The organism is Mucilaginibacter polytrichastri (assembly GCF_001911425.1).
GTDB classification, from domain to species: Bacteria; Bacteroidota; Bacteroidia; order Sphingobacteriales; family Sphingobacteriaceae; genus Mucilaginibacter; species Mucilaginibacter polytrichastri.
Genome location: NZ_MPPL01000001.1, coordinates 2,034,121 through 2,091,791, shown reverse-complemented (window position 1 = coordinate 2,091,791; position 57,671 = coordinate 2,034,121). Strand labels below are relative to the sequence as shown.

Below are 57,671 nucleotides of genomic sequence, written 5' to 3'. Positions count from 1 at the left end.
TGACCACCCTGATATACGACGGTACGTTTGAAGGTTTACTAACGGCCGTTTTCGAGATCTACGAACACCGCCTTACCCATGTGCGCATGCAAAAAGGGGAGTGGCACAATACCGCCCTGTTTGAAAACGTGATTAAAGTAGTAACCGAAAACAGCCGTGCCACTCGTGTATTAAAAGGACTAAAGCAAAAGCTATCTGCCCAGGGCTTACAGCGTTTATATGCCGCGCACATGGCCGAGATGGAGGGAGAGGACGATAACCTGGTTGGCTACATTCGTTATGTGTTTGATGCCCAGCAAAATATTGAAGAAGATTACGGTAATAAATATGTAATGCGGGTATCGGAAATTGTGCGGATGGTAAGGCGCGAAAAACACCGGATGGAAGCCTTTGTCCGTTTTCAGGAATTAAAGGATAAAACCTTTTACTCGGCCATTGAGCCTGACTTTAATGTGCTGCCGTTACTTATTAAACATTTCAGGAACAGGTATGCCGATCAAAAATGGATTATTTATGACATGCGCCGCAGTTATGGATTATATTATGACCTGCATGAAACCCAATATATTTCGCTCGATTTCGCTACCGTTAATCCAGGTAACGTAATATCGGCGTATGATGACCATGAAGCTGTATACCAGGACTTGTGGCGTAATTATTTTACCAGCGTAAACATACCCGCACGCAAAAATACCAAGCTGCATTTACGCCATGTACCTAAGCGATATTGGAAACATTTGACAGAAAAAATTTGAATATTTAATTTTTTAAGCGTTTAATATCCAAGGCATAAGCAGCTTAATGCGTTGAAAATGTTTATAAGTAAAATGTTAATTATACTTACAAAATCATCGAAATTTGTGCTATTGACACAATAGACTCATTTTTAGCATGTTAATAACCTATGTTTTTCTGTTAATAAACCTGTTAAGAAATAAGATAATATTTTTCTTGCAAAAAAGTCTGGAGCTCAGTACCTTAGAAATATCAGAAACGACGTACTTTGACAGCCTTGGGATACGGAAATTGAATCGGGCGAATCTTCGGAGGAGCTAAAGATCGAGGGAAGACCCTGAATGACCACGGATAATCACTATCATTTAAAAGGTGCAGCCAAACCGCAAGAGACGGCTCATTAAGTGAAATATTGCGCAAGCAAGACTTCATGAATACGAATATATTACCGGGGAAAATTTAACAAAGGTATTGTGATTTGCAAATGAACCATAGCATTCTATGGAATGTAGTGCGGAAATTGTAAGTCAAACAATGGTCTCGACAAGTAAGTATTGCTTTGGCAATGCAGAAAAGCAGACCGGTGAAATTACTAAAGCGTTATTGATGCTTTATGAAGGGCTATGGCCAATCATAGGGTTGGGAACGGAGGCAGCATCTTAACTGAAGTTGGCCTCCGTTTTCGCGTTATAAGGTTTTTTATTTTTATAATGAATTCAGGTGAACTTGATTTAATGTGCTGCTTTTTGCAATTGCGGTACGAGTAAGAATATCACGCAGGCAAAGAATTCAGTTTCCATAATTTTTGAAATAAAAACTATGTTTACTTATCCATATGTAATACCGGGTTACTGGGGGCTGCCTGCGCAATTACACTTACATTTTGCGCAGATGTTATGTACCATTTATTGCTCTTCTTTACTAGTACAATAGTTGCAATGTCGTCAGCTTCGTCATGCTTGTTACCGCCTCTGTTAACACCATCTGGGGGATAGAAGGCCGGCATATGTGATTTCCAGTATGCAATGGCCACATCTGGAGTTATAAAGCGGATACTGCTATCCAATGTTTGGGGCACAATGCCTTTAAACATACTGCTTACATAAAACTGATGCGCGTATTGCACTTCTTTTAAACCTTTCCATTGCATACCTACAATGTTTATCCAGTTACAATCCGGCGTCATGTAATCTACCATGTCGCTAAAGTTACCTTTGGCCCAGCTGTTTCCAAAACGGGCAATAGTTTCCCTAACTGCTTTTTCGTCTTTTTCTTTAGTTTGAGCTTTAATACCCGGCGTAATTAAGGCGAAGATTAATAAAATAATAGTTGCTGTTTTCATAGCTGTTTGTAATTGATTTACTCAAAACTACAACCCATATATTAACTAATTTTAGAAATTAGACTAACTACACTATTGCGCAGCTATATACTTGTTTATCAGCAATCAACCCATTTCGTCGTCGACTAAGTGATTGTAGTGTTTAAAAATAGCCGCTGGTCTATTTTATGGCATATCAAAATTTTAATACTACTATGGTTTGTATATTTATATGAAATTTAGAAATATGCAACCGCTGCCATTTGTGTTTTCGGGTCAGTTAAATTGGCGCCTGCTCCGGCATCTTAGTTTCTGGCTTTGCTGGTATTTGTTCCAGACATTCCTATACTCATTTGCACCATCACCCATGCTTACCAAAATGAACTTTTGGTCGCGAATACAGATCAATTTGGGCGAAAGCTTTTTTTACCTGCTGCCCCATGTTTTTTTTGCTTATACGTTGATGTATTGGGTTGTGCCTAAAATGGTTATTACAGCAAAATATTTTCTGGCCATAGTTGCGGTTGTGATACTCATTGTTGTCACAGCGGGGCTGTCAGCATTTATTTCTATTGTGGTGGTAGAAAGCCTGCGCGAGCGATATTTTGAACAATACGCCGGCATAGTTAAGGGCAGCGTTAAAACTCCGTATAATATCATGATATATATGGCATTGCTATCGGGTTTAAGGGGCAGTATTACCATTGGTGGTTTGGCAGCCTCTATTAAACTAATGAAGCATTTTTACGAGAAACAACAACAGGCATTGCTACTTGGGCAACAAAAAGCCGTGGCAGAGCTGCAATCATTGAAAGCGCAGCTACATCCGCACTTCTTATTTAATACACTCAATAATATCTATTCGCATGCACAGGATATAGCCCCTCTAGCCGCCGATATGCTGCTGCGCTTGTCTGCTTTATTACGTTATATGCTGTATTCGTGCAGTAACCAGCTAGTGCCGCTTGAGCAGGAGGTGAGTATGATGATGGAATACATAGAACTGGAAAAAATACGTTACGGCAATCAACTGGAAATATCAATACAAAGCCCGCCCAACTATCACGACTTGCTTATTGCGCCACTACTTATTTTACCATTTATTGAAAATAGCTTTAAGCACGGTACAAGCGGAATGCTTGATAAGCCGTGGATCAATATTCATATTAGTTTAAAACATAATCTAATGCAGTTAAAGCTTATTAATGGTAAGGCAAATGTGCAAGTAGAAAAAACAGGCGGTATTGGTATAGGCAATGTACGCAGGCGCTTATCTTTATTGTATCCGGGCAGGCACGAACTAACTATCATAGAAGAAGATGAGCTTTATATTGTTAACTTAAGTATTACGTTAACTGCTTCGCAAACCGGCGAAGCAAATGCACAACTAACCTATCAAACTCAAGCATATGCAGGTATTTAATTGCCTGGTGGTTGATGATGAACCGCCGGCAAGAGCAGTTATAAAGCGTTACATCGCAAAAATGCCCATGTTGCATTTGGCAGGCGAGTGCGGTAATGCCCTGCAGGTTATTCCTTTTTTACATGAGCATCCGGTCGATATTATTTTTCTGGATATCCAGATGCCGCAGTTGAGCGGACTGGAGCTGGTGCATACGCTTGCACAGCCACCAAAAATAATTTTCACAACCGCATTTGCAGAGTACGCCCTGCAAAGCTATGATTTGGATGCTGTAGATTACCTGCTTAAACCAATACAGTTTGAACGCTTTATGAAGGCGGTAAATAAGGCATTGCCAATTGTGGCTTCGGGGAGTACAAATGAGCAAGCTCCAGCAACAAAACCTGCGATAACAGAAAATAGCACCTTTCTTTATTTCCGCTCTGATCGTAAAATGGTTAAGGTAATTTTAAAAGAGATCCTATACATTGAAAGCCTAAAAGACTATGTAAAAATTATAACAGAAAACGGGCAAGTAATTACCAAATACTCGATGGTTGCGCTCGAAGCCATGCTGCCTGCCCCCGATTTTTTGAGGATACACCGGTCATTTATTGTCGCTAAATTCCATATACGGTCTTACACTGTTCACCATGTGCAAATGGTTAATGCAGAATTACCCATCGGGAAATTATATCAGCGGGAATTTTTTAAATATCTCAATAACAAAGAGCTATAAATACCTATCTATAGCAAAACTTTAATTTAAACGTAATAAAAAAAGCGGCTCATATTACTACAAGCCGCTTAATTCATACTTAAATATTGTTATTTCACACGTTCTACGTATTCACCGGTACGTGTATCTACTTTTACTTTATCGCCTTGATTAACAAACAAAGGCACTTTAATTTCTATACCATTTTCTGTTGTGGCATATTTCATCGCGCCAGAAGAGGTATCGCCTTTAACAGCAGGCTCGGCATAAGTAATTTCTAATTCAACACTGTTAGGTGCCTGCGCCATAATCGGCTCTTCGCTTTCGAAAGAAACGATCACGTTCATGCCTTCTTTCAAAAATTTAGCCGATGGGCCAAATAACGATTTAGGAATATTAAACTGATCGTAAGTTGTGTTATCCATAATCACCATAAACTCACCTTCTTCATACAGGTATTGATAGTCGTTGGTTTCTACACGGCAAATTTCAACTTGCTCGTCGGTTGCTAAACGGGCTTCCACAATTCTTCCGGTTTTAATGTTGCGGAACTTGTCTAAGTAAAACGCGCCGCCTTTACCAGGGGTACGGTGTAGAACCTCTGTAACGATAACCAGTTCGCCGTTGTAGCGTAATATATTGCCTACTTTAATTTCAGATGCCTTTGCCATGAAAAATATAATTGTAAAATTTTGGTACCAAAGATAGACGCTTTTTTGTTTATTATTTGCCTTAATACTTTTTTAAACGATCTGCCATCTTTAACAACTATATTATCACGAAAAATCTAAAGTATTTTCTTAATTACAGGCACCAGCAAAACAAGTGTGCCTAACAAGAAGCTGCTTAAAACAGCTAAGGGGCCTACGATCAGAAGTTTTTGTGCTGGATCAATTGCCCAATTCCTTATCGCAAGCGACAGGGCAATAATGGCAAGCGGATGTAATATATAAACAGCAAAAGTAGCGCGTGATAATTTGCTGAGCAATGAGGATGATTTATTCCATGATTTTTTTCCGGTGGCAAGCAATGCAGTTAGAATGGAAATCCCAATACATTGTTCCCATACGGCATAAAGCAGAGACTGCCAGTGAAAGCCGCCCGAATACCATGAAACCGGCATGTTAAGCTTTACCCTGACAAGGAAAAACACAGGGAAAAATAACAATAGTAATAGTGCAGTTAAGCCCAGTTGCTTCCCGGTGCGGTAAGGCAATTGATTAAACCAATTGTTTTTAAATGCTACTAAACCTACTATAAATAGCACTATGTATTGTGGAAAATGCCCTAACTGGAAACCTAGCGGCTTTAGCACCCAACCCACAGGGAATATGATCCTTACCAGGAAACTGATTATGCCCAATGATATCGCAAATAACAAAATATAACCCGCACCCGGTACAGGCAATGGTTTCTGCGGATTACTTTTAATAAGGCTTCGCACCATGGCATAAATAAGTGTAAATACCAGCAAAGCCGCCACAAACCATAATACACCAAAATCTATCCAACTATCAAAACCACTGAGGTATTGCAAGTAAGTAATATGCCGACCTTTGGCAAAATAGTAAATCAGGTAGTTTATAAAAGGAGAAAAGATAAAGGAATAAAATAGTAATGGGATACCCAGCCTTAACAACCGATCTGCCAGAAACCGGCCGGCACCTTTTCTGTCATAGGATAATTGGGTAAAATAAGCTGCCAGGAGAAAGAAAAAGCCCATAAAAAAAGACTGGTTAAGGCTAACAAACATTGTCATGGGTACAAGTGCGCCCATATGAGTTGTTTTTTGTGTGTAGTACCAACCACCAGAACCACCATAAGTAATAACGGTATGATGCAATATTACCAATACCGTTAAAAATATTTTAAGGTTATCAATGTAAAATAGCTTTTGTGGATGGCCGGGAGCCGATGATAAAGATGCTGTTTGAGAAGACATGAATTTGATGTGTTAAAGTTGATTAGATCTGCCGGGCATTATAAAATAATTACACATGCCTTTGCTATCACATTTCAAACCTACATCATCTATAAATACCCTGCTAGGTGCTTGTTACCGGCAACTAACTTTTGTGATGAACAACAAGCTTAATTATTTTATGCAGCACGAAGCTGCTCATAAAGGCTATTAAAGCCGTTTAACTGCGCCCTTGAAACAGGTATTTTGTTTTCTGCAGCATTAAAAGATAACAGGTATCCCTGCGAATTACCCGACACTTTTTCTATCTGGGTCATGTTAACCAGGTAGGCGCGATGGCACCTGAAGAAGTAGGGATAAACAGCAATTTGCGCCTCAAACTGTTTCAGCGTAATTCTTTTAAGTTCGGTTGTTATAATGCCATGCCTGTTTGTGGTAAGTTCTACATAGTTACCATCGGCTTTGGCAAACAGCAGGTGGTCTGCCATAAAGCTAAAGTCATCCTGTTTAACCTGGGTTTTAATGGAGATCTCGGACACAACTATATTTTCGGTTACACAAGATATTGGGAAAAGATAATCAGCAGGAGCCACAACTTTTTTAAATCGAAAATAGAAAGCAGCAAATGTGAGGTAAAAGTAGAACAGGCATCCTGCCAGGTAACAATTCCTGATCTCTTCCCATAAATATCGTAATGACCAGTTGTCTGGGTTGCTGTAAATCAAGTCGCGCATTAAAAAACTCGACAAACCGATTAAAAGCAACAGTAAAGCCACATGGAGATACTCCTGCAAAAGCGTCCATTTCTTAAGGTTCGAATTTATTACTCTGAAGTGGTTAAGCGTGCTGAAATAAATGCATAAAATTAACGCCGGCGACAGGGCGTGAAGGAAGCAGATTATAAAATAATTAATTTTCTGCTCAGGCGCATATACCCCAAAGGGTTTAAAAAGCATCAGAAAAATAAATAGTATGCCAAATAGTACGCCGGTACTTTTAACCAAATTTTCGGGCCGGTACCTTAAGGGGTAATCAATTTCCTTAAATAGCTGTTCGTGTTTAATATCAAAAGGCATAACCCGCAACTTGTTCTCCGTTTAAAATTACTAAAAAATACGTAGGCTTATTATGATGATTAGTTACAAACGAAACAATTTCTTCCTATCTGATAATATTTCTTTGCTGCTTACTTAAATAGACTGGCTGTTTGTTAATTTTGCTGCATGACAGATGAAGAGTTGATAGCCTATTTTGAATATGCCAAATTACCGGAAACGTTACGCCTGGATAGGGCCAGTACCCAGCTTAATGTAAGAAAGTCGGTAGACAGGAGCCTGGAGGTAATGCTTGCCGACCCGAAAGATGTACATTCAAGATATCACTTAAAAAGGATTGCCGCCGCTATAGAAAATCCTTATTCCGGGCCAGAGATTCCAAGATTTTAATTTCAATAGCCTGCCTTTATTTCTGGCATACTTTAGCAGTATATATGTTACAAACATGATTGCCAGTTAAAAGCACATGCTTATACTGGCTAATTTGCGCTTAAACAGCTGTTTATTGAAAAATAATGCAAAACAGTTTAATTAGTTAAACAACTTTGCTACGCATTTGGCTGTAACCATATAGGTTTTTTATTGCCAGTTACTTATTATATGTAACTTACCGTAAAAATACTGCCGTTTATGCCGATACCTATCTATGTTTTCGGGCGTTACCGCTACCTGTTAAGCCTACAGGATGATTTTATTATAAAAACCCGAATCAAATTACTGCTGGTGTGTATATTGGCCTTTTTGGGGCTTTTTATCACGCTGACAATTCTCTACATATTTCAGGAGCATAATTTTCTGCTTATTCGCTCCTCCATTTATGTAGTGTTATTTACTGTTGCTTTATTCCTTTTGTTTTCGGGGTTAAGATGGCAAATAGCCGGTCATTTCTTTTTAGTTTGCCTAACACTGCTCATATGGTCAAATGTGATCCTGTTTTTGCCTGCAGTAAATATGGTTACGGTGCAATTTACAGTATTAGTTTTAGCAGGCTCTTATTATATCCTTGGCGCCAAATGGGGTATAATTTATTCTTTAAGCAATATGTTGCCGCTAATGGTTAATGTAATTATAGCAAACTATGGTAACTATAGTATCCCAATGCAGCACATGGTGGCTAATAACTATGCTTATGTTTTAACTGCCTGCTTCAATTTTATTTTGCTATTACATATTCATTATTCTTTTTTTAAGGCACTAAATAAATCGAACATTAAAGAAAAAAAATTAAAGAAAAGCCTGCAGATAGCATTGCTGGAAGCCAACAAACTGGCAGAGGCAAAAACCAACTTCCTTACCACAATGTCGCACGAACTGCGTACTCCCTTGAATGCGGTAGTTGGTATGACCAATATTTTGCTGATGGAAAACCCTAAGCCAGCCCAAAAAGCAAATTTAAATATACTGCGGTTTTCTGCCGAGAACCTCATGGCTACAGTTAATGATATCCTGGATTTTAACAAGATCAATAACGAAGAGATCATACTGGAAAAACAAATATTTCAACCGGCAGAACTGGTAACAAACGTAATCAGCACTTTTAATGCTGCTGCCCGCGAAAAACAGTTACAATTGGAGTGTATAGGTATTGCGGCGTTAAAAGGCCTGAATGTTTTAGGCGACCCTATGCGCCTTACTCAAATATTGCTCAACCTAATTGGCAACGCCGTTAAGTTTACAACCAATGGCTTTGTACGTTTGGAAGTTAGCGTTATCAATCGCGATACAAAATCGGCCACCATCAATTTCATATTGTCTGATTCTGGAATTGGTATTCCCGATGAACTTAAGTCTAAAATATTTGAACCCTTTACAGCATCACTATCCCGTACCAGCAGGCAGTTTCATGGCGCCCTAGGTTTAACAATTGCCTTTCATCTGGTTAGGCTGCATGGTAATGAAATGCGTTTTCAAAGTGTGGAAGGAGAGGGAACTCAATTTGAGTTTGAATTGACTTACGAAATATCTGCTGTGCCTTTACTGGCAAAACCTGTAAAGTTAACATCGGCAATAAACGGTTTGCGTGTACTAATTGTTGAGGATGAAAAACTTAACATATTGGTTATGAAAAAAATATTGGCATTGTGGCAAATTATCCCTGATGTGGCGATGGACGGGCAGCAAGGCGTTGATGCTGTAATTGATCGGGATTATGATGTGATATTGATGGATATCAATATGCCCGTAATGGACGGATTTGAAGCAGCTAAACAGATTCGCCAGCTTCCTTTACCTCATAAAGCAAATATCCCCATCATAGCCGTTACGGCTTCTATAAGTGCAGCTATTGAGCAGATTGGCAGGTACCCCTTTATTGATGATTGTTTGCTTAAACCTTTTAAACCAGAAGACCTGAAGGAAAAGCTGATGCAGATTGCCGCGAAAGATTTGGTTGATAAAAACAACTTATCATAAGCCATGTTGCAATTATATCGTTTCGCCTCATTCGATCATTAACGGAGATACTACCAATATCAGAAATGTTAGTACTTTTAATTTATGCTTACCGAATTTGAAGCTTACCTCCAGATGCATGGCCTGCCAGGTGAAGCAATTCATCGAATTAGTGGTCTTGCCACCCGCCGTACATTGCGTCGTAATGAGTTCCTGTTTCGTACCGGAGAAATTTGCAGGCACAAGGTTTTTGTTTTAAAAGGCCTGCTTAGAACCTACAATACTACGCCAGATGGTAATGAACATATTCTGCAATTCTCGCCCGAGCATTCGTGGACCCTGGATGTTGAAAGCTATGACCGGCAAGTGCCATCGCTGGCCGGCATTGGAGCGATAGAACATAGTGAGCTTTTGCTTTGGCATAAACCCGATTTCAATACCTTACTGGCAGAAGTGCCGCAGTTGAAAATATTTGCAGACCAGCTAATTGCCAGGAACGTTCACCAGAGCAGGCACCGTATACTAACTGCCCTAAGCGCTACACCCGAAGAAAAATATGAGGATTTTGTCCGCACATTTCCCGGCTTATTGTCACGTTTACCACTGCGGATGATTGCTTCATACCTGGGCATTTCTTTAAAAACGCTTAACCGTGTTCGGCACGCTCAATTACAGCGATCCTGAAAATGATGTCAAATGACCTCTTTTTTAAAGCCGTTACAGCGCACCTTTGTTGTAAATAAAATTACTATCCTATGCGTGTATTTGTAACAGGGGCCTCGGGTTTTGTAGGCTCCGCAATTGTAAAACAACTTTTAGACAACGGGCATCAAGTACTTGGCCTGGTTCGATCAGACAAGGCTGCACGGCAACTTGAAACCACAGGTGCCGAAGTATACCGCGGCGATGTGAACGACCTGGCAGCAATTCAAAAAGGTGCCGCCGCTTGTGGTGCTGTTATCCACACGGCATTTAACCACGATTTTTCTCAGTACAAAGCCAACTGTGAGGCCGACCGCCTGGTTATTGAAGCCCTGGGCGAGGCATTGATTGGTACAAAAAAACCGTTGGTTATCACCTCTGGACTAGGGCTGCTCAACTATGGCCGCCCCGCTACAGAGGATGATGTATTACAGGCAGGTTCTGATGTGATTGCCAGGGCTGCATCAGAAGAAGCTGCGGCTGCAGTAGCCGCTAAGGGCGTTAACGTTTATACGGTTCGCCTGCCGCCGAGCGTACATGGTGAAGGCGACCATGGCTTTGTGCCAATGATTATTTGTATTGATCGTGAAAAAAATGAATCTGCCTACATTGGCGAAGGTAACAATCAATGGCCGGCAGTGCACCGTACCGATGCAGCAATACTGTACAGGCTGATTATTGAAAAGCAACCAGCCCTCAAAACATTGCATGCTGTGGCCGAAACGGGTATCCCATTCCGGGAAATTGCCGAAGCCATTGGCAAGGGCTTAGGCATACCTGTAGTAAGCAAAACAGGTGATGAGGCAACAGCACACTTTACCTGGTTTACACATTTTGCTTCTATGAACTGCGAAGCTTCCAGTACTAAAACCCGCGAAATATTAGCCTGGGAACCGAAAGGCCCCGGACTTATTGCCGATATTACCAATGCAGATTATTTAATAGATTAAGCCAATTTGTCTCCGGATCATTTTAGTGAGTAGTCCTGAAATAGGTTGACTATTTTTTGATTGCACAAACATTGATAAAAAAGCTCAAACATCCACTAAAGATGTTTGAGCTTTTTTGTTGTATGTCCTTAGTTTGATGGCTTGCTGGTTGTGCATTTGCTTTGGTGTAAGCATACTGCAGCTTAGGTGTGGTCTTTGATTATTATAAGTAACTATACTTTGGTCGGTTTGCAATGAGGCGTCTATAAGATCCTCCATTTGATCTGACAGGCCGAACTCATCTTTCAGAATACCATTTACTCGTTCGGCAATAGCATTTTCATAAGGGTCACCATTTTCTGTCATAGATATTCTTATTCCATTTCGAATAAGACAAGATGTATAAAGCTTACTGCAATACTGTAAACCGCGGTCTGAATGATGTATCAACACATTACTTTTATATTGCCGGTTCTCAATAGCCATTTGTAAGGCTTTAAGTGTTGAAGCTGCTTCCATGTTGTTGCAGAGTTCATATCCCATAATGCGTTTGGAATAGGCATCTGTAATTAAATGAAGATACAGATTGCCATCCTTTGCATCCAGGTAGGTAATATCGGCTACCCAAAGCTGTTCAGGACGAACAATGAGCATCTCTTTGATCAGATTAGGATATTTGCGCAACCAGTGTTTTGAGTTAGTCGTTAAAGTATACCTTTTCCGTTTTAAAACAAGCAACCCTTCGTCCCGAAGCAGGTCAAATAGATAATCCCTGCCTATCAAGACATTATTTTCTTTTAGCAAATAGTGAAGTTTGCGTGTGCCTAATCGCGGCATACTTCTGCGTAATTGCAAGACCGATGCTCTGGCCTGTTTGCGTAAAATAATCTTCTCTTGTCGTTGCTTAATCTGTTTATAGTAAGCCTGTTTACTCAGGCCAAACAATACGCAAAACATACTTACTTTTCTTGGATACATTTTGGCAAGCTCACTGATTGTTTGGCGCCGTCTTTTTTTAAGATGTTTATGCCATCTTCCTTTTCAGCAATCTCAATCAATTTCTCGTAAGCCACTAATTTAAGCTTGGCTTCTTCCAGTTGCTTCTCCAGGTCTTTGATACGTTGTTTTTGTGGATCTTTCATCGGCCGGCCTAATGCACCTTTTTCAGGATGGTGCAATTTACCATACTTACGGCACCATTGCAATATCACTGAATTGCCGCCTAAACCATATTTGGCTTGTAACTGATCTTTGTTCAAAAACCCTCGTTCATATTCCTGAACAACTTTCTTTTTGAACGATAAACTGTAGCGCCCGCCCGGGCTTACATGTTTTGATTTAATTCTTTGACTTTCCATTTGTTGACTATATTTTAGTCAACTTTTTTCAGGACGAGACATAGCCGCAAAAAAAGCCTCAAAGACATCAGTCTTTGAGGCTTTTTTTGCGGCTAATAAAACGTTTCATATTTTTTGTTAAAATTTAAAAATAGTATGTCCGTTAATTAAATTAATACCTTTATCCGGTTGCAATATAATTCATATGAAAGTTTCGAATTTTTCTCAGTTAGATAATGATTTCTACAAAAATATACTGGAGAGTCTGGAAGATTACGGCGTATTTACTACCGATAAGAACGCAATTGTAACCACCTGGAACAGGGGTGCAGAAGAGGTTTTAGGCTATACAGAAGACGAAATTTGCGGGAAATCTGCAAGCATGATCTTTACAGATGAAGATTGTAAAAATGGCGTACCAGAGCATGAGTTTGCAGAAGCACTAGAAAAGGGCCGGGGTGTAGACGAAAGATATCACCAAAGAAAAAACGGCACATTGTTTTGGGCAAGCGGCCTCGTATTTCCATTGTACAACAGTGAAAACGAGCACATTGGCTACACTAAAATTCTACGTAATTTAAGCAGGAGGAAGGAAGCAGAAGACGATGCCCTGGAAGCTCGTAAATATGCGCAAAGCATTGTAGAAACATCAAAAGAACCTATCCTGATTTTAAATGCTGACCTGACGATAAATTCTGCAAGTAAGGCTTTTTTTAAACTTTTTGAAGTTAACAAGGCTGAGGCCGAAGGGAAAAATCTATTTGAGATCCTCTCTGCCACGCTTGACTCCAAACCGCTGGAAGAGGAAATGCAGCATTATGACAGCTTCGAGAACTTTGAATTATTATATAAAGGTACCGATGAGGCGCAAGATGGTACATTGCTGGTATCTTGCCGTAAAGTTTTTCAAACTTTTAAATCCATTGGCCAGCATTTACTAACTTTTCAGGATGTTACCCTGCAACGTAAACTGGAGCAGGCTAAGGAAGACTTTATAAGTGTGGCCAGTCATGAACTTAAAACGCCGATATCTGTTATTAGGAGCTACACCCAGATATTGAGTATTGAACTTAAAGATAAGGTTAACGAGCGGGTAACTACAACAATAGACCGTATTATGGTACAGTCGGATAAGCTAAACCGCTTAACATCTTTCCTACTGGATGCTTCGGCTTTTAAAACAGGCACAATACAACTTAAAAAAGAACCCTTTGTATTATTGGAACTGATTATTGATCTGGTACAGGAAGTAAATCTTGCCAATACCAAACATCATGTTGCCGTTAGCGAAATGTGTGATGCACGAGTATCTGCCGACCGGTTTAGAATTGGCCAGGTACTAACCAATTTGCTCACTAATGCTATTAAATATTCTCCCGAAGCAGGGCAGATCATTGTTAATATTAGTGTAGACGAGCAAACTAAAATGGTGCGGACTAGTGTTCTAGACCATGGAATAGGTATTCCATTGGAAAATCAAAAAAGTCTGTTTCAGCGATTTTCCAGAACAGACCATGTAAAGGCCCGAAAAATGGAAGGTTTTGGTATGGGATTATATATTGCTGCAGAGATCATCAAAGCGCATAACGGTACAATTGGTGTAGAAAGCAAAGGTAAAGAAGGCTCAACATTTTATTTTGACCTGCCTTTATTAAATTAAATAGGATTACATCAGTACTCTGCAAGTATCTGTAAATCAATTTAATACAATCTTTATTTAAGCTACAGTTAAAGCTATAATTTCTGATCGCCTGCCTGTACCTTTATACCATCCTTTTTAATAATATAAGCAGGCACACCCACCACCGTACAGTTGGCAGGCACATTTTTAACCACCACTGCATTGGCTCCAACAATCGAATTATCTCCGATTAAAACATTACCGATAACTTTGGCACCTGCATTAACAGTTACATTGTTGTTTAATGTAGGCTGGTCTGTTTCATTACTGTAGCCTATAGTTACCTGCTGATTAATCCAGCAATTTTCGCCTATTGATTTGGCGGCAATAATGGTAGCGAAACCGTGCTGTATAAACAGGCCTTTACCTACATCATTGGTGTAAATGTATAATGTAGATAGCTTGGGGCAAATAATATTTATAAGGTATTTCCAGGCACCTACGCGTAAATAAAATACGTTACGATATTCAGGATAAAAACTTAACAGATATAAGAAGCTGACGGGCCTGCTGTAGTTAAGCGCATATATTTTAACCCACCTGTCTACATCGGCATAAATAATTTTTCTGTTTTTATGCAGTGCAAATAGCAGCAAGTGCGGTGCACATCTTATCAGTTCAAAGAATACTTTAAATACAAAAACTTTTTGTTTCAAGAGATTGACGTGTCGATTGATTTTTAATCCGATACAGCTAAAACCTAACTTCAGCCGAATTCAGTATTAACCCAAACCAGCTGTTAATGTTTGATTTAAATACCACAAAATAGAGCAAATTACCCTCTCAATATACCTTTTTACTATATACAATGGCGTTAATGTTTGTATATAAGCCATTTATATACAACTTTAATAACCCACCTCACGTATACAACAACAATACATGCGAAAGCTATATGAGCTTTGTAATTGTACTTAAACAAATATTGATAAAAGGCGCTGTGATATATAATTATATATGCTTTTAGTCGGTTATCCAAAAACAAATAATAAAGCATTAATGAGTTATGAAATATACCCCATGTTTGCACAGTATGCTTGTCAAATTTAATCTATCCAGGGTTTTATTGTTGGCCGTTATTTTGTTCGGCTGTAACAATTCATATGCCACTACTTATTATATATCAAGCTCAACTGGTAACGATGCTTATACCGACATCCAGGCTCATAACCCATCTACCCCCTGGAAATCAATCAATAAATTAAACGTTTATTTTAAATCTCTTGGTGCCGGAGACTCTATATTATTTAAAAGAGGGGAGACCTTTTATGGTGCTATTACGGTAGCTAAATCCGGAGCCGTTTTTGCACCTATTTACTTTGGTGCTTATGGCAACGGAAACAATCCTCAAATAAGCGGACTGACTACACTTAAAAACTGGAAGTTAGTTAAGAATGGTGTTTACGAAAGCCCTTGTGTAACTGATGGCAGTATGCTGATTTTAAATGGAGTTCAGCAGGCTATAGGACGTTATCCTAATAAAGGCTATTTAACTTACAAATCGCATCAGGGGAATACATCTATTATAGATAATCAATCTGGTGATTTGACCAATTGGACCGGAAGCGAAGTTGTGATTCGTAAAAACAGATGGATTATTGATAAAAGCACAATAACATCAAACGCAGGCGGGGTTATAACTTATGCTGCAGGTACTAAAGATATGCCTACAAATGGTTTTGGCTACTTTATACAAAAAAATATTAAAACGTTAGACCAATTTGGCGAATGGTATTATGATGCATCACGTAAAATGATGATGATCTACGTTGGTAATAAGAATCCCGAAAACTTAGTTATTAAAACTAATGCAGAAAGCAACCTTGTAAATATTACTAAGTTTAACAACATCGTTTTCGAAAACTTATCTTTTATTGGTGCGGGTAACAATGCCTTTAACATTACCAATTCGAGCAAAATAACTTTAAGGCATTGTACAACTGATTTAACTGGAGCCGATGCTATTTCGGCTAGTTATTCTCCATTTTTGGCTATTCAAAATTGTATCCTTAATCACTCATTGAGCGGAGGCGTTAATATGGACGCGGGCTGTGTTAATTCTGCCGTTATTAATAATGAAATTAAAAATACCGGCTTAATACCCGGTTTAGGAAAAAGTGGTTCTGGTACTTATGAAGCTATTACATCATTTGGAGATAACACCCAGATAGAAAGAAACAAAATAGATAGTACAGGTTATAACGGCGTCTACTTCGGCGGTACGTCATCGTACGTTAAAAATAATTACATCACTTATTTCTGCCTTACAAAAGATGATGGCGCAGGAATTTACATAGGTGATTGGTCTAAAACAATGAGTAAGCGTGTGGTTGGCAATATTATTATGCATGGCATAGGTAATGGCGCTGGCACAACATTTCCGCTATCATTACAAGCAGAAGGCATTTATATTGATGATAATACCGAAAGTGTGGCTATTACCGGCAACACAGTTTCCTTATGTGCTAATAATGGTATAAAAATCCACAACGCTAAAGACATTAATATTTATGGTAACACCGTTTTTAATAACGGCGTGCAACTTAGATTAGAACAAGATCATTATTTAGAAACCAGCACTTATATCCGAAATAATAACATTCGTAACAATACTTTCTTTTCTTTAAATGACCTGCAGCCCAATGCGAAATTCTCTTCTCAGCAGGACGATATTATATCCTTTGGGCAAATAGACAGCAATTATTATTGCCAGCTAAAAAAGGAGATAAGCGCTATTATGGCCTCAACCGTAAAAAATGGCAAAGGTGTTAATCAAACCTACAACTTAACCCGGTGGAAAACAGCTTACGGTAAAGACCAGTTTTCTATAGAACTTTTACCCTACCAGGACATCATGTTTGAATTTAATGTAACAAACGAGGTAAGAACGATAAAGCTGGATAAGCCATATGTTGATGTACATCATAATGTTTACAAAGATAAAGTAAGCATTGATCCTTTTTCATCTATTATATTGGTAGCTAATGAGCAAACCATTGCCAAGTCTGAGCAAAATAATAGTGCTGACAAGAAAGAGATAGCGGCTTATAATGTACCACAAAAAGTAGTTGTAGCTGCTGTAGCTGCCAATGATGAGCGTTAGATTAAATCATTAAGATCAGGCAGCTGACCTTAATGATTTAATGTTGTAAACAGGTTCTACAATTGGCTTTGCGAATATCTGTTTTAGTTTCTCTTTTAATATTAAACCGGCAAATATAGGCCCGAAATACAGGTATCTTTTCCATAAACGCTTAGGCTCAGATATTAACCGGCCCAGCCACTCCAAGCCAAATTTTATCCATAGTTTGTTTGGGCGTTTAACAGTGCCTGCATAGAAATCAAACACTGCACCGATAGAACAAATTAACTTAGTGTCCAATGCCCATTTATTTTTAGTTGCCCATATTTCTTGTTTAGGGGCTGTCATGCCCACAAATAATACATCTGGTCTGAAAGCATTTACGGCATCTAATATTTTGTGATTATCAATTACACTAAATTCCTTTTTAAATGGCGGCGAATATGTTTCCACTTTAATATTGGGATATTCAATTGCAATTCTGGCCTTAATTTTTTCTAATGTTTGAGGAGTAGCCCCGAGATAAAAACATTTACCGCTTTTTTCATTCAATGACTCCAGTAAATATTGATGAAGATCTGCACCTGCAATTTTTTTAATTGTTTTACCTGTTAGAAATCGAGCTGCCTTAACTACACCAACTCCGTCTGGTAATAAAACATCAGATTTTTGTAATGAATCTTTAAAATCCGAATCTTGGTCTGCAATACAATATGAATATTGATTGATAGTATTAACCAAAAGTTTGGGTTTAATTGGAAGTTGGTTTAGCGTTTCTGAGTATAAATGATAACCCGAAAAGTTATCATATTTATTATTTTGAGACATTTTGTATTAGCGTTTTTTATAAAAAATACGATTGACTTAATTATAAATCAATAAATTAATATTGGCAGTTAATCACGAATTATGCCACAAAAAATCAAAAATTAACTATAGAATAATAAAAACACTATGGAGAAATATTTATAACTCAATATTACTTTATGTAGATAAAATATTCCTAATAAGAATAAAAAAGACCTTTTTAGTCATTTTATTAAATTTCACAGCATACATAATGTTGTGTATTCTGAACACTATGGGTATAATTGAAACCTCCTAATGATTATGCCTTAAGCATACTTAGATGAAGTTCTAATTCTTGCTTTGAGGCAAAGCGGTCTTTAATTTTTTTTGCGGGTACACCGCCATATATGGAATAGGGCTCTACATCTTTGGTAACTACAGATCCGGCTGCAATGATGCTGCCTGTATGTATGGTTACACCACTTAAAATAGTGCAGCCATAACTTACCCATACATCGTCTTCAATAACGGTTACACTGTTTAGCCCTAACCAGTTGTAATCCTTATCTCGTATTTGCGAGGCCAGGCGGATAGGCACCCCGGGCTGTAAATAATGATGATCATACCGGCCAACCAACGCCACACGGTTTCCCCATAATACGTTATCGCCAATAATGGCATCACTTTCTATAAATGAATCGCGGCCAATGTAGAAGTTTTTGCCGATAGATATCGTTTTTTTACCCCATATCCTTACACGGGTGCCGCTGTAAAAACCGGGGCCTATCTTATATTTACGGTAAACTACTTTCCTGAGAAATTCGTTTCTAAGCTTTTTTAATATGTTGATTACCGACATTATAAATTTATTACTTTTTCAATTGTTGCAGCTAATTCAACGCATACCTGGCGCTTGCTAAATAAGTTTCCCTTAATCATGTTGTTGGCCTTCATTTCTGTTATCAGCGCAGTTGATTGTAGCAGGTTATTAACCTTATTTGCAAGGTTTGTACTATTCTCCGGCTCGGTCCAGAGGCAATTTTCTGGTTCTGTTAAATAATCTACAGCTGCACGGGTTGGGGTAGTAACAATACACATACCAGCTGCTACGGCATTAAATAATGCCATCGGAAAGCCCTCCGGAAAGTAAGTTGGGAATACAAGGATATCGCTATTCGCATAAAAAGGTATCACATCCTGTTCGGGAATAAAGCCGGTAAAAATAACCTGATTAGTTATTCCCAGTTCAATTGTAAGTTGTTGGATGCTTTCTAGTTCGGTGCCATCACCCACTATGATTAATTTAACATCATGCTGTTGTTTTATTTGGGGGAAAGCCTTTATTACATCGAAAATACCCTTCTGCTTGATAACCCGGCCTACAAAAAGCAAAATTTTATGATGATCTGGAATCTTATACTGTTTCCTAAAAGCATCGTCGGCCTTAAATTGAGTAATACGTACAATATTTTTGGTAACAAATACTTTTGCTGCAGGCAAATAATCAGCCTCGGTGATTTTTTTCCGTTCTTCTGTAGAAAGGAAGAGCCATGCCGAAACATGTTTTTTAAGAAATGGGAGTACAATTTTACTGATCAATGGGTTTTTACTTTCAAACACATCAATGTCCGATCCATGAGATTTGATGATGAAGCTAACCGGGTGACGGTAAAAAGTTTTGAATAACGAAATGGTAATAAAATCGCGGATACCAGCCAGTACCTCTAATCTCGAATTAAAGTAAATAACATCGGGTTTAAAAAAGCGGGCTAATTTGATGAGGTTAAAAGCATTTTGAAATATAACACGCATACGGCCTGTATTTGACCTAACGCCATCTTTGGCCGCATAAAAAAATTTATTGCAAGTGTAGCCTCGCTCTTGTAGTCCTTCCATTTCGTCCAGCGCAATTTCTACGTGGTGACGTGTGGGCATACTAAATAATATTCTTGGCTTGCTCATAATGTATCGGGATTAATATCTTTTCGCGGCCTAGCTACGCCCGGATTCCCGGTTACAGTGCTATGAGGCGGAACGTCTTTAACAACAATAGCCCCGCTGCCAATAAGTACCTGATCATTAATAGTAACAGGGCCGATAATACAAACGTTACTACCAATATCTACATAATTGCCAATAACCGGCGAACTGCTATAGCCACCGTTTGCCAATTGTTTATTGCCAATAGTGGTAGATTGCCTAAGCGTGCAGTTATGACCAATAACAACCTGATTACTGATTACCAATGCCTGCCCATGAAACAAGCTTAAATTTTTACCGATCTTCACATTCCATGGAATTTCGGTACTGAAAAACCATTCAACCAATATTTTATAAAACAGGAGATAAATAAACCCTAGGTAGTAATAAATTTTGCGGGTAGAACAGAAGTTGGCCATGCGGAAAAACAGCAATATTATTCTGCCCTTTGCATTACCTTTATTGACGTGCCAGTCCTGAAATATAAATTCAAAAAAGTTCATGTATCCTGGATTGTTTTAAACGTTTTTCTGCAATGATTTTTTAGTCCTTTTCACCACCTCGGCATCAGTAAGTATACCGTACCAGTACATTAACCGGGTGTATAGGCTGGGGGAATAATGAAATATTTTCAATGCATATCTGTGTTTGGCTGTCAAGATGTTACTGTTGATGATAGACTTGTAATTATCTAAATTTTTTACCACCGTGTGGTACTCTTTAGGATAATCATCTTTTCCGGCAAGCAGCAGTAAATTAAGCAGCGAGATATTGGATACAATATCGAATACCTGTGCATCTAAAAGGCATTTTGGATTGCTATCCGATACCAGTTTAACCATGGCAGCCGATACCTTAATGGTTTCTATATATTTTGGATTAAAGGCGCTCATGCTGGCCGAGTTATCGCTGAGAATGTAATTATACATAATTGCATTTTGCAGCACAGTTTTTTGTGCCCTCAAGAATGCCTTGCAGGTATATAAAATATCTTCGTAAATGTTCCCTTCAAACTTAATTTCACGCGCTATGGATGTTTTGTAAATCTTATTATTGGCACTACGATCCAGGTCACCTTTTAAACAGGCCGACAGAGCATCATCATGATTTAGGATAATAACTTTTTCATCTTCATCCGGGGTAACAGTTTTATTTGGGAAAATAACACGTAACCTGCATACCGATATATCCGCATTGTACGATAAGGCATTATTCATCAACAGCTGGTACATGTTGGGTTCTATGGTATCATCACTATCTACAAAGCCAATATAGTAGCCTGTCGCGTGGTTAATGCCTGTATTTCTGGCAGCAGAAACACCGCCATTTTCCTGGTTAATTACTATAACGCGGTTATCTTGCTGCTCGTAAGCAATACATATCTCTCCACTTTTATCGGTAGATCCATCATTTACCAGTATGAGTTCGAAATCTGTAAAAGTTTGATTAAGTACAGATTGAATACAAGCATTGATCTGTGCCTCCTTGTTATACACAGGGATAATGATTGATAATGCAGCCATACTAAATGGTAGGTTTTTTAAGGGTAAGCAGATTAAAGGAAGATTTCCTTTTTTTGAAAAGCACTACAGACACCGCGACTAAAAATATCCCTCCAGAAAATAAAATAAACAGCACAACCGGATTTGTACTGATAGTGAAATGATGATAGGCCAACACAATTAATAACAAGCCGCTGTAAAATAACAGGCAGTGTTTAATGGTTGTAATCTTTTTTCTAATCAATAGTATATCCTGTAAAATATGGAAAACTAAAAAGGAGAAGAAAACCGAATAGTTAATTACTGCAAGCTCGCGGATAAAATATAATCCGGCGAAACACCCAACTACGTTTACACCCAGACTAATGATGTTAAACCACATATCCAGTTTCTCTAAGCCAATGGCCACTATTAAGTTGGCTTGTAATAGAACGGTAGGCAGTATTAAAAAAGTAAGAAACATTTGTTGTGTACACAAAACGGAGCCGGGATAACCCTTACCAAAAGCTAATGGCAATATCCACCCCGAAAAAGAGTACATGAACAGGTAAGATACAATAGCGAATAACGTATAAATGAAAAATACAGTTCGATAAAGCCGGGTTAAAGCAGCATGATTCCCCTCGTTAAAATGCTTAATAAACTGTGGGTAAATGGTTGACGATGCCACAATGGGTAATATCAATAATACAGAGAAAATACGGAATGCAATCTCGTAGTCGGCAACGCTGCTTAGCGCAAGCGTTTTAGATATAATGATGTTCCCCATTTTCCAGTAGATGATGGAGATACTGCCTATAATAATGAATTGCCAATTTTTAATGATTAGCAGTTTTAAGTCTTCGATAGATATTTTAGCCCGCCAAAGAAATTTGATATTGATGCTGTTTGATGACCCTAGTTTAATAAACAAACCCAGCGTAAGCACCCTGGCTACAATCATAATAACCGATAAAATAACTACAGAAAATGGATGGACAAACAGTAAACAGCCCGAAACGAGTTTTAAAAATCCATCTATTACCAATATAGCAGCAGTTTTGCGTTGCTGGTTTTCCGCAATGTTAAGGCTCCTGATGGCGTTGATGAGGTTATCAAAAATAATATTTGTACCCAGTATAATGCATAAAAATCTGATTTGTACATCAGCGTAAACCACGAAGGCAAATATCAGATTGACAACATAAAACAACAGCCCCAGGCCAATCTGCGTTTTTAAAAACTTACCCGTAAAAGTGAGTTTATCATCCTCCAATACATACTGGCGAATAAACCACTGCCCCAAACCCATAGATGAAAAGGCCGCAACAATTTGGTATACCGAAGTAGAAACTAAAAACCTGGCAAATTCTCCGGAGCTATACTTACGTGCTACAATGGCAAAAAACGCGCATATAAACAGGATTTGCAAAATATTGGATACAATGCCCCAGGCACTGTTTTTAACCAGTGATGACTGCAATAACTTTGTCTGTTTAATCTTCGACCAATTCATTAGCATCATTATTTACGGGATAGGCTACAATGAGCACCACCATACTGGCCACCATAATGAGCAGCCTATTATCAAAAATTGAGTATACGGTATTAAAAGCCACCAGGAAACTAATGAGAGAGGCCATAAAAAGAGCTACCCGTTTGTCGTATACATTTCTTATAAATAGCAATAAGCCTTTAATCAGCGGCACTAGTAAAAATAAGAGGAATATGGCAAAGCCAATAAAGCCCAGTTCGACCATGATTTTCAAATAGCCGTTTTCCGGCTGATCAAAGTAAACCAGCTGGCCATCTTCAATCTCCAGGTATTGATCCTGGTTGTGCCTAATCACAAAACTCTGATAATTATTTGCCCCAATACCGAGGTAGGGGTGCTGCTTTGAAATATCAAAAGCCTCTTTCCAGATATTCTGACGGAATGTTAGATCATCAGAAATATTTTTTGCCCGGTCAAACACGCCGGTATGTATAGAGATAAGTGTAAAGGCAAAATAAGAAAGCACCAGGAAAATTAAACCATAAATCCTGTAATTTTTGGCAGCCATAAAAAACACCAACAGTAGGCCAATTGCAAAACCACCAAATGCGGCCCTGCTGCCGGCCATGTTCATACCAATAATGGCCAGCACAAAAAAAGTATAATTTATAATGATGTTTTTTCGGGTTGCACCTTTCTCAATATATAAAAACAAAAAGCTCCCCATAGCCAGAAACTGACCGTGCGCCTGGGCATCATAAAAGATGCCCGGATACCTGATAAGGTGAAAAATAGGGTCGAATGTATTAGGGGATAAACCAGGGTAAAACGTAAACTTTAGCCCAACCACCCGCTGAATGCATAAGAAAACGATGGCAACCATATAACTCACCTTTAAAGCCTTGATTGCTTTTAAATGGAATGTCCCGTCTTTGTAACACTCCGTCATAAAAAAACGGGCGAAAATAAAAATGGGCAAAGCTTTAATGAGGCTAAGCCATGTTTTGCCCGGAAACTCTGAGGATAACCCACCTAAAAGAATGATAATACCTAACAACACAAAAAGCATAAAATAGAAATTGTTCCTACTTTTTATATTGATGGTAATGAAATCTTTGAAAAGAAATATAAAGCTGTAAAAGCAAATGGCATCAAATGTTTTAAAGCCTCCAAATGCTTCAGGAGTTATCTTTATATCCATTAAAGGCAATAGAGATAAAATAAAAATTATACAAGACTGTACCGTGTTGCCCTTGTAAAATATATTTAATACAAACAGGAGCAATGTTATACCCGGAATAATAACGATTAATTTATCCAGCATGTTAAATGATACTCAGGATCGATGTTTCTTAATAACGTGGTACAGTTTTTAAGCAGTTTTAAAACCTGCTTAAAAACTGTTTCCAAGCCATGTTAAACTGTGGTTTAGCCGGATCGGGGTTATAATAGCTATTGTCATAATTATAGCCATAACCATATTTGTTTTTCTTGATGCCATTAAAAACGATTTGCATATTGGGCAGTTTTTCAGTTTGCTCAATTTCGCTGATAAAATCCAGTTCGTTTTTTCCGGTATAACCCTGCCTGATGATGTACAGAGATACGTCGGCAAGTTTGGCAATAATCATGGCGTCTGTTACCAGGTGCAGGGGAGGAGTGTCAATAATAATATCGTCATACCTGTCTTTCAATTCTGATATCAGTTCAACCAATCGCTCGTGTTCCAATAATTCAGATGGATCAGTTGGAATCTGTCCACACCCAATTACATCCAAGTTGGCTATTTTTCCTGATGGATTAATGATAGCATCTACAGAAATGTTTGATGAAAGGAATTCACTAATACCCGGATTACTGTTAGATAAGTTAAAAATCTTCAGGATCTTCGGTTTACGCAAATCCATTTCCATGATTACCGTTTTTCTACCGGTTGCTGCCAGCGATACCGCCAAATTTACACTTACAAAACTCTTTCCTTCTTTAGAAACACTTGAGGTGAGTAATGTAACCCGGCCTTCTACATTTAAATCATGGTTGCTTACCACATTTAATGAAGCTTTAGGCATGTTTGAAAGAGATATTGGGCTTGCATTCTGATTGGTATGCGCATAGTGTAAATTAGTACGTAATGCCCTGAACTGCTCGCCAATTAAGTGATGTTTATTGGTAACAACAATTACATCATCGTTCAAATCTTCATAAGATATTTCACCTAAAACCGGGATGTTTAATGCGTTTTCAATATCTCTTCTCTCGGTGATCTTATTGGTAAAGGAGTTTCTGAAATAGATAACCATAAAGGGTAAACCCAAGCCGCAGAGCAAAGCAATAGCAAATACAAAAGACTTTTTAGGCCAGGTAATATCGCCCACGTTGGCAGCATCAACTATGCGCGCATCAACAAATGTTGAAGCATAGCTTAGCGCAAGCTCTTCGCGCTTTTGTAGCAGGTAAACATACAGGTTCTCCTTGATTGATTGCTGACGTTTCATGTCAACAAACTGGCGCTCCTGTCCCGGGATGTCTTTAATAGATGATTCGGACTTGCTGTTAAATGACTGCAGTTCTTTTTTCGAACTTAATAAAGAGGCTTTAATACCCTGAACAGTTTGTTTAATAGATGCTTTAGTAAGCGCTATTTGTTTGTTAATAGGCTCAAACATGGGGTTACCTTCGGGGGTAGTTGCAAGCAAAGCACTTCTTTTCAATTGCAGATCTGATAGCTTTTCGATCAAACTATTTAATGCAGGGTCTGTAATACCGATGGTTGCAGGCGCCGTACCAGTTTCGGAATTTGAATTAACATACCGCTCAATACCATTAATTACATTAAGCTGTACGTTAACTTCATTTAGCTTAATACCGTTATTTTGCACGTTTTCCAGATATACCTGCGATTGTGATGATATGTCTGTTATACCCTGGCTGCTCCGGTATCCCTCCACATTTTTTTCTGCATGGCTTAATTCCCCGGTAAGGGATGCTAAACGATGATCGATAAAATCAATGGTAGATTTAGTGGTGCGTTTTTCTTCTAACAAGGCTGCCTGATTGTAAGCAGTAATCAGGTTATCTAAAAAGTCTACACCTCTCTTAGGTACTTCGTCAGTTACAAACAGGCCAATTGTAGGGGCCAGTTTATCTAATAAGTGAGCATCAACAGTTTTAACATAATTGTTGCTTACCATTTCGGGCTCGTTAAGATCAATATTTATGGTAGAACCAATATATTGATCAATGAAACCGGTCGGCTTTAATAACCAGGTACCAAAACCATTTTTTATTGGCGTATTAAAAGCGGCTGACTGTTTTTGGCCACTTACATTATCAAATACAAACGTGTTTTTGTCTTTAATAACAATGCTAATCTTTTTACCCGTTAACGAACCTGTTTTTTGAACAAGTAAAAATTTAACCGGGCTTGTTTCATATAAATCCTGCGTTTTAAAATCGACTCCTGATTTATAATTAACCCATAACTGCAGGTTATTTACAACTTGTTTAACCAGGTTTTTGGATTTCAGTATTTCAATCTCGGTCTCTGCGTTTTTAGGAGAGCTGGTTTGATCCAGTTCCGGTAAAGCAGATTTTTCTTGCTGCGGAGATTTTTTTTCATCCTTAACAAGTATGGTGGCACTAATTTCATAAACCGGATTGACGTTGTGTAAATAAATATAAGCACCTGTAAGTGCTACAATCAATCCTAAAGCAAATAGCGGCCAGTGATATACGTATTTAGTTAAAACAACCCGCAGATCAGTAAACTGATGGCCCGCGGTTGTTTTAACATTTGTAGATTGCCTGCTATTCATAATTAATTACGGAATAATGAGATAGAAATCGCAATTAATGACAAGGCAGAAATGATCAAACTTGCATTACGAAATCCGGTGTCAACCGTAGCCAGTTTAAGTTTGCTGGGTTGCACAAATATTAAATCGTTACTTTTTAAATAAAAGTAAGGCGATTCGAAAATCTTTTTAGAGGTAAGGTCAATAGGTATGTATTGTCTTTTACCTTCAATTTCTCTTACTAAAATAACGTCTTCGCGTTTACCTGTAATATTCAAATCTCCGGCTAAGCTTAAAGCCTCGGTTACGGTAAGCCTTTCACTTGCACTGGTATAAATATTGGGGCGCAATACATCGCCTAAAACAGCAACTTTAAAGTTCACCATCCTTACAGATACGGTGGGCTTACTTAAATAAGCCTGTAATTGTTGTTGTAGTTGTACCGATAGTTGTGAAGTTGTAAGGCCCGAAACTTTAACAATACCAAGTAATGGTAAATTAACTTCTCCTTTTTGGTCAACAATATAACCGTAAGTGGGGCTGCTTGAATTGGTACCGGCAGACTGTGTATTGTTGCTGAAAACAGCAGCAGCTTCGGGGTTTAAACTGCTTACGTTGATAGCCAGTTGATCTGTAGGTTGTATAGTTGGTATAGTGTAGTTATTAAGGTCTTCAGTTGTAATATCAGTCCTGCTTAGATCCTGAAAGTAAGGGATCTTTTTGTATGATGAACATGAAGTTACAAATGTTAAAACAGCTAATAAAGCAAAAGGGAGCAGTGTGCTTTTGTACGCACTTGGTTTAGTTAATAGTTTCATTGATTGTTTGGTTAAGCGTTTACAGATAAGTTAAAAATCACAAAACAATGTGATTGGGTAATAATTTGGAGCTTGGAGGCGTTGTTTTTTACACAGAAGTTATCATATTTGACTTTCTAATAAAAAAATAAGTTTTAAGTTATAGTATTATTTACGCAGGCTAGTCAACATCCATGCCAAATAAGTTTCAGAGCATGCTTAGAATTATTTATTATTATAAATATTACGTAAAGCATAACACTTATTAACCTATAAGAAATACTTATTATTTTATTTATCAGAGAGTTAGCTTTTACTTGAATATCAGAGATTTAATTATTGAAAAATGTCGTTAACCATAAAGAAATTTAATAATAAGTATATAAAAATTCTCTGCAAGAAACTAAAAAGCCTTTTTTTTGCAATTGACTCAAAAAGAAAGCATAATTCGGGTATTTATTACAGTCGTTTTGCAATTCTAATTGTGTTTACATTGATGAGTTTATGCGGATATGCAACCAATTACTACGTTAGCGAGAAAAGTAATAACAATAAACCTAACGGTTTAAGTACAGCTAAAGCATTTAAAAACATCCAGGATGCTGCCCATTTAACCAAGCCCGGGGATACTGTATTTGTAATGAACGGCAATTATACCAATGCCTGCCCTGCATGTAATGTATTTGATGTAACAAAGAGCGGCAGCAAATCAAAATATATAGTTTTTATTAATTACCCAAATCAGCACCCTAAACTTAATTTTAACGGTTGGGCCGGTATTGCTATTAATAGTGGCGTTAGTTATGTTAAGGTGGTAGGTTTTGAGGTAACCGGCAATAATGCTAAGGTTACTTTGGCAAAAGCATTGGTTCAGCCTCAAAGTTGCGCCAATAAAAAGGGCACATTTGATCCGCAATACAATGGTAATGGAATTACTATTAACGGATTAGGTAAAAAACATGCACACCATATTGTAATAGCAAACAACATTGTTCATGATTGTGGTGGGGGAGGAATAGGAGCATCGCATGCTGACTACATTACAATTTCTGGCAATACGGTATATAATACCAGCTGGTATACTGTATTTGGCACCAGTGGAATTGCACTTTACCAATTCTGGAATTATGATAACTCGAGCGGTTATCATAACGTGATTAGCGGCAACAAGTGTTATAATAATAAATCCCTGGTGCCATGGATTAAACAGTGTATTGTTACTGATGGAAACGGAATTATCATTGATGATTTCCGGAGCAAACAAAACGGATCTAAACTGGGCGATTACAATGGCCGGACTTTAATTGAAAATAATATATGCTGGTATAACGGTGGCACAGGTATCCATACCTTTCAAAGCGACCATATTGATATTATTAATAATACAGCATACTGTAATTCACAAACGAAAGAATTAAACGCAGGCCAAATACTTTCGGGCTTGGGTAACGATAACAGAATTATCAATAACATCCTCGTTTCTGATTCAGAAAATGTAATTAACTCCAACTATACCAATACCAATTTAACTTACGAGAATAACCTGCATTATAACATAACGTACCCTGATAAAGCCATAATTGCGGTTTCATCTGCTACTTGCCTTAATAACGTGAATCCGTCCTTTGTATATCCTGCAAATAATTTAAAAGCAGACTTCAGGATCCAAAAGGGCAGCCCTGCAATTCATCGCGGAAATACTGTTGTATATAGTACTAGCGATTATGAAGGAAATAAACGCGCTCAAGGCCACACAGCTGATATCGGGGCTTATGAAAATTGAATAATTACAAATTGTGCGTATTTTTATCTGTATGGATTTCATAGAATGACTTTAAATAGTTAAGGGGGATATTGAAATCTTTAGATTTTGTCTTGATTAAAGAAAAATCGTCCAGATCAAAATAGCCAACCGTTTCAATAAACTCGTTCTCAGTTATTGACTTAAAGCCCATAAGCCAGGATGAAAAATTTCTCTTTTCTAACTCACACTCATTCATGAGCAGAATATTACAATGCCGTGCGTCATTTTTAATCATATTAAAGACAATTTGCACTTCATCCCGGCTTCCTTCCAGTACCTGTATAAAACGCCCTCCGGTTTTACTAAACTGCCCTTCAATATAAAGCAACATCCCAGTTATTTCGTGACGCTCATTCCATTGGTTAGATTCGTTAATAATTAGTTTCAGGTCGTCATTGTCCATAAGCTTTGCAGCCTTGCTAATATAAATTAGGTTGTAAAGCATAGTTGAGGGTTTAACATAATATACAGTTAAGCATAACTTGTGTTTTATGTACAATAACTATTGGCCTGTAAGCCACTATTTATTTCAGATCGAACTGTAGTAAAAACTATCCGTATTAAAACAACGAGGTAATATGGTACAATGAATATTAAGAATAAATAGGTTGATGAGGTAAAATATCTTTTATACCGCTAGTGTAATTAAGTATGTATTTTAAATAATAAAGATTAAATGGTGGCGACCAATTAATACATGATATTCATTAGTTTTGTGTGAGTTGCGCCATCGGCATTGCCTAATAATAAGTTGTTTACATCTTTTATTATAAAATAAGCTAAATAGATATTTTTGCGGTTAAGGAACTAAAAATCTACTCCTTTTTAAAGTAAAATATTATTTATTTGGTAAATAAGCCTATTTTGAAAGAATTATTTAGTTTGTGGCACAATTAATGCCAACCAAAACAATAGTTTTACCTAAATAGATCTATGATCACTATTCTACTTTACTAATTACTTATAAAAATGCTATTAAATAACCAGTATAGCTTTACAGACTATCCAGTATTCACCAAAGAACTGAATGACCTGTCATCATCAATATTAAAGAAAGAATCTTCTATTTTAGTTAATACTTTAAATCAATATTCTTATTGCATTGCAAATGTTGATAGTGAATTTAAAGAATCATTACAAAAATCTGATATATTACTGGCAGACGGGATCGGTGTTGTGGCTGCATCACGTTTACTTACTGGCAAAAAAATCACAAAAATTGCAGGTGCAGATCTGCATCAATTTTTGTTAAACGATCTGAATAGAAACTCGGGAAGTTGTTTTTATTTAGGAGCATCACAAGAAACACTAACTAAAATAAAAGATAAGTTAGCCGTAGAATATCCGAATATTAAAGTTGGCTTTTTTGCACCTCCATTTAAAGAGCAATTTAGCGATGAGGATAACTCTGCAATGGTTAGTGCAGTTAATACTTTTAACCCAGATGTTTTATTTGTTGGAATGACTGCGCCCAAGCAAGAGAAGTGGGCATATAAACATAAACCGCAATTAAATGCTAACATTATCTGCACCATTGGTGCGGTATTCGACTTTTATGCAGGTACTGTAAAAAGACCAAACAAAATTTGGATTAATATGGGCTTAGAATGGTTTGTTAGATTAGTTCATGAACCTAAGCGTTTATGGAAACGATATCTCTACTTTGGCCCAATATTCGTAGCATTAATTTTAACCCAAGTAATTAAGCGGCAGTCAAATAAAAAACTGATGGCTAACGTATGCTAGCAATAAAAATTTATTGTAGGCTCCGACAGTAATTTTACTGTTAAACAGCTATGTCTAGTATATTGAAAACTGCCGAATTCAATTAATCGGGGTTATTCTACAGTAATTGTGTCCTCGGGCGTTAAAAACGTTTTACCGGTTTTCATGGCATTAAGTTGATGCTCTAAAGTTTGAATCATAAAATCATCCTGAACATTAGAAATATAATTGGCATTAGCTATGCTTTCTACTTCGAAGGCAATTAACGCAAATCCACAACCAGGAATATTAGTTTTTATATAATCAGCCAGCTGCCGCATTTTTTCACCATTAATTTTTGTAGTTTTTTTAGAACTCCCAGTCATTTTTAAAAATTTAATGCCCTCTATAGTTGTCTCCAAAGACCTTTTATTAAACATAACGCGTTGATGTTAGATGTTCTTCTACGAAAAAGACAATCTAAAGTTTCGTTAAACAAAGGAATTACAAGGTTTCTGCCGGTTTTTTTAACAATTATAATATAACTTCTTCTCTTTTAGAGTATTATAAATTTAATTAACTATATAGAAACTTTAAGTTTTTGATATTTACTTTAAATTAATTCTTTGGGTTATAAAAAAATCCATTCAAACTTTTTCATGATTCACTTACAATTATTAAACTAACTGACCTACAATAAGAAAAGAAATTTACACAGGTGATTAAATTTTAAGGGTTGCAATATAATGACGCAACATATTCTTTACTTAAAAGAAATAGTTAATTAACAGAAAAAATGCAACAAATTAACCATAATGCCGTAAGCTATATGTGTAATAGCTTTGGAGAGAATTTATGTGCAGACTTCTATTATTTGTAGTACTTGTTTCAATTATTGGCTGTAAAAAAAACACTTTGTCAACACCGGCAAATAGCGATGATGCGAATAGCACTAACACAGAAACTACATCTGTTACCACCGCGCCCACACCCGATGGTTTACCCAAAAGAGTTGCATTTGGCACCAATGGCGATGTGAGCAACAGCGACAAGTTTATTCAGGAAGCAGACTATCAATATCAGTATTTAGCAGGAGATATTTTCTCAAACGGATGGACAACCTGGACATCACCCAGCGGTGAGTTTGCACGTACATTTTTAACAAAAGTTAGCCAAATGGGTAAGGTACCTGTGTTTACCTATTACAATATAGTGCCAGCTAAAAACCGTTACGAAGACCCAGGCTTCACTAATTTAAATGATGCTGAAGTAATGAATAAATATTTTGACGATTTTAAATTTCTATTGCAAATATGCAAGAACTTTGGCAAGCCGGTTATAATTCATTACGAGCCGGATTTGTTTGGTTATATGGAAATGTATAAGAACAATGCTGCAAAAAGCACCATAAAAGTGAGCCAAAGTAACCAAGCAGATGTACAGGGGTTTACAAATGATGCTAAAGGCCTTGCGCAAGCCATTGTAAGTATGCGTAATAAATATGCCCCAAATGTAATATTGGGCTGGCATGCATCTCATTGGGCTACCGGGGCAGATCTGATAATAGGCAAGAGAAACCCTGAGCAGGTAGCCATTGAAACAGCAGCTTACTATAAATCTTTAAATGCGCCCTTTGATCTTATCTTTTCTGAATTTACCGATAGGGACGAGGGGTACACGCAATTAGTAACCAAAACAACTACGTCGATGTGGTCTACCATGGCTAATGCCAATAATGGAGATTTAAGTGATTTCGATCGCTTTCAACGTTTCCTAAAAAAGCTAAATACAGAAACAGGCCGGAAGATTATTTTATGGCAAATACCGGTTGGCAATACGCTTACGCAAACTTGTAACAACACAGATGGCCATTATAAAGACAATATAGCAGAGTACTTCTTAAAGCCTGTGCTCGATAATGGAACCCTGACCAAAATAACCCAGTATGGACAGGCAGGAGTAATTGCTTTCTTATTTGGCCAGGGAATTTCAAGTTGTACCAGTTATATGGACACCAAAAACGATGGTTTAACGGGCGGGGCTAATGAAACTTCGGATGATGATGGTGGCTATCTGCGTAAAGCAGTAAAGGCATATTATCAAACCGGGCCGGTTTTAGCAAATTAACCTTATATCGCCATATTATCCATCATTACATTAAAGCGGTTGCTAAACTCGCTGTAATTAAATTTCGAAAGGGCTTATACCTTTATTCTTCATCAATACCGCAGTTATAGTAGTGTACCGGTTTATCTATTGATATCTTATTGATTTGGTAACGTAATTAAAGGCCAGGGTTAACACTTGGCCTATATTTTCGTCCGACTTTTCAAATAAACCGAAATGAGATATTTTATAATAATGATCATGTGTTTTGCCCTCACCGGGGTAATTGTGCAAAAGGCATCCGCACAAACACAAAAAGACATCCAATCGCCGCAGGTAGAATCAAACGGTTCAGTAACTTTCAGGTTTCTGGCACCAAATGCGCTTAAGGTACTGCTGATTATGGATGACAGTAAGCCAAGACCCATGACAAAAGATACCGGAGGTGTTTGGAGCTATACAGCAACCTTTGCACCAGACATTTACCGTTATACGTTTTCTGTTGACGGCAACATTTTGCCCGATCCTAATAACCCGTACATAAAGCCGCTTTTCCGCCGGGCGTTAGGTCAAAGCCTTGCACATGTGCCGGGGCCATCAACCCTCAGCTGGGAACTAAACGATGTACCACATGGGGTAATGAGCCAGCATTTCTTTAAATCGAAACTTATTGGCGACGATCGCGACATCCGGGTTTATACCCCGCCCGGTTACGACCCAAAACGCAAAGAACCCTATCCTGTATTGTACCTTTTTCACGGCCTTACCGACGAAACTAGTGCATGGGTAACGGCCGGGCGCGAAAATATTATTATGGACAACCTTATTGCGCAAGGCAAGGCGAAGCCGATGATTATCATTAATACGCTTGGTTATGGTGCGCCCGAAATGTTTACCCCCGGCACGGGCCAGCGTACTAAAGAAGCCTATCAAAAAAATGAGGCCTTATTTATTCCGGCTTTATTAAATGAGGTAATACCGATGGTAGAAAAATTATACAATGTAGGCAAATCTAAAAAATACCGTGCCGTTGCCGGCCTTTCTATGGGCGGCGGGCAATCGCTGGATGCTGGCCTAAACCATGCCGATGTATTTGATTATGTAGGTTCATTTAGCCCGGCTGTTATCCTGTTAGATCCGGATTATAACAAGGCTTTTCCTAACCTTAATGAATCTGTTAACAAAAAACTAAAATTGGTTTGGATAGCTATTGGCAAAGATGATTACCTGGTACCATCCGACCGCAAATTTATAGACTGGCTTAAATCCAAACACATTGCATTTGAATATAAAGAAACCGAAGGTGTGCACAGCTACCAGGTATGGCGCAGGTACCTTACCGAGTTTGTACCGTTACTTTTTAAATAAAAATTATAAATTAAGATGAGAAATTTATTAACACTAGTATTTTGCAGCATGGTTATTACGGCATCAGCTCAACAAAAAATAGATGTACAAGGCCATAGGGGAGGCAGGGGGTTAATGCCCGAAAATACCATTGAAGCGATGATTCATGCTGTTGATCTTGGCGTAAAAACGCTGGAAATGGATTGTGTAATCTCAAAAGACAACCAGGTGGTGGTATCGCATGATACCTACATGTCTGCCGACTTTATGTTGAAACCGGATGGTAGCCCGATAAGCAAGGCTGAAGAAAAGGCATTGCTCATTTACAGCATGCCTTATGATAGTGTGAAACTTTATGATGGCGGAACCAAACCTTATCCACAGTTTCCGGAGCAAAAGAGAATAAAAACATATAAGCCTTTGCTGGCAGAATTAATTGATAGCGTTGAACATTATGTTAAAAACAAACATCTTAAACCTGTTTATTATAATATTGAAATAAAAAGCACACCGGCGGGCGATGGTATAGAACATCCTGTTCCGGATGTTTTTGTTAAACTGGTAATGACTGTATTGAACAAAAAGAAGATAACTCAAAGAGCGACTATACAATCATTTGATCTGCGACCTTTACAAGAGCTTCATAAAAAGTACCCTAAACAAGTGCTATCATATCTTACAGCTAACAAAGATAGTTTTGCAGACAATATTAAAAAGCTGGGTTTTACACCACAAATTATCAGCCCTTACTACTTGCTTATTGATGGTGGATTTGTAGAGCAGGCCCATCTGGCTAATGTACAGGTACTACCCTGGACCGTTAATGACCCTGAAGCCATGAAAAAAATGGCTGAACTTAAGGTTGATGGTATGATCTCTGATTTCCCCGACAGATTAATAACGCTGTTCGGTAGTTATCAGCAGTAGTTGTCTCCGGTACTTTAAATAGTAGCCACTAATCATATCAGCTAAACTTAATACTTACAAAAAAGCGTGTTACCACTAAGTGATAACACGCTTTTTTTATGGATGATGCTAATAATTAGTTGAACATTGCCTGATACAATTGTCCATCTGTTTCGGGTAATGTAACTCCGGTTAGTTTACATACCAATGGTGCTATATCCACCATATTCATAATAGGGATTACTATTCCCTTTTTAAGGCCGGCGCCAAAAGCAACAAAGCCGGTCTGTATCTCCTTATGATCCGGGAAAAATCCATGGGTGCCTTTTACGCCTTTAAACCTCTCTACTGCTACATCGGCTTTATTGCCGAAAGTAGTGCCTTTTAATCCGCTAAGTGCAAGTAACACGCCAGGATCGGCCCCAATTTTATTTAGCTGTGCTTTATCAATAACCTGATAATAAGCTTTAACAGAATCTGGTTGCTGTGCTAAAATACTTTGTACTTTTTTAAGCGTTGCCTGGTCGTTTTTATCTTTCAATTGCAGAAATGAAGAACCACCTGATGAATGAAACTGGGCTTTCCAATTTCCTGTTTTTACATCATTGATCAATCCGGCTTGTTTAAGCAAATAATTAGGATTAAAGCTCCGGTAGATATTTTCAAAGCCATGGTCGCCCAGGATAATTATTACCGTGCTATCAGCAATCTTTGCCCTGTTAATGCTCTCTAAAAGGGTTTTAATAGCTCTGTCGGCACCGGCAACAGATGCTTTAACCATGTAATGGTCCCTGCCGTTTTCATGCTCATAATGGTCTGTACATGCCAAATGCAGCGCAATAAAATTAGGTTTATACTTTTTGATAATATATCCCGCAATACGTGCGGTGGTTTCATCCTGAATAAGCTCGTTATTAGTTGCGTTAAAATCATCAGCTTCGAGCATGCCGGTTGCGTTATCTTGTACCTCTTTCCATAAAGAAGCAGGTTGGGTAGCTGCAGCGGTGTATTCGCGTGCATCGGCCATGTTCTTGTAATTCCAGTACTCCGGTATCCGGTAATCGATCGGGGCGTTAAGCGTTACAGGCCAGCGCACACACGCGGTTTTTTTGCCAGCTTTGTGCATCGCATCCCAAAGCGTAGGCACTTTTATCAGCTTATAATCCCAATTCCATTTACCGGTTACCCCCTCCGGTTCGAAGGGGGTATTATAGTAGATACCATGTTTTGCCGGCGTAACCCCGCTAACCATAGTGGTATGATCTGGATAGGTAACTGAAGGGAACACCGGGTTTAAAGCTGTAGCTGCAACACCGTTTTTCATTAATTCTCTTACCGTTGGCATGGCATAAGTACTGTCAAGGTAAAACTCAGGCCTAAAACCATCTATCGTAACCATAATCACATATTTGGCGGGCGCTGTTTGCGCCCGGCCATTTTCTGTAATACCTGTAAATATCAATGCAATTATAACGGCGTATAACTTACTCTTCATATCTGCTAATAATTAAAAGCCATATCTTAAACCTATTTGGAACTGATAAGGATTACCGCTTAAGCTCGAAACTCCTGCATTGGTGTTTACTGTGTATGCATATTGTTTATTTACAGGATCGAAGTTCTTAATGCTGTAAATTGGAGTAGCACCCAAATTATGGTTCACACCCCATTCTTTATTTAATAAGTTGGCAACGTTAAACAGATCGACAGATATTTCTAAGTACTGTTTCTTTGTTATAGCTGCTCTTTTAATCAACCTTAAATCAAACACACCATAAAACGGGTTGACACCACCATTACGTTCTGCAATTTTTCCATAGCTTTTAACGATGTAGTCTTTAGCGCTTTGTTCTACCTTAGGGTTATTTAGGATTGCATTGATACCATCTTTTAAATATTGCGGTGTAGATGCTGCTTTAGGATCATAGATGTAGGCTAAATCATTACTTGCCACAAAATCACCGTTTACGTTACCATTAACCAGTAAAGAATACCGGGTACCGCTTATTCCTGAAAAACGCAGACCGGCACTGAAACCGTGGAATGTTGGTGAGCTACCATAAGCTACTATCTTACTTCTAAACTGGTTATCAGAATAGTTCATGTTGCTTAGGTTACGTGGATCGTCTTTTACATATTGAACCAAGGTTGCCGTGTTGGCCACGTTGCCGTTGTAAGAGGTATTGTCTTTGGTTTGGTTCCAGGTATAAGAAACCGAAATTTCACCTTGTTTGTAATATTTGTAATCGGCATCAATTACAAAAGCCATTTGGTTTACTTTGCCCTTGCTTTCTAATTCTAATACCCTGCCTACTTCGGTGGTTTTTCTGCCCTGTGTCCAATCTGCCGAACCGTTTGATGCGTTGATTGTACTTGCAGGAACATAAACACCCCTGTTATCTTCAGCAGCAATACGGAAATAAGGCTGGTCTACCATATTCTTATCCAGGTAGGTGTAGTTGTTGCGGCCTAAACTTAAATATCCTGCTGCTGTAACCCGGAAGTTTTGAGCAAAAAAGTGCGAATAAGAAAGGTTGGCTTTGTAAACAGTTGGTACTTTGGCATCCTTACCGTTCATATTGATCGTAGCCAGTTTTGGTATGGCCGGATTGTTAAGTAAATCCTGACCCGGTGCTGTTGTAGGATCTTTACGATAAGCCGGGAAATTTGGTGTAGGCACCAGGTTACCGGTAAGATCCACGCTTAAAATATGCGAACCATCAAACAACATGTTGTTGATCATAGAATAAGGATTAAGCGCAGAACCTAATATACCGCCACCTAACCTGATGATATCTTTACCATTTTGGCCTACATCCCATGTGGTTTGTAAACGTGGTTGTATTTGCAGTGTAGCCAGTTTGTTTGACGTATTTAAGCCAAGGGTTCTATAAACGGTCGGATTGAAATTTGCCTGGTCTAGGTAATCTGTATAATCAACACGTACACCGGCGGTTACTTCAAAACCCGGGAACAAAGTAGTTTGTACCTGTGCATAGGCATTAGGTGCAAGTATGTTGAATTTGATATTTCTATCTGTTGATGTGTAAATGTCTCTCGCAAATCTATAAGGAGTAAGTTTACTGAAATTGTCTAAGCCTGTAAAGTAAAACCGTCCGTTAGTTTCACTTCCGTAGATAGAATTTTGGTTGGTAAAGGTTAAACCACCACCAAAAGTAAAGTTATACTTTCCTTTAGTCCAGTATAAATTATCGGTTAGTTGTGCTACGTTATTGTTAAAATAGTCGCCACCATAACGTTGACCACCCAACTGAATAGCGGTTGAATAAGTAGACCCATCTGCCGCAGTCGAAGAGATATTCTGCACGATAGCGCGAGGGATATTGTCGGAAGGTAACTGGCTGTTAGCAAACATCTTATTGTACTCCCAATAATGTTGTACTTTCAGTTCGTTAGTTAAAGTAGGGCTTAATATACTACGTAAAGAAGCCATTACACTGTTGTTTAAACTTTTACGTGTACTGTAAACCTCGTAGATGTTGATAGCTGTATTATCGTTATCAGACTGGTTATCCAGGTCATAAATAAAGTTGTCGCGAATGGTGAACAAATTCTTGGAGTTGATCTGCCAATCAATACGTGCAAAAACCGCATGGGTATTTTTGAACTTGTCAAACTGGCCTACCTGAGGGGTGTTGGCAACACCATATTTAGAGCGTGCAATACCCAAAAAGTTATCCAATGTAGCCTGGGTTACATTGTTTCTTTTTTCATCATCTGCAGATTGGATGTTGGCAATATATAATGGCCTTGAATCTGCCTGGTGATCCCATGCCACAAAAAACTGAGCTTTATCTTTAACAATAGGGCCGCCTAAGGAGAAACCATACTGATAAGTAGAAAATGACTGGTTACGTTTTAATCCATTTAAACCATACGGGCTGGAAAGCCAGTTGGCACGTGCGTAAGTGAATGCGCTTCCGGATAATACGTTAGTACCAGATTTGGTTACCGTACTTATAGTACCACCACCGGCGTTACCGTAAGTTACATCATATTGATTGGTAACCACCTGGAATTCCCTTACCGCTTCGAGCGATATAGAATAAGCGCCTGCTGGCTGGCCACCCGATATGGTACCACGAGCCGCCATACCATCAATAGTGTAATTTGTAGCCGAACCCAGCTGCCCGCTTAGGCTGCTACCCGCGCTTAGCGGTGATAAATCGGCCAGTGTGGTAAAGTTACGTCCGTTTACCGGTAGTTTGGCAATATCCTTAGCCGTAACTGCTGTAGACGATCCTATGTTTTCGATCCTGTTACGAGATGTTGCTGCTCTAACTTCTACCACATTTAACTCTTGGATTTTTTCTGCCATTGCAAACGTAATCTGCAACAGGTCGCCCTGGTTAAGTGCATAGCCGGTTTGTTTTTGAGTGGCCATACCCATAACTTCTGCAGTTATACTGTAAGGCGAACCCAGGGGAAGTTCTTTTAACAAGAACGTTCCTTTTGAGTTGGATGTAGATTTAATTATAAATCCTGTAGACTCATTTTTAACTGTAATAGTTGCATTAGCAAGTGGGGCACCGCCCGGGCCGGATACCTTACCAGAGATACCTGCCAAATTTGTTTGTGCCATACTTGCCGTTACAAATAGCAAATGGAATATACCTAACAAGCATATTCGTTTAAAAAAAGACTTTCTTTCGCTTAACATTTTGTAATTTTTAGTTAGCGCAAAAGTCTGGGCGTTGTGTTAACCCTAAGTTTTAATAATATTAATATTTGATAATATATTTCATGTATTTCTGTGAATATAGTGCATTAATGCTAGCTTAATTGACATTATAATAACTTATTAAGCATACTTAACAACATTAATAAGCATATTGTACATTGCAAAAGAGTAAGTTACCTATACAACAGGCATGAAAAATAGGGGTCAATTTTAACAAAGACTATTACGAACTTTTTAGAATTGATAATGCAAGCATTAAACAGAGGCAAAGCATAAAGAAAGAGTGTACATATTTCGCTGGAAGGGTATGAGTCAGCATGAAAAAAGCGATGACATCAAGCACGGCGAATAAATTGGCTGTATCAAAGCCCGACCGGACTGGAGGCCGTTGTTTAAGCACAGTATACGGATTTTGATCTGCTGCTTGGCCGCCGCACCTATGATACTTGGCTGGCTACCGGCCGAAGGCCGGGAATAGCTTATAGTGAACGCTTAAATGCTGCAACAAATAGGTGGCAACCCACAGGCCGGACAGTAGGAACGGGACCCGGCAAGCACTCTTACATGTGCGGTTAAAATTAATAGCTTAACACTTGGAATAATAAATTTTCTATAAACCGGCTTGTAAAATTCAGATTGTTTTCAACAGATATATCTGTAAGTTTAGGCAGATTGAAGCTGAAAAATTGCTGATGGTGGGAAGTTTCAATCAGCGTGGTGCTCAGGGACCTTGGATATTTGTAGTGAGGGTTGTAAGATGTAATCACATCGGCAATTTTAGCGCATAGATCTTTATATGGCTTAAACACTTCGTCCTTATTAATTGCAGCTACATCTTTAACCAGGTATACCTTACTACTTTCTGATATTACAATTTGGTTAAGGTATTTTTTGTTGTAATCAAACCGGCTTGCGCTCTCTGCAAATTCATGGGTCAACAGGTGCACAATGATCTTTAATTGTTCTTTTTTATCTGTAACGTTCTCCAGTTTAAAAGTTACTAAAAATTCCATGTAGCACCAATACCAATTGAGTATGTATAGTAGCAGGCGGTGTTTATTTTCAAAATACCGGTATATGGTGGCCTCGGTTGAGTTTATTTCTACAGCTAGCTTTTTAAAAGTAAATTGCTCAAAACCTAGTTCATAAATCAGGTCAATCGCTTTTTTTACCATCAGTTTACCTACCTCACTGCTTTCGGGGTTACGTAAAAATATCTTCTCATTAATAGCAAACTTTAGCTGAAAATCCATAGATGTAAAACTTTAAGTAAAGATAGTAAATTGATAAAACAAAATAGTCTTTAAATTATTTATGATAGTATTGCTATCATTTAAAATAGTTTTATATTTTTACTTTTAAATTTAAACACTAAGATTCATGCTGCTAAAAAAAAGTATTCCTGCTTCATATATGTTCGAAAAAATAAAGCTCGAGATATTATATGTACTGATCGTAGGATTATTGGTAAACTATTTAACTTATAAATTCAAGCATTTGATTCCCGAAATGCCTATAGGTATTCCGGCATTTATTGGCACAGCCATTTCTATAATTTTGTCTTTTAAAATTAATCAATCTTACGACCGGTGGTGGGAAGCCCGGAAAGTTTGGGGAAGCATAGTGAATGAAAGCCGCACGTTTGTATTGCAGTTACAGTCATTCGTATCAAAAAACAAGCACGATCAAATTAAAACTATTGCCTATAGGCAAATTGCCTGGTGCTTTAGTTTAGGGCAAAGCCTGCGCGGACTTGATGCCATGGAAAATTTGAATAAATATGTTACCGAAACAGATTTGGAAAAAATTAAAAAGCATAGCAATAAGCCTTTGGCTATTTTGCAATTGAATGCTTTGCAAATTGCCGATTTGAAAGAGGAGGGGAGTTTAGAAATATTCGGCCATGTACAGATCAACAGTACTTTAGTCAATTTCTCTAATGCGATGGGTATGGCCGAACGTATTAAAAGTACGGTGTTCCCTCAAACATATCGTTTATTTTTGCACTTCTTTATTTACATTTTCGTGGTTACGCTATCAATCGCTTTAACTGATATCGATAGTTTTTTTGAGATCCCCCTTTTATTGGTAATATCATCGGCTTTTTTTCTGTTAGAAAAATCTGCCACGCACCTGCAGGACCCTTTTAACAATCTCCCTACAGATACGCCCATGACAACCATTGCCACAAACATTGAAATAAACATTAAACAATTATTAGGCGAAATTGATGTGCCGCAACCTTTGCAACCACAAAGTTTTTATTCAGTATAAACAGTTCAATTTTCATAATCATGTATACACACTCCAAAGAAACTCAAAGTAGTTTAACACCAATAGCCGCGCTTCAAATTTTAAAGGAAGGTAACCAGCGGTTTATAAATAACCTTAAAGCAAACCGTAACCTGTTACAGCAGGTAAATGAAACTTCGGCTGGCCAATTTCCATTTGCAACTATTTTAAGTTGCATTGATAGCCGCACTTCGGCCGAACTTATTTTTGACCAGGGGCTTGGCGATATTTTCAGCATCCGTATTGCCGGCAATATTTTAAATGAAGATATATTGGGCAGCATGGAATTTGCTACAAAAGTAGTAGGCACAAAAATTATTGTAGTACTTGGCCATACCAAATGCGGGGCGATAGTAGGCGCTTGAAATCATGTAGAAATGGGAAACTTAACCACCTTGCTTAACAAAATACAACCCGCCATTGTACTTGAAAAAACAGTTACCGAAAATAGGGACGGTAAAAATACCGAGTTCGTAAATAAGGTTACAGATATTCATGTTCAGTTAACAATTGACAGGATAAGACGCGAAAGCCCGATAGTAACAGAACTGGAACAGCAAGGCAGCATTAAAATTATAGGCGGCATGTACGATGTGGAAACAGGGCACGTTACTTTTTTTGAATAAAAGAATATCAATTGGTAAGCCATCTGCTACAAATATGTTTGAGCTTTACCGCCAGTCCATATTATATAAAATAGAACGGGATCAATACAAATATGATAATAACTGTATTGATCCCGTTCTATTTTGTAATGATCGTAAACCTGTACTATGCCTGCCTTATACATACTGATATTTTAAATAATACCTTTTAGACTACAGGCATCTTACCTGCATAGCATTAAATGCCTAATGGAAGCCAGTAAGTTATCGTGTTACTTTATCACCGTATTTAGAAGCATCACTCCAATAAGCCCGATAACCGAAACAAGAGTTTCCATCAGTGACCAGGATAAAAATGTTTGTTTCATAGATAAGCCCAAATACTCTTTAAACAGCCAGAAAGAGGTATCGTTAACGTGCGAACAGAATAGGCTGCCCGCACCTACAGATAGCACCATTAGGCTGGCATCAACACCACTATGCGCTAATAATGGATAAACTATCCCGGCGGCGGTTAAGCCTGCTATAGTGGCCGAGCCCAGGCAAAGCCTCAGTACAGCGGTTATAAGCCAGGCGAGAAAAAGGGGAGGCAGACTAAGCCCTTGCAAAAGGCCTGCCAATTGGGTGCTTACCCCTGTTTCAACAAATATTTGTTTCAAAATGCCCGCGCTTCCAATAATTAACAGGATCATGGCAATGTCCTTTACCGCCTCCACGTAGATAGCCATAATAGCAGTTATCTTTTTACCCATTGAAATACCCAGGGTGTACGTTGCGATACAGATGGTTAGTATCATGGCTATAATAGGTTCACCTATAAAGTCTGAAATGTTTTTTATTTCAACGTGATTGCCGTAAAACTTAGCCATCAATGTTGTAACTCCAATTATTAGCACAGGCAGCAGCGCGGAAATTATACTGATGGCAATCCCGGGCAATTCCTCATCTGGCAACTGCTTACCCTGTAAAGTAATTGTTGGGCTGGATCGCATGTTTTTTAACGTGATTGCAAAAAGTGGGCCTGCAATAATAATAGCGGGTATAGCTACGATAATGCCGTAGATAAAAGTTTTAGCCAAGTCTGCATGAAACTGTACCACAAGGGCCATAGGCGAGGGGTGCGGCGGCACAAATCCATGCATTACAGAGAGCGATGCAAGCATGGGCAAGCCTACATATACTAATGGCAACTTATAATTATAAGCTACCGAAAATATAATTGGGATAAGTAATACAAACCCTACATTATAAAACAACGGGATGCCTACTATAAACCCGGTTAATGACATAGCCCAGGTTACATATTTATACCCAAAGGTATTTTTTAAAACAGTCGCTATTTTTTGCGCCGCCCCGCTATGGGCTACGAGTTTGCCCAGCATTGCCCCCAAAACAATTACAATTACTAATGAGCCCAGCGTATCGCCCAGCCCCTTATTAATTGCCTGTGGGATAAGCCTTAAAGGCATCCGCAGGAGTAAGGCAGCCATAGCAGATACCAGTAAGAATGCGAGGAAAGTATTTACTTTGGCCCAGGCTATTAAAAGTACCAGCGTAACAATGCAGGCAAACAAGATGAGTATAGCCATATATTATTTAATGTGAATCGCGGGTAACCGCAGATCCGGAACCACCCACCAGGAAATCCAGATCGGCCCCTTTGTCGGCTTGCTGTACATGCTTAATATATAAGTTTACATACCCACGCGCGGCAACTGGCAGCGGCGGTACCCATTTGCTTCTCCTAATGGCAAGTTCTTCATCTGTTACTTCCAAATGAATACGCTTACTGGCTACATCAAGTTCTATGATATCGCCGTTCTCAACCAGTCCTAAATTTCCACCAATGGCCGACTCCGGAGATACATGCAGGATAACAGTACCATAGGCGGTGCCGCTCATCCTGCCGTCTGATATTCTTACCATATCTAATACCCCTTTGTCTAACAATTTTTTTGGCAGCGTCATGTTACCTACCTCGGGCATTCCCGGATAGCCGACAGGCCCAACACTTTTTAATACCATTACACAAGTTTCATCAATATCCAGGTCGGGGTCGTCAACCCGGGCGTGGTAATCTTCAATATCTTCAAATACTACAGCACGGCCGCGATGTTGCATCAGGCTGGGTGTAGCTGCAGAGGGCTTTATTACTGCTCCGTTAATTGCCAGGTTTCCTTTTAGTACCGCTATACCTGCTTCGTGAATAAGGGGCTGCTCAAACTCATAAATTACTTCCTTATTATAATTTAGTCCTCCCCCGGCGATGTTTTCACTGTGGGTTTTACCACTCACCGTAATGGTATCCATTTTTAAAACCGACTGCATTTGTTTTAAAACAGCTGGTACTCCGCCGGCATAGTAGAAATCCTCCATTAAAAATTTGCCCGAGGGCATCAGGTTAACCAGTAGGGGCATTTTGCTACCAATATCATCGAAGTCCTCCAGGTTTAGCGGCACACCCATTCTACCGGCAATAGCTGTAAGGTGGATAATAAAATTCGAAGAGCCCCCCACAGCCGCATTAACTTTAATGGCATTTTCAAAAGCATCGCGTGTTAGTATTTTAGAAATCCGCAGATCCTCCTTAACCATTTCCACTATCCTTCTGCCGGATAGTTGGGCAAGTCTTTTTCTTCTGGCATCAACCGCCGGGATAGTGGCGCCGCCTGTCAGGCTCATGCCCAATGCCTCTACCATGCAAGCCATAGTAGAAGCCGTACCCATTGTCATACAATGGCCGGGGCTGCGTGACATACAGCTTTCTACCTCTGCATATTCTTCATAGCTAATGTTACCTTTTTTTAGTTCTTCGGTTAGTTTCCACACACTGGTGCCCGAGCCGATGTCGTGGCCATGGTATTTACCATTGAGCATCGGGCCGCCCTGCACCACGATGGTTGGCAGGTCAACGCTGGCCGCCCCCATTAACGTAGACGGTGTAGTTTTATCGCAGCCGGTAAGCAGTACAACTCCATCAATAGGGTTGCCTCTAATTGATTCTTCTGCATCCATGCTGGCCAGGTTGCGAAACAACATCGCCGTAGGTTTTAACAGTGTTTCGCCTAATGACATGATCGGGAACTCGAGCGGAAAACCACCGGCTTCCAATACCCCGCGCCGCACACTTTCGGCAATGTCACGCAGGTGTGCGTTGCATGGTGTTAATTCCGACCAGGTGTTACAGATTCCAATTACCGGTCTACCGTCAAACATGTCTTCCGGCATTCCCTGGTTTTTCATCCAGCTCCGGTAGATAAGGCCCATTTTATCTTTTTTTCCAAACCAGTCAGAACTTCTATATGATCCCATAGTTACCTATAATATTGTTGGTTTATAATTTATCGCCTCATTACTTAAACTGCCGTTGATTAACCGCCAGATACCTAATGGATTTGTGTTTTTTAGTTCATCCGGCAGCAGCGCTTGTGGCATATCCTGATAACATACCGGCCGGGTGAAACGGTCAATTGCCGCCGTGCCTACCGATGTGCTTCTCGAATCGCTGGTGGCCGGAAATGGGCCGCCATGAACCATCGCGCTGCAAACCTCAACCCCGGTAGGGTAGCCGTTAATAAGCAGCCTGCCAACCTTTTGCTCTAATATATTAAGCAGGTCTTTATATTCAAGCAGATCGCTGTCTGTGCCATGTACCGTAGCCGTTAAATGCCCGGTCAGGTTTCGGGCTATTTCCAATACATCTTGCCTGGAAGTGGCTTCTACTAGCATACTGGTTGGCCCAAAAACTTCTTCAGCCAAGTTAGGGTGAGCTTTTAAAGTATCGCTTTTAATTTTGAATAGTACAGGAGCTGCTGTGTTTAAATTTTCAGAATATTTTCCTTTCGCCAGCGTTGTTACCCCGGCAGTATCGGCATGCCTGGCTACACCAGCATTGTAAGATTTATAGATATTAGCAGCCAGCATTACGCCGCCCGAAGTTTGCTTAAATTCTTCTTCCAGCTTATTGGTAAAAATTTCGGAGTCATCGGTGTTTTCATAAATAAGCATCCCCGGATTGGTGCAGAACTGACCTACACCCAGGGTTACCGACCCCGAAAAACCTTTTACAAATAAATCGGCCTGGTTTTGCAAAGCCTGCGGCAGTATAAATACTGGGTTAGTACTACCCATTTCGGCATAAACAGGGATGGGTATATCCCGGCGTACAGCAATATCATATATCGCTTTGCCTGCACCAAATGAGCCCGTAAAACCAACAGCCTTAATGGCAGGGTGTTTAACTAACTGTGTGCCTAAAACTGGCCCGTCTCCAAATAACAGGGAAAAAATGCCATCAGGCATTTCCATCGTTATTGCCGCTTTCTGGATAGCGTTACCTATTAGCCAACTTGTTGCCGGATGAGCGGGATGTGCCTTTACTATTACGCTGCAACCTGCCGCCAGGGCCGATACTGTATCGCCGCCAGCAACAGAAAAAGCCAGTGGAAAGTTACTTGCACCAAAAACAGCTACCGGCCCAAGGGGTATTTGCATAAAGCGGATATCGGGCTTGGGTAGTGGGACACGTTCCGGGTCGGCGGTTTCAATCCGCGCGTCGAGCCACGAACCCTCTTTCAATAAATTAGCAAATAATTTAAGTTGCCCTATAGTACGGCCTCTTTCACCTTCTATGCGTCCCTTAGGCAGTGCAGATTCTGCGCAGCAAACAGATATCAATTCATCGCCTATTGCCATTATTTCTTCGGCGATAGCTTCTAAAAATCCGGCCTTTTCTGTTCCGGATTTTTTACGGTATATCTGGAAGGCTGCCGCTGCCTTTTCGGCAGCCTTGTCGACCTCAGTAATGATTGCTACAAAAAAATCTCCTACTTTATCGCCGGTTGCGGGATTTATCGAGGTGATTATATCACTTCCTTCGGCTGATAACTCAAAACCTATAATATGTTCTCCAGCGGTCATAAAGCAACTGTATTTTCAAGTGTACCGATGCCTTTAATAGTTATTTTTATAATATCGCCCACATGCAGCGTAAAATCATCAGTGGGTATTATACCGGTTCCTGTCATTAAAAAGGCGCCATACGGGAAATCCAGTTCCCTAAACAGGTAACCCACCAGTTCGGTATGCTTACGCTTCATTTGATTGATCGATATATTGTCGGCAAACACAATAGCCGATTCCCTTATTATTTCCATATTAATATTGGTATCCGGATCTATAGGGTTTTCCTGCACCAGCAGACAGGGGCCTAGCGCTGCCGCGCCGTTATATGATTTGGCTTGAGGGAGGTAAAGCGGGTTTTCGCCTTCAATGTCCCTCGATGACATATCATTACCTATGGTATACCCCTCTATAGTGCCCTTCGAACAAATGAACAAAGTTAATTCGGGCTCGGGTACGTTCCATTTAGAATCTTTACGGATCCGAACCTTATCACCAGGGCCAACTGTGCGGTAGGCGGTTGCCTTAAAAAAAAGCTCTGGCCTTTCGGCATCATATACACGGGTGTAAAAGTCGCCCCCCTTAGCATCTTTTGATTCCTCCACCCTGGCTTCCCGGCTGCGAAAATAGGTTACACCAGATGCCCATATTTCCTGGTTACTTATAGGTGGTAATATAGCCGATGTAATTAATTCCTGTAATTGATCGTCGGCTTTAAGCTGTTGTAATTCATTGCTTACGGCTTCAAAAAGATTGCTCCGGTTCACAAAAATATTCCAGTCTTTTTCTTGACTTGAAAAATATTGGTTGTTATGGTTTATAATAATACCCTGAGCAGTGTTATAAATTTTCATAATAATTGGTTAGGCTTAGTAGTATGAATATATAGATTATTGGTTTATTCTAGAATTTGCTGTTGAATTGGAAAGCAAATAAGCCTTATAAAGCGGGATTTAAGGTATATTGTTAATATATTACAAAAAAATGCTTCAATAATAAAATGGACTAGCCTTATACAGGTTTAAGTTTTGCAGAAGTATAAAGTAAGCTCTTGCGCTTATCAAAATCTAGGTTCTTCAAGTAGTAACTAAATGCCTACAGTAAAAAATTTGGCTGTCTGTAACTGGGAATTGTCCCTAAATAGCACATGAAGTAACGCCAGTTTTTAATGTAAATGCCAAGGCCAATTTGGCTTTAATATGTAGGCAGTGTAGGGGGTATTACGCCAAATCAACCAGTTTTGCTTCTTCGGTTTTGAGGTAGTTGTTTCGGTAATCTAATGGATTTTTTTTAGTGAGGGTTTTAAACTGATGATAAAAATGGGAAATGGTGTTATAACCACAGGCGTAGCCTATTTCGGCCATATTAAAATCTTCTTCCACCAACAATCTGCACGCATGCCCTATACGCACTTCCATTAAAAACTGGATATAAGTTTTCTTTGTTTTTGATTTAAAATACCGGCAAAAAGAGTGTTTGCCCATGTTTATAATATTGGCTACATCTTCCAGTACAACTTTTTGATGATAGTTGTTAAAGGTGTATTCAAAAATAGTATTGATCCGGTTTTGGTCAACGCTGGTAACTTCGGGGTTAAAACCATTGGACGATATTAATTCGTATTCTTTGGAAGCGGCTATTATTTCGAGCGCCGACAGCAAATTTATCAATTTCCTTGCAGGAGAATCTTTGAGCATTTCCTCTGCTATTTTAGCAACCTTCCGCCTGGTTGCTCCTTTTATACGTAAACCCAGCTTGCTTGTATTCAGTAGTTTTACTATTGGGTTAATTTCCGGAAGATTTAAGAATGCATCTCCCCAGATATTGTTTTCAAACAAAATCACTATTGTTTCTCCAATTTTTTCATCATTCCGTTCCATGTATTTTTTTTCGCACCTAAAAGTATGCGGCAGGTTTGAGCCAAATAAAAACACATCTCCATTTTTAAAGGGGCCTACATGGTCACCTATCAGGCAGGTACCGTAAGTTCTTTTAAGTACCAATAATTCGCATTCGGGGTGATAGTGCCATGCACTTAATATAGCATGCCCTATATCCTTATGAATATTAAAGGAGTGCTCCGGGTTTGGAGTAGCCTTTTTTAACGTAGCCTTCATGTTTATAATTGGTTAATTACAGTTTGAAATTATAAATTATGACTGATATTTAGTGGATATTTTCGTTTTAAATAAATGAACTCTCTATTGAAAGAGCTTATTTTACATTCTTTAACAAGTGTATTTTCTACACTAAAAAATACATTAAAAATAAGATATACAGATAGTTAAATATTAATCTATCTGTTTTTAAGACTAATTGAACAAAATACGATATGTTAATATGGTACAAAAATTTGCTTTGATAACAAAATCCCCGGCTTAATTTATTCCATAGTTTTGATAAGATCTTAAAGGGAATATTACCGCCCGTATTTCGCGTTTAAGTCTGTACTATAACCAATTTTTGCTTATCCAGGTGCACCATAATACTGTGTAATGAACAGTTTCTTTTAAGAGGGATTGCACTTGAACCGGCATTTTTAATCTGATAATACCTAATTACCTATGACAAAAAAGGTGACACAAACTTCTTATGCCTTATACCGCCGCAATATGATTTTCCGCATAAAATGTTGTTCTCTGCTAATCCTGTTTCTGTTATGGCTTATTGCAACATTATTTACCGGCTATCATCAACTAGCAGGCTGGCCGCTCATGTTGTTTTTTGTAGTGCTGGCAATGGTATTTCGTAACAGCAGCGTTTTAAAGGGCTTCTCTTTTACCGTAATGATTTTTGCTGCCGTAAGCTTTGCCATGTATTATCCTGCACATTTTGTGCAGATAGGCAATTTTAAGCTATCAAAGCTTATTATCCCACTATTGCAATTCATCATGTTTGGCATGGGGAGCGAACTAAGCTTAAAAGAGCTAATTACTGTAGCTAAAAAACCTAAAAATATTTTGGTTGGTACCATTTGCCATTATACCATTATGCCCTTGGTAGGATTTACAATTGTAAATCTGTTTAATTTCCCTAAAGAAATTGCTGCCGGCATTTTACTTATAGGGTGTTGCCCAAGCGGATTAGCTTCTAACGTTATGGCGTACCTGGCAAGGGCAAATTTAGCTTTGTCAGTAGCAATAACCACACTTTCAACATTGCTGGCCCCCCTGTTAACCCCATTACTTATGCGGCTGCTAGCTGGTAAATATGTTACGGTTCATTTTTGGGATATGGCCTGGGATACCACCAGGGTAGTAATAATCCCGATAGTAGCCGGGCTAATTTTTCACTTTTTGATAAAGGGTAAAATTAGGTGGGTAGACAAAATTATGCCTGCAGTATCCATGATAGGTATAGCGCTTATTTTAATGGTAATAACTGCGGCCGGCAGAGACAGCTTGCTTAAGGTGGGGTTATTACTGGTTTTGGCGGTGCTTATTCATAATCTGGCTGGGTATACGCTTGGGTATTGGATCAGTCGCCTGCTGGGTATTAAAGAAAAGGACTGCCGCACCATATCGCTTGAGGTTGGTATGCAAAACGGCGGTTTGGCATCGGGCCTTGCTTTACTGATGGGCGGAATGGCCACCATTGGTTTGGCACCGGCAGTATTTGGCCCGCTAATGAATATAACAGGCTCTTCACTGGCTACCTGGTGGCATGGAAAATTACCCCCGGAAGATGTAGAAGAGTTAAAAGTACAAACGGCAACAAATCAGCATGTTTAAGCTTGGAGGTCAACCTTAAACTTAATCTCCATACGCGTGCGGCTTGCTAAAATATTTTAAATACAGGTATGGCATTTTATAAGCGTTTTTTAAACCCAATTGACTAAATAATATGAAACGATTTTATTCCGCTATTTTATGTGTGTGTTTAGGCCTTGGCATAGCACCACTACATGGCCATGCCCAGCAAATCTCAAAGGATGAGCTCATTTTTTTAACACCCTTGTGGAAAGGGGAACGCTACCCGGATGGAAGGCCCAAAGTGCCCGATGGTATTATTAAACGGATGAAGCTTGTTAGCATTGAGGAAGCGTGGGCGGTTTTAAAAAACGAAGGTTATGGCTATCAGATTGCAGAAGACTGGCCTATACAAATTAACCCCGACAGTGTACTTGTGGGTAGGGCAGTAACTGCAACGTTTATGCCCGCACGGAAAGATGTATGGCAGGCTATAGACGACAGGGGTAAAAAGGATGGCAAAAAAGGGCAGAACACTTGGCCTGTTGACCTTTTAATAAAAGGGGATGTGTACGTGGCCGACCAATTTGACGCGCATAAAAACGGCCCCACAATAGGCGATAATGTGGGTAACGCAATTTACGCCAAAACAGGCAACGGCATTATTTACGATGGCGCGGTGAGAGACTTGCGCGGATTAAAAGAAATAGGCGGTTTTACCTCTTTCATATCCAGTTATGACCCATCATACCATAATCCTCCGGGTGACCTTAATACAATGATTATGGGCATCAACCAGCCCACACGTATCCGCAAGGTGACGGTTATGCCGGGCGATGTTGTTTTGGGAGAAGATGGTATTGTGATATTTATCCCCCCACACCTGGCAGAAAAAGTGGTAGTGAGCTCGGAAATTGTACGCCTGCGCGATATGTTTGGACACCTACGCTTAAGAGAAGGTAAATATACTGCCGGCCAGATTGATGCACGATGGTCTGACGATATCGAAAAAGATTTTTCTAAATGGCTTAACGACCATATTGACAAGTTGCCTGTTCCTAAAGAGCAGATTCAGGAAATATTAAAAACGCGTACCTGGTAAGCCATAAGGCTATATCAGGCTAACCAAAAAATCAACCTTTTAAATCAAATATCATGTCAAACTATACCAAACAAAACAGGCGTTCATTCTTGTCAAAGGCTGCCCTGGCAGGTGCCGGCGTAATGGCTGCCCCTATGCTTAGCATGTCAACCTATGGGCAGGGCTTAATTGATGCTAAGGAAAGAACGCCACAGGCTTCAGCGCCTTCTGATTTAAAGATCACCGATATTAAATGCGGGTATTCGGGCGGCGGCTTGTTTGTAAAAATACATACTAACCAAGATATATGGGGGTGCGGGGAGGGTGTAGATGCTGTTGCTGGCACATATTACCTGGTAAAACGTTTAGGCGCGCAGTTAAAAGGGCAAAGCCCGCTTAACCCCAACAGATTGGCCGAACAATTACGCAAAGGCGCTTTTTTTGGTGGCGCACAATCTGGCATGTTTGTGGCAGTGCTTACCGCCATTGAAGCAGCTTTATGGGATTTAACAGGTAAAGCGCTTGGCTTGCCGGTGTACCAGTTGTTAGGTGGAAAATTTAGAGACAAATGTCGGGTATATTGTGATACTGAACTTTACACGGCCCGTAACCCTGTTCCCGAAGATTACGCAAAAGCAGCACGTGGCGCAGTTGACAGAGGTTATACCGCCGTAAAATTTGATATTGATGATGCCAGAGACCCTAATAAGTTTGACCGATGGAACTGGACAGCCAGTAATGCCGAATTGGAACGGATGTTTAGTGCCATTGCCGCAGTACGGAAGGAAGTAGGCCCGCATATAGATATTTGTGTGGATATGCATGGCCGGTATGATGGCACTACCGGGCGAAAAGTAGCCAAAATGATGGAGCCTTTAAACCTGATGTGGTTGGAAGAGCCTGTCCCGGCAGATAATATAGATATATACAAGACTATTACACAGGAAACCAGCACACCGATATGCGCCGGTGAGAATTTTTACCTGGCCTATGGTTATACCCGTTTATTAAGTGAAGCCGGGATTGATATTGTAATGCCCGATCTGCAAAAATGTGGGGGCCTGGGCGAAGGGCAGCGCATCGCTAATCTGGCGAATTTATATTATGTTCCTTTTTCTCCGCATATGGTAGGTTCATTTCTTGGCGCAATGGCAACAGCCCACGTTTGCGCATCGGTACCCAACTTTCATATATTAGAATGGCAAACTTTAAGCGATACTGAGCCAAAATGGAAAGAAATAGTAACCTACGACAAACCATTTATTGAAAAAGGCTTCCTTACTGTATCAGATAAACCAGGCATAGGTGTTGAGATAAACGAGGAAGGCTTGAAAAAATATGCAGTGAAAGATGTTCCTTTTTTTGAATAGCAGTGCAATGCCCTGTTTAGCAAGGGCTCACACTGTTTAAGTAAGATGTTAAAGACAAATCAGCACATTAACATTTCAGGTTAATCTTTCGGGCTGGCAAGTATGTTAATATGTTACAAATTTTTGCTTTGATACAGAAATTTCTTTTCATCAAAGTTGCATTTATTTGTTTTTAGCACAGCAGTTTCCAAACCAATTATAAATCAAAGACGCTGTGATTTATTAATTATTCATTTATCCAATAATGCAGTCAGGCATTACGATACCATTTGGTAGTGTAATGTGTATAGCATTAAATATTAATGTTATTGACAACCGAATTGGGCACACTAATTAAATAAACACACTAAAATAATCTATGAGATAAAACTTACCTAATTAAATCAGGCAGTACCTCGCAATACTGTTTTCGCTCCTTATTTTCCTAAACTGATGGAACAACTTAATTGAGTTGCAAGGGCATCTTTATTTCAAATTTTAACCAAACTAAATCTAAAAAATATGGAAAAAAAGTCGTTACCATTATTTATGTGTACCGTTTTAACCGTAACCATGCTTTTACAATCGGCAGGAATTGCCATGGCCGGAGGTCGGACAGTGTTAAAAATAATATATAACACTAATACACCAAATGAAACAAGCCGGGCAAGTGCCGAATCAGAAATTGTTTCAATAGCAATAACCGGCAAAGTAATGGATGAGAAGGGAATGACCTTACCCGGCGTAACCGTTACCGAAAAAGGCACAAAAAATGCTACCATTACCACTTCATCAGGTACCTATAAATTAAATGTTGCCGGCAAAAGTGCGGTACTGGTATTTACATTTGTGGGTTATAAACCGATAGAAATACCGGTGAATAATGAAACAATAGTGAATGCTTCGATGGCACCCGCTGTTAGCGCTTTAAATGAAGTAATTGTAACCGCATTAGGTATCAGAAGGGAGGCCAAAAGCCTTGGTTATTCTGCTCAAAAAGCTGATGTTCAGGCATTGCAAACCAACCGTACTACTAACCTTGCCAACGCGCTTGAAGGGCAGGTGGCAGGTTTAGATGTTTCGCCTCCCGCAGCCGGGCCGGGCGGTAGTACAAAAATTCGTTTACGTGGCCAATCTTCGTTTACGGCAGATAATTCGCCACTAATTGTAATTAATGGTTTACCGATGTCTCAAGGTGCAAGCAGCACTAATGGTTATACCCAAAATACAGACCAGGGAGACAATCTGCAGGGCATTAACCAGGATGATATTGAATCGATGACGATTTTAAAAGGCTCCACAGCGGCAGCGCTTTATGGGTCTCGCGCTGTTAACGGAGCAATCATTATTACTACTAAATCCGGGGCGAAAAACACAGGCATTGGCGTGGAGTTCAATTCAAATTTTACCCTAAGTAAGGCACTTGATTTTACTGATTTTCAATACGAGTACGGCCAGGGCGAGAACAACAAACGCCCCCTAACTCAGGGTGATGCTCAAAGTTCGGGTGCCTGGAGTTTTGGTGTACCGTTTGATAATGCGCTAACTTACCAGTTCGACGGCGTTCAGCGCCCTTATGCACCGGTTAAAAAACGGATTAATACTTTTTTTAGAAATGCACCATCGTTTAGTAATACCTTGGCAATTTCAGGAGGAAATGATAAAGGCAGTTTTCGGGTTTCTTTTGCTAATCAGGATGCAAAAGGTATTGTGCCTAACAACGATTACCATAAAAAGATATTTAATATTGGCATCAATTACAAACTTACCGAGAAGCTGACTGCGCAATTTAACGTAAACTATGACCATGAGTTTAATAACAACCCGCCAGTTATTGGGGTGCAGGGCTTATCAATTCCCACATCTATTTACAGGCTTGCTAATTCTATAGATTTTGATGTGCTTAAAGCAGGCGCAATAGACGCTAATGGTAATGAGGCACCAACTTCAAGGTTCTCTACTGTTACCAACCCGTATTGGATAATGGCCAAGCAGTTTCAAAAGCAAACAAAAGACCATTTGCTTGGAACCGCAGTATTACGTTACCAGTTTTTTGACTGGCTATATTTGCAAGGCCGTGCTAGCACAGATCTTTTGCAAACCACTTTTGAATCAAACACGCCAACCGGAACTTTATCTGTTGGGGCGGCGCCAACTGGTCTTTTTAATGGCGGCTATGCTATCAACACGTCTAACTTACGTCAAAATAATTTTGATTTCTTGTTAGGTGGCGGGCGCAAATTCAGAAATTTTGGGTTTAATGCTACTGTTGGCGGCAATAATTATCCATTAGTTAACTCGACTTTTAATGAGAGCGTAACCAACTTTTATATCAGAGATTTATATACTATTGGAAACGGCGTTACAGCGACTTCAAGTTACAACCTCTCTAAACAGACTGTTAATTCATTATATGGTACCGCAGAATTTTCGTACAAAAGTTTGTTTTACCTAAATGTTACCGGCCGTACAGATTGGTACTCGGTATTAGCCAGAGATATTGATCATTATTTTTATCCGTCAGTTAGTGGCAGTTTTGTTTTTTCAGAATTACTTCCTAATGCAAAGTGGTTAAATTTTGGAAAGCTTAGGGTTGCTGTATCCGAGACGGGCAGTGCCCAGGGTATAGGTGCCTACAATACCCTAACCTTTGCATTGGCTCAAAATCCATTTAATGGCAGCCCATTGGGGAGTATCAATAATACATCTTCGCCAAACCCACGGATTAAGCCATTTGGTGTTAAAGAAAAGGAGATAGGGCTGGAGATGCACATGTTTAACAACCGCATAAATTTGGATATAGCAGCTTATGATAAAAAAACCACCAATCAAGCTGTACCAATCAGTCTTTCTACAGCAACCGGCTACAGTAGCACTTTAGTTAACCTGGGCGGTTTAGACAATAAAGGTTTAGAACTGTTCCTGGAGTTAGTGCCTGTTCAAAACAGTAAAATTAGTTGGAGAACATCATTTAATACGGCCTTTAATTCATCAAAAGTTTTATCGTTAGCTAATAATCAAAAGCAACTTGTTGTGGGTAGCCCGGAATTTTTTGGAACAATTGCTGACGTTGTAGGGTTGCCGCTTAACCAAATTCAAGGCGCTACATATAAACGGAATGCTGCGGGGCAGATCCTTTTAACAGGAGGAAAGCCAATTGCAAGCGCACTACCTGTTAATTTTGGAAGTGGCTTACCAAAAGCAACAGGTGGGTGGACAAATACCGTAAACTATAAGGGGTTTACCTTTGTAGCACATTTTGACTACAAGGCAGGGGGTAAAGTGTTGTCGAGTACCAACTTAAACTTGTTAAGAGAAGGCCTTTCAAAAGAATCACTACCGGGTAGAGTTGGGGGCGTATTATTTCAGGGTGTAAATTCAACCGATGGTTTGCCTAATACTACTGCAGTAAATGCAGAAGATTTTTACGCCAATTATCGTTCAACCAATATTCTTGATCCCTTTATTTACAGCTCAAGTTTCATCAAGTTGCGCAACCTTTCATTAGGATATGATCTATCCAGGTTTATAGATAAAAAGTATATAAAAAGCTTGGTGCTTTCAGCAGTATGCC

General features: G+C 39.1%; 44 protein-coding genes and 1 pseudogene (1 of these 45 running past the window's edge). 20 read left to right on the top strand and 25 right to left on the bottom strand.

Going from position 1 to position 57,671, the window contains the following annotated elements; all coding sequences use genetic code 11:
• Positions 1 to 755: the 3' portion of a TIGR03915 family putative DNA repair protein gene (locus RG47T_RS09045; protein WP_074489115.1), read on the top strand. Its footprint begins 1 nt before the window's first position; 755 of the gene's 756 nt are visible here — the last part of the coding sequence; the start codon is cut by the window's left edge — 2 of its three bases fall inside, at positions 1 to 2; its stop codon occupies positions 753 to 755.
• 803 nt (positions 756 to 1,558) lie between these two features.
• Here RG47T_RS09045 and RG47T_RS09040 read toward each other — a convergent pair.
• A complete protein-coding gene (locus RG47T_RS09040; RefSeq protein WP_074489114.1) occupies positions 1,559 to 2,077 on the bottom strand; it encodes an SgcJ/EcaC family oxidoreductase in 519 nt (172 codons plus the stop codon).
• 211 nt (positions 2,078 to 2,288) lie between these two features.
• On the opposite strand from RG47T_RS09040, the gene RG47T_RS26675 reads away from it, so the two are divergent.
• Together RG47T_RS26675 and RG47T_RS09030 are read left to right on the top strand one after the other, a co-directional pair.
• A complete protein-coding gene (locus RG47T_RS26675) occupies positions 2,289 to 3,479 on the top strand; it encodes a sensor histidine kinase (protein WP_245770892.1) in 1,191 nt (396 codons plus the stop codon).
• Positions 3,466 to 4,197, top strand: a complete 732-nt coding sequence (locus RG47T_RS09030; protein ID WP_074489113.1) for a LytR/AlgR family response regulator transcription factor — start codon at positions 3,466 to 3,468, stop codon at positions 4,195 to 4,197. Before RG47T_RS26675 ends, RG47T_RS09030 begins: the two co-directional genes overlap by 14 nt.
• Positions 4,198 to 4,286: 89 nt before the next feature.
• Here RG47T_RS09030 and efp read toward each other — a convergent pair whose 3' ends face one another.
• From efp to RG47T_RS09015, 3 genes are all read right to left on the bottom strand, one after another.
• Positions 4,287 to 4,847 carry an elongation factor P gene (gene efp, locus RG47T_RS09025; protein ID WP_074489112.1) on the bottom strand — a complete coding sequence of 187 codons (561 nt, stop codon included), beginning with the start codon at positions 4,845 to 4,847 and terminating at the stop codon, positions 4,287 to 4,289.
• Positions 4,848 to 4,963: 116 nt separating this feature from the next.
• Positions 4,964 to 6,118: an acyltransferase family protein gene (locus tag RG47T_RS09020; RefSeq protein ID WP_074489111.1), complete on the bottom strand. Its 1,155-nt coding sequence runs from the start codon at positions 6,116 to 6,118 to the stop codon at positions 4,964 to 4,966.
• Positions 6,119 to 6,276: 158 nt separating this feature from the next.
• Positions 6,277 to 7,173, bottom strand: coding sequence for a LytTR family DNA-binding domain-containing protein (locus tag RG47T_RS09015; protein ID WP_074489110.1), 897 nt, complete (start codon positions 7,171 to 7,173; stop codon positions 6,277 to 6,279).
• 147 nt (positions 7,174 to 7,320) lie between these two features.
• On the opposite strand from RG47T_RS09015, the gene RG47T_RS09010 reads away from it, so the two are divergent.
• The 4 genes from RG47T_RS09010 (at position 7,321) to RG47T_RS08995 (ending at position 11,195) form a co-directional block, all read left to right on the top strand.
• Entirely contained in the window at positions 7,321 to 7,542 is a 222-nt protein-coding gene (locus tag RG47T_RS09010) for a DUF6965 family protein (protein WP_074489109.1), read from the top strand.
• Between the two features lie 240 nt (positions 7,543 to 7,782).
• Positions 7,783 to 9,564 carry a response regulator gene (locus tag RG47T_RS09005; RefSeq protein WP_074489108.1) on the top strand — a complete coding sequence of 594 codons (1,782 nt, stop codon included), beginning with the start codon at positions 7,783 to 7,785 and terminating at the stop codon, positions 9,562 to 9,564.
• An 84-nt stretch (positions 9,565 to 9,648) separates the two neighbouring features.
• The gene (locus RG47T_RS09000) at positions 9,649 to 10,227 is read left to right on the top strand and encodes a Crp/Fnr family transcriptional regulator (RefSeq protein ID WP_074489107.1); all 579 of its coding nucleotides are present in this window, start codon (positions 9,649 to 9,651) and stop codon (positions 10,225 to 10,227) included.
• 71 nt (positions 10,228 to 10,298) lie between these two features.
• Complete coding sequence (locus RG47T_RS08995; RefSeq protein WP_074489106.1) at positions 10,299 to 11,195, top strand: SDR family oxidoreductase; 897 nt, start codon at positions 10,299 to 10,301, stop codon at positions 11,193 to 11,195.
• Between the two features lie 84 nt (positions 11,196 to 11,279).
• On the opposite strand, the gene RG47T_RS08990 is transcribed toward RG47T_RS08995, so the two are convergent.
• Positions 11,280 to 12,532 (bottom strand): IS3 family transposase gene (locus tag RG47T_RS08990; protein WP_139302423.1). Its coding sequence is split into 2 segments (ribosomal slippage): positions 11,280 to 12,178 and positions 12,178 to 12,532, totalling 1,254 coding nucleotides; the frame shifts between segments, so codons are not numbered across the junction.
• 184 nt (positions 12,533 to 12,716) lie between these two features.
• Between RG47T_RS08990 and RG47T_RS08980 the strand changes: the two genes are divergently transcribed.
• Entirely contained in the window at positions 12,717 to 14,171 is a 1,455-nt protein-coding gene (locus RG47T_RS08980) for an ATP-binding protein (RefSeq protein ID WP_074489103.1), read from the top strand.
• A 74-nt stretch (positions 14,172 to 14,245) separates the two neighbouring features.
• Here RG47T_RS08980 and RG47T_RS08975 read toward each other — a convergent pair whose 3' ends face one another.
• Positions 14,246 to 14,848 (bottom strand): serine O-acetyltransferase, encoded by a 603-nt coding sequence (locus tag RG47T_RS08975; RefSeq protein WP_083627346.1) that lies wholly within the window; start codon positions 14,846 to 14,848, stop codon positions 14,246 to 14,248.
• Between the two features lie 377 nt (positions 14,849 to 15,225).
• On the opposite strand from RG47T_RS08975, the gene RG47T_RS08970 reads away from it, so the two are divergent.
• Complete coding sequence (locus RG47T_RS08970) at positions 15,226 to 17,295, top strand: right-handed parallel beta-helix repeat-containing protein (protein WP_074489101.1); 2,070 nt, start codon at positions 15,226 to 15,228, stop codon at positions 17,293 to 17,295.
• Positions 17,296 to 17,310: 15 nt separating this feature from the next.
• On the opposite strand, the gene RG47T_RS08965 is transcribed toward RG47T_RS08970, so the two are convergent.
• The 9 genes from RG47T_RS08965 to RG47T_RS08925 form a co-directional block, all read right to left on the bottom strand.
• Positions 17,311 to 18,102 carry a WecB/TagA/CpsF family glycosyltransferase gene (locus RG47T_RS08965; RefSeq protein WP_074489100.1) on the bottom strand — a complete coding sequence of 264 codons (792 nt, stop codon included), beginning with the start codon at positions 18,100 to 18,102 and terminating at the stop codon, positions 17,311 to 17,313.
• Between the two features lie 280 nt (positions 18,103 to 18,382).
• Positions 18,383 to 18,922, bottom strand: a complete 540-nt coding sequence (locus RG47T_RS08960) for an acyltransferase (RefSeq protein WP_074489099.1) — start codon at positions 18,920 to 18,922, stop codon at positions 18,383 to 18,385.
• Positions 18,922 to 20,025 carry a glycosyltransferase family 4 protein gene (locus RG47T_RS08955; RefSeq protein WP_074489098.1) on the bottom strand — a complete coding sequence of 368 codons (1,104 nt, stop codon included), beginning with the start codon at positions 20,023 to 20,025 and terminating at the stop codon, positions 18,922 to 18,924. Before RG47T_RS08955 ends, RG47T_RS08960 begins: the two co-directional genes overlap by 1 nt.
• The gene (locus RG47T_RS08950; protein ID WP_074489097.1) at positions 20,022 to 20,546 is read right to left on the bottom strand and encodes a serine acetyltransferase; all 525 of its coding nucleotides are present in this window, start codon (positions 20,544 to 20,546) and stop codon (positions 20,022 to 20,024) included. The genes RG47T_RS08955 and RG47T_RS08950 overlap by 4 nt, the downstream gene beginning before the upstream one ends.
• Before the next feature lie 15 nt (positions 20,547 to 20,561).
• The gene (locus tag RG47T_RS08945) at positions 20,562 to 21,566 is read right to left on the bottom strand and encodes a glycosyltransferase (RefSeq protein ID WP_074489096.1); all 1,005 of its coding nucleotides are present in this window, start codon (positions 21,564 to 21,566) and stop codon (positions 20,562 to 20,564) included.
• 1 nt (position 21,567) lies between these two features.
• Positions 21,568 to 23,040 (bottom strand): MATE family efflux transporter, encoded by a 1,473-nt coding sequence (locus RG47T_RS08940; protein ID WP_074489095.1) that lies wholly within the window; start codon positions 23,038 to 23,040, stop codon positions 21,568 to 21,570.
• Positions 23,021 to 24,220, bottom strand: a complete 1,200-nt coding sequence (locus tag RG47T_RS08935) for an O-antigen ligase family protein (protein ID WP_171972501.1) — start codon at positions 24,218 to 24,220, stop codon at positions 23,021 to 23,023. Before RG47T_RS08935 ends, RG47T_RS08940 begins: the two co-directional genes overlap by 20 nt.
• Before the next feature lie 181 nt (positions 24,221 to 24,401).
• Positions 24,402 to 26,834, bottom strand: coding sequence for a GumC family protein (locus RG47T_RS08930; protein ID WP_074489093.1), 2,433 nt, complete (start codon positions 26,832 to 26,834; stop codon positions 24,402 to 24,404).
• A gap of 2 nt (positions 26,835 to 26,836) precedes the next feature.
• Positions 26,837 to 27,631 (bottom strand): polysaccharide biosynthesis/export family protein, encoded by a 795-nt coding sequence (locus RG47T_RS08925; RefSeq protein ID WP_074489092.1) that lies wholly within the window; start codon positions 27,629 to 27,631, stop codon positions 26,837 to 26,839.
• 475 nt (positions 27,632 to 28,106) lie between these two features.
• Here RG47T_RS08925 and RG47T_RS08920 point away from each other — a divergent pair, with 475 nt between their 5' ends.
• A complete protein-coding gene (locus RG47T_RS08920) occupies positions 28,107 to 29,393 on the top strand; it encodes a right-handed parallel beta-helix repeat-containing protein (protein ID WP_139235768.1) in 1,287 nt (428 codons plus the stop codon).
• Positions 29,394 to 29,397: 4 nt separating this feature from the next.
• On the opposite strand, the gene RG47T_RS08915 is transcribed toward RG47T_RS08920, so the two are convergent.
• Complete coding sequence (locus tag RG47T_RS08915; protein ID WP_074489090.1) at positions 29,398 to 29,859, bottom strand: BLUF domain-containing protein; 462 nt, start codon at positions 29,857 to 29,859, stop codon at positions 29,398 to 29,400.
• Positions 29,860 to 30,383: 524 nt separating this feature from the next.
• On the opposite strand from RG47T_RS08915, the gene RG47T_RS08910 reads away from it, so the two are divergent.
• Entirely contained in the window at positions 30,384 to 31,160 is a 777-nt protein-coding gene (locus RG47T_RS08910) for a WecB/TagA/CpsF family glycosyltransferase (protein ID WP_074489089.1), read from the top strand.
• A gap of 92 nt (positions 31,161 to 31,252) precedes the next feature.
• Here the strand turns inward: RG47T_RS08910 and RG47T_RS08905 are convergent, their stop codons facing one another.
• On the bottom strand, positions 31,253 to 31,558 hold the full coding sequence (locus RG47T_RS08905; RefSeq protein ID WP_074489088.1) for a hypothetical protein: 306 nt from the start codon (positions 31,556 to 31,558) through the stop codon (positions 31,253 to 31,255).
• A 475-nt stretch (positions 31,559 to 32,033) separates the two neighbouring features.
• On the opposite strand from RG47T_RS08905, the gene RG47T_RS08900 reads away from it, so the two are divergent.
• The 3 genes from RG47T_RS08900 (at position 32,034) to RG47T_RS08890 (ending at position 35,498) form a co-directional block, all read left to right on the top strand.
• Positions 32,034 to 33,245 (top strand): hypothetical protein, encoded by a 1,212-nt coding sequence (locus tag RG47T_RS08900; protein WP_139235769.1) that lies wholly within the window; start codon positions 32,034 to 32,036, stop codon positions 33,243 to 33,245.
• Positions 33,246 to 33,461: 216 nt separating this feature from the next.
• A complete protein-coding gene (locus RG47T_RS08895) occupies positions 33,462 to 34,592 on the top strand; it encodes an esterase (protein WP_083627344.1) in 1,131 nt (376 codons plus the stop codon).
• 15 nt (positions 34,593 to 34,607) lie between these two features.
• On the top strand, positions 34,608 to 35,498 hold the full coding sequence (locus RG47T_RS08890) for a glycerophosphodiester phosphodiesterase family protein (RefSeq protein WP_074489086.1): 891 nt from the start codon (positions 34,608 to 34,610) through the stop codon (positions 35,496 to 35,498).
• Between the two features lie 115 nt (positions 35,499 to 35,613).
• On the opposite strand, the gene RG47T_RS08885 is transcribed toward RG47T_RS08890, so the two are convergent.
• The 3 genes from RG47T_RS08885 to RG47T_RS08875 form a co-directional block, all read right to left on the bottom strand.
• Positions 35,614 to 36,972, bottom strand: a complete 1,359-nt coding sequence (locus RG47T_RS08885; RefSeq protein WP_074489085.1) for an alkaline phosphatase family protein — start codon at positions 36,970 to 36,972, stop codon at positions 35,614 to 35,616.
• 12 nt (positions 36,973 to 36,984) lie between these two features.
• Positions 36,985 to 40,080 (bottom strand): TonB-dependent receptor, encoded by a 3,096-nt coding sequence (locus RG47T_RS08880; protein ID WP_245770870.1) that lies wholly within the window; start codon positions 40,078 to 40,080, stop codon positions 36,985 to 36,987.
• A 677-nt stretch (positions 40,081 to 40,757) separates the two neighbouring features.
• Positions 40,758 to 41,432 (bottom strand): TetR/AcrR family transcriptional regulator, encoded by a 675-nt coding sequence (locus tag RG47T_RS08875; protein WP_074489083.1) that lies wholly within the window; start codon positions 41,430 to 41,432, stop codon positions 40,758 to 40,760.
• Positions 41,433 to 41,559: 127 nt separating this feature from the next.
• On the opposite strand from RG47T_RS08875, the gene RG47T_RS08870 reads away from it, so the two are divergent.
• Both RG47T_RS08870 and RG47T_RS08865 read left to right on the top strand, forming a co-directional pair.
• A complete protein-coding gene (locus tag RG47T_RS08870; RefSeq protein ID WP_074489082.1) occupies positions 41,560 to 42,453 on the top strand; it encodes a bestrophin family protein in 894 nt (297 codons plus the stop codon).
• Positions 42,454 to 42,473: 20 nt separating this feature from the next.
• Positions 42,474 to 43,097, top strand: a pseudogene (locus RG47T_RS08865) (carbonic anhydrase family protein).
• A 251-nt stretch (positions 43,098 to 43,348) separates the two neighbouring features.
• Here RG47T_RS08865 and RG47T_RS08860 read toward each other — a convergent pair.
• The 5 genes from RG47T_RS08860 to RG47T_RS08840 form a co-directional block, all read right to left on the bottom strand.
• Entirely contained in the window at positions 43,349 to 44,665 is a 1,317-nt protein-coding gene (locus RG47T_RS08860; RefSeq protein WP_074489081.1) for a gluconate:H+ symporter, read from the bottom strand.
• 7 nt (positions 44,666 to 44,672) lie between these two features.
• Entirely contained in the window at positions 44,673 to 46,388 is a 1,716-nt protein-coding gene (locus RG47T_RS08855) for an IlvD/Edd family dehydratase (protein ID WP_074489080.1), read from the bottom strand.
• A 6-nt stretch (positions 46,389 to 46,394) separates the two neighbouring features.
• Positions 46,395 to 47,996: an aldehyde dehydrogenase (NADP(+)) gene (locus RG47T_RS08850; protein ID WP_074489079.1), complete on the bottom strand. Its 1,602-nt coding sequence runs from the start codon at positions 47,994 to 47,996 to the stop codon at positions 46,395 to 46,397.
• Positions 47,993 to 48,832, bottom strand: coding sequence for a fumarylacetoacetate hydrolase family protein (locus RG47T_RS08845; RefSeq protein ID WP_074489078.1), 840 nt, complete (start codon positions 48,830 to 48,832; stop codon positions 47,993 to 47,995). Before RG47T_RS08845 ends, RG47T_RS08850 begins: the two co-directional genes overlap by 4 nt.
• Positions 48,833 to 49,198: 366 nt before the next feature.
• Entirely contained in the window at positions 49,199 to 50,095 is an 897-nt protein-coding gene (locus RG47T_RS08840) for an AraC family transcriptional regulator (protein WP_074489077.1), read from the bottom strand.
• Positions 50,096 to 50,542: 447 nt separating this feature from the next.
• Here RG47T_RS08840 and RG47T_RS08835 point away from each other — a divergent pair, with 447 nt between their 5' ends.
• The 4 genes from RG47T_RS08835 to RG47T_RS08820 form a co-directional block, all read left to right on the top strand.
• Complete coding sequence (locus tag RG47T_RS08835; RefSeq protein ID WP_245770871.1) at positions 50,543 to 51,709, top strand: bile acid:sodium symporter family protein; 1,167 nt, start codon at positions 50,543 to 50,545, stop codon at positions 51,707 to 51,709.
• A gap of 112 nt (positions 51,710 to 51,821) precedes the next feature.
• A complete protein-coding gene (locus tag RG47T_RS08830; RefSeq protein ID WP_074489076.1) occupies positions 51,822 to 52,769 on the top strand; it encodes an RraA family protein in 948 nt (315 codons plus the stop codon).
• Between the two features lie 53 nt (positions 52,770 to 52,822).
• A complete protein-coding gene (locus RG47T_RS08825; protein WP_074489075.1) occupies positions 52,823 to 54,118 on the top strand; it encodes a mandelate racemase/muconate lactonizing enzyme family protein in 1,296 nt (431 codons plus the stop codon).
• Between the two features lie 501 nt (positions 54,119 to 54,619).
• Positions 54,620 to 57,671 (top strand): SusC/RagA family TonB-linked outer membrane protein (locus RG47T_RS08820; protein WP_216351028.1); only part of this gene is annotated, 3,052 nt, incomplete at its 3' end.

Bases quoted from the DNA above. Each gene is read 5' to 3' on its own strand.
- RG47T_RS09040 (WP_074489114.1), bottom strand. From the start codon at position 2,077: ATGAAAACAGCAACTATTATTTTATTAATCTTCGCCTTAATTACGCCG.
- RG47T_RS26675 (WP_245770892.1), top strand. From the start codon at position 2,289: ATGAAATTTAGAAATATGCAACCGCTGCCATTTGTGTTTTCGGGTCAG.
- RG47T_RS09030 (WP_074489113.1), top strand. From the start codon at position 3,466: ATGCAGGTATTTAATTGCCTGGTGGTTGATGATGAACCGCCGGCAAGA.
- efp (WP_074489112.1), bottom strand. From the start codon at position 4,847: ATGGCAAAGGCATCTGAAATTAAAGTAGGCAATATATTACGCTACAAC.
- RG47T_RS09020 (WP_074489111.1), bottom strand. From the start codon at position 6,118: ATGTCTTCTCAAACAGCATCTTTATCATCGGCTCCCGGCCATCCACAA.
- RG47T_RS09015 (WP_074489110.1), bottom strand. From the start codon at position 7,173: ATGCCTTTTGATATTAAACACGAACAGCTATTTAAGGAAATTGATTAC.
- RG47T_RS09010 (WP_074489109.1), top strand. From the start codon at position 7,321: ATGACAGATGAAGAGTTGATAGCCTATTTTGAATATGCCAAATTACCG.
- RG47T_RS09005 (WP_074489108.1), top strand. From the start codon at position 7,783: ATGCCGATACCTATCTATGTTTTCGGGCGTTACCGCTACCTGTTAAGC.
- RG47T_RS09000 (WP_074489107.1), top strand. From the start codon at position 9,649: ATGCTTACCGAATTTGAAGCTTACCTCCAGATGCATGGCCTGCCAGGT.
- RG47T_RS08995 (WP_074489106.1), top strand. From the start codon at position 10,299: ATGCGTGTATTTGTAACAGGGGCCTCGGGTTTTGTAGGCTCCGCAATT.
- RG47T_RS08980 (WP_074489103.1), top strand. From the start codon at position 12,717: ATGAAAGTTTCGAATTTTTCTCAGTTAGATAATGATTTCTACAAAAAT.
- RG47T_RS08970 (WP_074489101.1), top strand. From the start codon at position 15,226: ATGCTTGTCAAATTTAATCTATCCAGGGTTTTATTGTTGGCCGTTATT.
- RG47T_RS08965 (WP_074489100.1), bottom strand. From the start codon at position 18,102: ATGTCTCAAAATAATAAATATGATAACTTTTCGGGTTATCATTTATAC.
- RG47T_RS08960 (WP_074489099.1), bottom strand. From the start codon at position 18,922: ATGTCGGTAATCAACATATTAAAAAAGCTTAGAAACGAATTTCTCAGG.
- RG47T_RS08955 (WP_074489098.1), bottom strand. From the start codon at position 20,025: ATGAGCAAGCCAAGAATATTATTTAGTATGCCCACACGTCACCACGTA.
- RG47T_RS08950 (WP_074489097.1), bottom strand. From the start codon at position 20,546: ATGAACTTTTTTGAATTTATATTTCAGGACTGGCACGTCAATAAAGGT.
- RG47T_RS08945 (WP_074489096.1), bottom strand. From the start codon at position 21,566: ATGGCTGCATTATCAATCATTATCCCTGTGTATAACAAGGAGGCACAG.
- RG47T_RS08940 (WP_074489095.1), bottom strand. From the start codon at position 23,040: ATGAATTGGTCGAAGATTAAACAGACAAAGTTATTGCAGTCATCACTG.
- RG47T_RS08935 (WP_171972501.1), bottom strand. From the start codon at position 24,220: ATGGATATAAAGATAACTCCTGAAGCATTTGGAGGCTTTAAAACATTT.
- RG47T_RS08930 (WP_074489093.1), bottom strand. From the start codon at position 26,834: ATGAATAGCAGGCAATCTACAAATGTTAAAACAACCGCGGGCCATCAG.
- RG47T_RS08925 (WP_074489092.1), bottom strand. From the start codon at position 27,631: ATGAAACTATTAACTAAACCAAGTGCGTACAAAAGCACACTGCTCCCT.
- RG47T_RS08920 (WP_139235768.1), top strand. From the start codon at position 28,107: ATGAGTTTATGCGGATATGCAACCAATTACTACGTTAGCGAGAAAAGT.
- RG47T_RS08915 (WP_074489090.1), bottom strand. From the start codon at position 29,859: ATGCTTTACAACCTAATTTATATTAGCAAGGCTGCAAAGCTTATGGAC.
- RG47T_RS08910 (WP_074489089.1), top strand. From the start codon at position 30,384: ATGCTATTAAATAACCAGTATAGCTTTACAGACTATCCAGTATTCACC.
- RG47T_RS08905 (WP_074489088.1), bottom strand. From the start codon at position 31,558: ATGTTTAATAAAAGGTCTTTGGAGACAACTATAGAGGGCATTAAATTT.
- RG47T_RS08895 (WP_083627344.1), top strand. From the start codon at position 33,462: ATGAGATATTTTATAATAATGATCATGTGTTTTGCCCTCACCGGGGTA.
- RG47T_RS08890 (WP_074489086.1), top strand. From the start codon at position 34,608: ATGAGAAATTTATTAACACTAGTATTTTGCAGCATGGTTATTACGGCA.
- RG47T_RS08885 (WP_074489085.1), bottom strand. From the start codon at position 36,972: ATGAAGAGTAAGTTATACGCCGTTATAATTGCATTGATATTTACAGGT.
- RG47T_RS08880 (WP_245770870.1), bottom strand. From the start codon at position 40,080: ATGGCACAAACAAATTTGGCAGGTATCTCTGGTAAGGTATCCGGCCCG.
- RG47T_RS08875 (WP_074489083.1), bottom strand. From the start codon at position 41,432: ATGGATTTTCAGCTAAAGTTTGCTATTAATGAGAAGATATTTTTACGT.
- RG47T_RS08870 (WP_074489082.1), top strand. From the start codon at position 41,560: ATGCTGCTAAAAAAAAGTATTCCTGCTTCATATATGTTCGAAAAAATA.
- RG47T_RS08860 (WP_074489081.1), bottom strand. From the start codon at position 44,665: ATGGCTATACTCATCTTGTTTGCCTGCATTGTTACGCTGGTACTTTTA.
- RG47T_RS08855 (WP_074489080.1), bottom strand. From the start codon at position 46,388: ATGGGATCATATAGAAGTTCTGACTGGTTTGGAAAAAAAGATAAAATG.
- RG47T_RS08850 (WP_074489079.1), bottom strand. From the start codon at position 47,996: ATGACCGCTGGAGAACATATTATAGGTTTTGAGTTATCAGCCGAAGGA.
- RG47T_RS08845 (WP_074489078.1), bottom strand. From the start codon at position 48,832: ATGAAAATTTATAACACTGCTCAGGGTATTATTATAAACCATAACAAC.
- RG47T_RS08840 (WP_074489077.1), bottom strand. From the start codon at position 50,095: ATGAAGGCTACGTTAAAAAAGGCTACTCCAAACCCGGAGCACTCCTTT.
- RG47T_RS08835 (WP_245770871.1), top strand. From the start codon at position 50,543: ATGACAAAAAAGGTGACACAAACTTCTTATGCCTTATACCGCCGCAAT.
- RG47T_RS08830 (WP_074489076.1), top strand. From the start codon at position 51,822: ATGAAACGATTTTATTCCGCTATTTTATGTGTGTGTTTAGGCCTTGGC.
- RG47T_RS08825 (WP_074489075.1), top strand. From the start codon at position 52,823: ATGTCAAACTATACCAAACAAAACAGGCGTTCATTCTTGTCAAAGGCT.